Source organism: Pseudogulbenkiania sp. AW2-16 (genome assembly GCF_056824575.1).
In genome coordinates this window covers 2578699-2636216 of sequence record NZ_CP157668.1, presented here as the reverse complement: position 1 = coordinate 2636216, position 57518 = coordinate 2578699, and the positions used below count along the sequence as shown (strand labels likewise).

50 protein-coding genes and 2 pseudogenes (2 of these 52 only partly in view) are annotated in these 57518 nt (G+C 63.5%); 19 read left to right on the top strand and 33 right to left on the bottom strand.

Features of this window, described 5'->3' with window-relative positions; translation table 11 throughout:
• The 9 genes and pseudogenes from ABKF58_RS12835 to ABKF58_RS12795 form a co-directional block, all read right to left on the bottom strand.
• Window positions 1-1457: the 5' portion of an acyl-CoA dehydrogenase gene (locus ABKF58_RS12835; protein WP_482581082.1), read on the bottom strand. The gene continues 997 nt to the left of window position 1, outside the view; 1457 of the gene's 2454 nt are visible here — the first part of the coding sequence; it begins with the start codon at window positions 1455-1457; the stop codon falls past the left edge of the window.
• 117 nt (window positions 1458-1574) lie between these two features.
• Window positions 1575-2210 carry a TetR/AcrR family transcriptional regulator gene (locus tag ABKF58_RS12830; RefSeq protein ID WP_014087665.1) on the bottom strand — a complete coding sequence of 212 codons (636 nt, stop codon included), beginning with the start codon at window positions 2208-2210 and terminating at the stop codon, window positions 1575-1577.
• 198 nt (window positions 2211-2408) lie between these two features.
• Window positions 2409-3592, bottom strand: a pseudogene (locus tag ABKF58_RS12825) (O-succinylhomoserine sulfhydrylase).
• Window positions 3593-3719: 127 nt separating this feature from the next.
• Complete coding sequence (purF, locus tag ABKF58_RS12820) at window positions 3720-5255, bottom strand: amidophosphoribosyltransferase (protein ID WP_482581081.1); 1536 nt, start codon at window positions 5253-5255, stop codon at window positions 3720-3722.
• A 28-nt stretch (window positions 5256-5283) separates the two neighbouring features.
• A complete protein-coding gene (locus ABKF58_RS12815) occupies window positions 5284-5841 on the bottom strand; it encodes a CvpA family protein (RefSeq protein WP_482581080.1) in 558 nt (185 codons plus the stop codon).
• A 6-nt stretch (window positions 5842-5847) separates the two neighbouring features.
• Window positions 5848-6660, bottom strand: a complete 813-nt coding sequence (locus ABKF58_RS12810; RefSeq protein WP_482581078.1) for an SPOR domain-containing protein — start codon at window positions 6658-6660, stop codon at window positions 5848-5850.
• Window positions 6661-6667: 7 nt separating this feature from the next.
• The gene (folC, locus tag ABKF58_RS12805) at window positions 6668-7942 is read right to left on the bottom strand and encodes a bifunctional tetrahydrofolate synthase/dihydrofolate synthase (protein WP_008953585.1); all 1275 of its coding nucleotides are present in this window, start codon (window positions 7940-7942) and stop codon (window positions 6668-6670) included.
• A gap of 2 nt (window positions 7943-7944) precedes the next feature.
• Window positions 7945-8412 (bottom strand): protein YgfX, encoded by a 468-nt coding sequence (locus ABKF58_RS12800; RefSeq protein ID WP_482581076.1) that lies wholly within the window; start codon window positions 8410-8412, stop codon window positions 7945-7947.
• Window positions 8413-8419: 7 nt separating this feature from the next.
• Window positions 8420-8773 carry a hypothetical protein gene (locus tag ABKF58_RS12795; protein ID WP_008953583.1) on the bottom strand — a complete coding sequence of 118 codons (354 nt, stop codon included), beginning with the start codon at window positions 8771-8773 and terminating at the stop codon, window positions 8420-8422.
• 144 nt (window positions 8774-8917) lie between these two features.
• Here ABKF58_RS12795 and ABKF58_RS12790 point away from each other — a divergent pair.
• From ABKF58_RS12790 to ABKF58_RS12770, 5 genes and pseudogenes are all read left to right on the top strand, one after another.
• Window positions 8918-10830, top strand: a pseudogene (locus ABKF58_RS12790) (ATP-binding cassette domain-containing protein).
• Complete coding sequence (locus tag ABKF58_RS12785; RefSeq protein WP_482581075.1) at window positions 10827-11348, top strand: C40 family peptidase; 522 nt, start codon at window positions 10827-10829, stop codon at window positions 11346-11348. The pseudogene ABKF58_RS12790 and the gene ABKF58_RS12785 overlap by 4 nt, the downstream one beginning before the upstream one ends.
• Complete coding sequence (locus ABKF58_RS12780; protein WP_482581073.1) at window positions 11348-11926, top strand: hypothetical protein; 579 nt, start codon at window positions 11348-11350, stop codon at window positions 11924-11926. Before ABKF58_RS12785 ends, ABKF58_RS12780 begins: the two co-directional genes overlap by 1 nt.
• A 112-nt stretch (window positions 11927-12038) precedes the next feature.
• Window positions 12039-13040: a class 1 fructose-bisphosphatase gene (locus tag ABKF58_RS12775; RefSeq protein ID WP_014087674.1), complete on the top strand. Its 1002-nt coding sequence runs from the start codon at window positions 12039-12041 to the stop codon at window positions 13038-13040.
• A 97-nt stretch (window positions 13041-13137) separates the two neighbouring features.
• Window positions 13138-13938 (top strand): response regulator, encoded by an 801-nt coding sequence (locus ABKF58_RS12770; protein WP_482581071.1) that lies wholly within the window; start codon window positions 13138-13140, stop codon window positions 13936-13938.
• Between the two features lie 18 nt (window positions 13939-13956).
• On the opposite strand, the gene ABKF58_RS12765 is transcribed toward ABKF58_RS12770, so the two are convergent.
• Both ABKF58_RS12765 and ABKF58_RS12760 read right to left on the bottom strand, forming a co-directional pair.
• Entirely contained in the window at window positions 13957-14799 is an 843-nt protein-coding gene (locus ABKF58_RS12765) for a hypothetical protein (protein WP_482581069.1), read from the bottom strand.
• A gap of 76 nt (window positions 14800-14875) precedes the next feature.
• A complete protein-coding gene (locus tag ABKF58_RS12760) occupies window positions 14876-15907 on the bottom strand; it encodes an EAL domain-containing protein (RefSeq protein WP_482581067.1) in 1032 nt (343 codons plus the stop codon).
• A gap of 230 nt (window positions 15908-16137) precedes the next feature.
• Here ABKF58_RS12760 and ABKF58_RS12755 point away from each other — a divergent pair, with 230 nt between their 5' ends.
• From ABKF58_RS12755 to ABKF58_RS12745, 3 genes are all read left to right on the top strand, one after another.
• The gene (locus ABKF58_RS12755) at window positions 16138-17010 is read left to right on the top strand and encodes an NAD(P)-dependent oxidoreductase (protein WP_482581065.1); all 873 of its coding nucleotides are present in this window, start codon (window positions 16138-16140) and stop codon (window positions 17008-17010) included.
• Window positions 17011-17412: 402 nt separating this feature from the next.
• Entirely contained in the window at window positions 17413-18729 is a 1317-nt protein-coding gene (locus ABKF58_RS12750) for a DEAD/DEAH box helicase (protein ID WP_014087679.1), read from the top strand.
• Window positions 18730-18874: 145 nt separating this feature from the next.
• Window positions 18875-19228 carry a DUF2249 domain-containing protein gene (locus tag ABKF58_RS12745; RefSeq protein WP_482581063.1) on the top strand — a complete coding sequence of 118 codons (354 nt, stop codon included), beginning with the start codon at window positions 18875-18877 and terminating at the stop codon, window positions 19226-19228.
• Between the two features lie 172 nt (window positions 19229-19400).
• Here ABKF58_RS12745 and ABKF58_RS12740 read toward each other — a convergent pair whose 3' ends face one another.
• Window positions 19401-19739 (bottom strand): YkgJ family cysteine cluster protein, encoded by a 339-nt coding sequence (locus tag ABKF58_RS12740; protein ID WP_482581062.1) that lies wholly within the window; start codon window positions 19737-19739, stop codon window positions 19401-19403.
• 516 nt (window positions 19740-20255) lie between these two features.
• Between ABKF58_RS12740 and ABKF58_RS12735 the strand changes: the two genes are divergently transcribed.
• The gene (locus ABKF58_RS12735) at window positions 20256-20663 is read left to right on the top strand and encodes a YMGG-like glycine zipper-containing protein (protein ID WP_008953571.1); all 408 of its coding nucleotides are present in this window, start codon (window positions 20256-20258) and stop codon (window positions 20661-20663) included.
• A 77-nt stretch (window positions 20664-20740) separates the two neighbouring features.
• On the opposite strand, the gene ABKF58_RS12730 is transcribed toward ABKF58_RS12735, so the two are convergent.
• Window positions 20741-21046 carry a panthothenate synthetase gene (locus ABKF58_RS12730; RefSeq protein WP_482581061.1) on the bottom strand — a complete coding sequence of 102 codons (306 nt, stop codon included), beginning with the start codon at window positions 21044-21046 and terminating at the stop codon, window positions 20741-20743.
• 209 nt (window positions 21047-21255) lie between these two features.
• Here ABKF58_RS12730 and ABKF58_RS12725 point away from each other — a divergent pair, with 209 nt between their 5' ends.
• On the top strand, window positions 21256-22380 hold the full coding sequence (locus ABKF58_RS12725; protein ID WP_482581059.1) for a PQQ-dependent sugar dehydrogenase: 1125 nt from the start codon (window positions 21256-21258) through the stop codon (window positions 22378-22380).
• Between the two features lie 81 nt (window positions 22381-22461).
• Here the strand turns inward: ABKF58_RS12725 and ABKF58_RS12720 are convergent, their stop codons facing one another.
• The 3 genes from ABKF58_RS12720 to ABKF58_RS12710 form a co-directional block, all read right to left on the bottom strand.
• On the bottom strand, window positions 22462-23196 hold the full coding sequence (locus ABKF58_RS12720; RefSeq protein WP_482581057.1) for a pseudouridine synthase: 735 nt from the start codon (window positions 23194-23196) through the stop codon (window positions 22462-22464).
• A gap of 154 nt (window positions 23197-23350) precedes the next feature.
• A complete protein-coding gene (locus ABKF58_RS12715; RefSeq protein ID WP_482581055.1) occupies window positions 23351-24559 on the bottom strand; it encodes an amino acid aminotransferase in 1209 nt (402 codons plus the stop codon).
• Window positions 24560-24768: 209 nt separating this feature from the next.
• Complete coding sequence (locus ABKF58_RS12710) at window positions 24769-26424, bottom strand: hypothetical protein (protein ID WP_482581053.1); 1656 nt, start codon at window positions 26422-26424, stop codon at window positions 24769-24771.
• Between the two features lie 341 nt (window positions 26425-26765).
• Here ABKF58_RS12710 and ABKF58_RS12705 point away from each other — a divergent pair, with 341 nt between their 5' ends.
• A complete protein-coding gene (locus ABKF58_RS12705; protein ID WP_482581051.1) occupies window positions 26766-27353 on the top strand; it encodes a phage tail protein in 588 nt (195 codons plus the stop codon).
• 76 nt (window positions 27354-27429) lie between these two features.
• Complete coding sequence (locus tag ABKF58_RS12700) at window positions 27430-27762, top strand: hypothetical protein (RefSeq protein WP_482581050.1); 333 nt, start codon at window positions 27430-27432, stop codon at window positions 27760-27762.
• On the opposite strand, the gene ABKF58_RS12695 is transcribed toward ABKF58_RS12700, so the two are convergent.
• The 6 genes from ABKF58_RS12695 to ABKF58_RS12670 all read right to left on the bottom strand — a co-directional run bounded on the left by ABKF58_RS12695 (window position 27755) and on the right by ABKF58_RS12670 (window position 40326).
• On the bottom strand, window positions 27755-28294 hold the full coding sequence (locus tag ABKF58_RS12695; protein ID WP_482581048.1) for a GNAT family N-acetyltransferase: 540 nt from the start codon (window positions 28292-28294) through the stop codon (window positions 27755-27757). The genes ABKF58_RS12700 and ABKF58_RS12695 overlap by 8 nt on opposite strands.
• A 161-nt stretch (window positions 28295-28455) precedes the next feature.
• Window positions 28456-30564 (bottom strand): efflux RND transporter periplasmic adaptor subunit, encoded by a 2109-nt coding sequence (locus ABKF58_RS12690; protein ID WP_482581047.1) that lies wholly within the window; start codon window positions 30562-30564, stop codon window positions 28456-28458.
• Complete coding sequence (locus tag ABKF58_RS12685; RefSeq protein WP_482581045.1) at window positions 30565-31887, bottom strand: efflux RND transporter periplasmic adaptor subunit; 1323 nt, start codon at window positions 31885-31887, stop codon at window positions 30565-30567.
• A 7-nt stretch (window positions 31888-31894) separates the two neighbouring features.
• Window positions 31895-32656: an efflux RND transporter periplasmic adaptor subunit gene (locus tag ABKF58_RS12680; RefSeq protein ID WP_482581043.1), complete on the bottom strand. Its 762-nt coding sequence runs from the start codon at window positions 32654-32656 to the stop codon at window positions 31895-31897.
• Entirely contained in the window at window positions 32653-34173 is a 1521-nt protein-coding gene (locus tag ABKF58_RS12675; protein WP_482581041.1) for a TolC family protein, read from the bottom strand. Before ABKF58_RS12675 ends, ABKF58_RS12680 begins: the two co-directional genes overlap by 4 nt.
• Before the next feature lie 69 nt (window positions 34174-34242).
• The gene (locus tag ABKF58_RS12670) at window positions 34243-40326 is read right to left on the bottom strand and encodes a DUF4347 domain-containing protein (protein WP_482581039.1); all 6084 of its coding nucleotides are present in this window, start codon (window positions 40324-40326) and stop codon (window positions 34243-34245) included.
• A gap of 452 nt (window positions 40327-40778) precedes the next feature.
• On the opposite strand from ABKF58_RS12670, the gene ABKF58_RS12665 reads away from it, so the two are divergent.
• Entirely contained in the window at window positions 40779-41072 is a 294-nt protein-coding gene (locus tag ABKF58_RS12665) for a SemiSWEET transporter (RefSeq protein WP_008953557.1), read from the top strand.
• A gap of 129 nt (window positions 41073-41201) precedes the next feature.
• On the opposite strand, the gene rarD is transcribed toward ABKF58_RS12665, so the two are convergent.
• A complete protein-coding gene (rarD, locus tag ABKF58_RS12660) occupies window positions 41202-42110 on the bottom strand; it encodes an EamA family transporter RarD (protein ID WP_482581038.1) in 909 nt (302 codons plus the stop codon).
• Window positions 42111-42351: 241 nt separating this feature from the next.
• Window positions 42352-43017 carry a Pr6Pr family membrane protein gene (locus tag ABKF58_RS12655; RefSeq protein WP_482581037.1) on the bottom strand — a complete coding sequence of 222 codons (666 nt, stop codon included), beginning with the start codon at window positions 43015-43017 and terminating at the stop codon, window positions 42352-42354.
• A 120-nt stretch (window positions 43018-43137) separates the two neighbouring features.
• Here ABKF58_RS12655 and ABKF58_RS12650 point away from each other — a divergent pair, with 120 nt between their 5' ends.
• Window positions 43138-44064, top strand: a complete 927-nt coding sequence (locus ABKF58_RS12650; protein WP_482581036.1) for an isoaspartyl peptidase/L-asparaginase family protein — start codon at window positions 43138-43140, stop codon at window positions 44062-44064.
• Window positions 44065-44267: 203 nt separating this feature from the next.
• On the opposite strand, the gene arfB is transcribed toward ABKF58_RS12650, so the two are convergent.
• The 4 genes from arfB to ABKF58_RS12630 form a co-directional block, all read right to left on the bottom strand.
• On the bottom strand, window positions 44268-44675 hold the full coding sequence (gene arfB, locus ABKF58_RS12645) for an alternative ribosome rescue aminoacyl-tRNA hydrolase ArfB (protein WP_482581035.1): 408 nt from the start codon (window positions 44673-44675) through the stop codon (window positions 44268-44270).
• 81 nt (window positions 44676-44756) lie between these two features.
• Window positions 44757-45326 carry a DUF4337 domain-containing protein gene (locus tag ABKF58_RS12640; RefSeq protein ID WP_482581033.1) on the bottom strand — a complete coding sequence of 190 codons (570 nt, stop codon included), beginning with the start codon at window positions 45324-45326 and terminating at the stop codon, window positions 44757-44759.
• A 215-nt stretch (window positions 45327-45541) separates the two neighbouring features.
• On the bottom strand, window positions 45542-45859 hold the full coding sequence (locus tag ABKF58_RS12635) for a DMT family transporter (protein ID WP_085277061.1): 318 nt from the start codon (window positions 45857-45859) through the stop codon (window positions 45542-45544).
• 44 nt (window positions 45860-45903) lie between these two features.
• Entirely contained in the window at window positions 45904-46455 is a 552-nt protein-coding gene (locus tag ABKF58_RS12630; protein ID WP_482581032.1) for a TetR/AcrR family transcriptional regulator, read from the bottom strand.
• Window positions 46456-46712: 257 nt separating this feature from the next.
• Here ABKF58_RS12630 and corA point away from each other — a divergent pair, with 257 nt between their 5' ends.
• On the top strand, window positions 46713-47684 hold the full coding sequence (gene corA, locus ABKF58_RS12625; protein WP_014087700.1) for a magnesium/cobalt transporter CorA: 972 nt from the start codon (window positions 46713-46715) through the stop codon (window positions 47682-47684).
• 79 nt (window positions 47685-47763) lie between these two features.
• Here the strand turns inward: corA and ABKF58_RS12620 are convergent, their stop codons facing one another.
• Window positions 47764-48447: a hypothetical protein gene (locus ABKF58_RS12620; protein ID WP_482581031.1), complete on the bottom strand. Its 684-nt coding sequence runs from the start codon at window positions 48445-48447 to the stop codon at window positions 47764-47766.
• Between the two features lie 243 nt (window positions 48448-48690).
• On the opposite strand from ABKF58_RS12620, the gene ABKF58_RS12615 reads away from it, so the two are divergent.
• Together ABKF58_RS12615 and ABKF58_RS12610 are read left to right on the top strand one after the other, a co-directional pair.
• Window positions 48691-49032: an alkylphosphonate utilization protein gene (locus ABKF58_RS12615; protein ID WP_482581029.1), complete on the top strand. Its 342-nt coding sequence runs from the start codon at window positions 48691-48693 to the stop codon at window positions 49030-49032.
• An 88-nt stretch (window positions 49033-49120) separates the two neighbouring features.
• Window positions 49121-49855, top strand: a complete 735-nt coding sequence (locus ABKF58_RS12610) for a peptidylprolyl isomerase (RefSeq protein WP_482581027.1) — start codon at window positions 49121-49123, stop codon at window positions 49853-49855.
• A gap of 100 nt (window positions 49856-49955) precedes the next feature.
• Here the strand turns inward: ABKF58_RS12610 and ABKF58_RS12605 are convergent, their stop codons facing one another.
• The 3 genes from ABKF58_RS12605 to ABKF58_RS12595 all read right to left on the bottom strand — a co-directional run bounded on the left by ABKF58_RS12605 (window position 49956) and on the right by ABKF58_RS12595 (window position 54265).
• Window positions 49956-50234, bottom strand: a complete 279-nt coding sequence (locus ABKF58_RS12605) for a hypothetical protein (RefSeq protein ID WP_482581026.1) — start codon at window positions 50232-50234, stop codon at window positions 49956-49958.
• Between the two features lie 348 nt (window positions 50235-50582).
• Window positions 50583-51254 (bottom strand): EcsC family protein, encoded by a 672-nt coding sequence (locus ABKF58_RS12600; protein ID WP_482581025.1) that lies wholly within the window; start codon window positions 51252-51254, stop codon window positions 50583-50585.
• A gap of 194 nt (window positions 51255-51448) precedes the next feature.
• Window positions 51449-54265 (bottom strand): valine--tRNA ligase, encoded by a 2817-nt coding sequence (locus ABKF58_RS12595; protein ID WP_482581024.1) that lies wholly within the window; start codon window positions 54263-54265, stop codon window positions 51449-51451.
• Between the two features lie 194 nt (window positions 54266-54459).
• Here ABKF58_RS12595 and ABKF58_RS12590 point away from each other — a divergent pair, with 194 nt between their 5' ends.
• Entirely contained in the window at window positions 54460-55686 is a 1227-nt protein-coding gene (locus tag ABKF58_RS12590) for a diguanylate cyclase (protein WP_482581022.1), read from the top strand.
• 203 nt (window positions 55687-55889) lie between these two features.
• Here the strand turns inward: ABKF58_RS12590 and ABKF58_RS12585 are convergent, their stop codons facing one another.
• Window positions 55890-56720 (bottom strand): SDR family oxidoreductase, encoded by an 831-nt coding sequence (locus ABKF58_RS12585; protein WP_482581021.1) that lies wholly within the window; start codon window positions 56718-56720, stop codon window positions 55890-55892.
• A gap of 472 nt (window positions 56721-57192) precedes the next feature.
• On the opposite strand from ABKF58_RS12585, the gene ABKF58_RS12580 reads away from it, so the two are divergent.
• Window positions 57193-57518: the 5' portion of an adenosine-specific kinase gene (locus ABKF58_RS12580; protein ID WP_482581020.1), read on the top strand. It continues 160 nt past the right edge of the window; 326 of the gene's 486 nt are visible here — the first part of the coding sequence; its start codon is at window positions 57193-57195; its stop codon lies off the right edge, out of view.

Below are 57518 nucleotides of genomic sequence, written 5' to 3'. Positions count from 1 at the left end.
GGCCCCAGCACCACGGCCTTGCCGCCATGCACATCCATTGCGTCGTTCAGGGTTTTACGCATGCGCTCGGTATTGTGGTACTTCAGCACCGCCGACAGTACCGAGGGCTTCTCACCCATATCCAGGCCGGTCAGCGCCAGGTCCTGCGACGCTTCCATCTGGTAGGTGTAGCCGGCGATGCGTGCCATCGCCTCGTCCACCCCTTCGAACTTGCCGATCGGCAGGCCAAATTGATCCCGAATACGGGCGTAGGCACCGGTGACGTAGGTGGCGAACTTGCCCGAGGCGACCGACATGGCCGGCAGGGAGATGCACCGCCCTACCGACAAACACTCCACCAGCATGCGCCAGCCTTGGCCCGCGTAGTCTCGGCCACCAATGACCCACTCCAGTGGAATGAACACGTCCTTGCCCCAGGTCGGCCCGTTCATGAAGGCGGTGCCGCCCGGCCAATGGCGGCGTCCGATCATCACCCCGTGGTGCGTCGTCGGCACCAGGGCGCAGGTGATGCCGATCTCAACCTTGTCGCCCAACAGCCGGTCCGGATCATACAGCTTGAAGGCCAGGCCGAGGATGGTCGCCACCGGCGCCAGCGTGATCCAACGCTTCTCCCAGCTCACACGGATGCCCAGCACGTTGTCGTGAAGCTCGCCGCTACGCGGGTCGGTATAAGAACCTCGGCACACCACGCCGTAGTCCGGAATACTGCCGGCGTCGGAGCCGGCATGCGGGCTGGTCAGGGCAAAGCACGGAATCTCCAGCCCCTGGGCCAGACGCGGCAGGTAGTAGTCTTTTTGCTCTGCGGTGCCGTAATGCTGCAGCAACTCCCCTGGCCCCAGCGAGTTGGGCACCATCACCGTGACTGCCGCCGTACCGCCGCGAGTGGCGATCTTGGTCACCACCTTGGCGTGGGCGTAATTGGAGAATTCAAGCCCGCCGTACTGCTTCTTGATGATCATGCCCAGGAAGCCGTTGTCCTTGATGAACTGCCACACCGCCGGAGGCAGATCCTTGAGCTCGTGGGTGACCTGCCAGTCGTCGACCATGCGGCACAGCGCCTCGGTCGGGCCATCGAGAAATGCCTGCTCCTCGGGCGTCAGCCGGGGCTCCGGATAAGACAACAGCCGTTGCCAGTCCGGCTTGCCGGAGAACAGGTCGCGATCCCACCACACCGTGCCGGCATTGATCGCTTCCTGCTCGGTCTGCGACATTGCCGGGGTAATCTTCTTGAAAAGCCGGAATAGCGGCCCGGTGAGCAAGGCCCGCCGCAATGGCGTGACATTCAGCACCAGCGCCAGGATGGTAAACACGATCCAGAGCGCGGCGGGAACCGGGACGTTGAGGGCGAACTGGGAGACCAGCAGCCAGCCGGCCAGGCCGATGGTCCAGGCCAGAACCGGAGCGCGAAAATACGCCAGCCCCCCGACCAGCGCGACAACAAGGACGGCAGATATCATTATGGTGTTACCTCGTGTTGACCCTTCCCGACCCAGCCCCGCGCCCAAGCCCCTCACGGCCAGCCTTGGTGCGGCTTACCGTCACCCCGGCGGCTAAAAACGGAACTGGATCGCCCCTCAGGCAGGCGAAGTCAACCCGGCAACGACAAAGGGCACCAGATGCTTGACGATCATGTCCGGGTCCCGGGCAGAAACCACCTGGCTGCGCACGAAAATCTTCAGTACATCGTTACCGGCAAAGGCATTGAACATGACGCTGAAGGCAAAGTGCATCCTCCAGGCCAGTTCCTCCGTCCCCAGTTCCGGCAGCGCCTTCTGGAAAGCCACCGAGTAACGCTGGACAAACACACTGTATTGCTGGGAGATGACTTCACGCAGCTGACGGTGGTTTTCCACCAGGGTACGCGATAGCAGGCGGACAAACAGCGCCCCGCCGCGAGACGGATCCTTAGACAAGGCAAGACAGGGTCGAATGAATGTCTTGACCAGGTCTTCGACTTCCAGCTTCCCGCCCTGCTGCTCCAGCTCGTCCAGTTCAGCCAGGCAACCCGAAATCAGCGGGGCAAGCCGGCGCATGAACACGGACTCGAACAGAGCATCCTTGGAACCGAAATGGTAGTTCACCGCGGCCAGATTGACTTCGGCCTGCTGCGTGATCATGCGAAGCGAGGTGGCCTCGAAACCGTGCTCGACGAACAGGCGCTCGGCGACATCCTGAATGCGCGTTGCGGTATCGGGTTTGCTCGCTTCCATGATCTCTGGTGCTTTCTTTGTTTTTACGGATTGACTTGCATTGCCCATAATAGCTCTCGAACAATCGTTTCAAACTTAAGTTTCAGATCGATTAGTGTCAAGAAAATCATCGCCCGATCAGATTCCTGCCACCTCCCGCACAAAAAAATGGCAGGCTACCTTGATAGTAGCCTGCCGTTTCAAACAAACATATAAATACTAACAGAGACCGCGTGCGATGTCGTTTTTCAGATCGTCGACATGCTCGAGGCCCACGGCCACACGCAGCAGACCTTCGACGATGCCGGCTTTTTCCCGGGCCTCCTGGGTGATGCGGGCATGCGTCGTCGAGGCCGGATGGGTGATGGTGCTCTTCACGTCGCCCAGGTTGGCGGTGCGGGAAATGATCTCGACCGCGTCCACCAGCCTCCACGCGGCCTCGCGCCCGCCCTTCACCACGAAGGAGACGACCGCCCCCCCAGTTTCTGCTGACGCATCGCCAGTGCGTGCTGGGGATGGCTGGCGAGCCCCGGGTAGAATACCCGCTCGATGGCCGGATGCGCCTCCAGCCAGCGTGCCAGTTCAAGCGCGGAGGCACATTGCTTTTCCATGCGGATGAACAGTGTCTCCATGCCGGACAACAGCACCCAGGCATTGAACGGGGCCAGCGAAGGCCCGGCGGTGCGCACGTGCAGGTAGATCGGCTCGATCAGGGCGCTCGACCCCACCACGGCCCCGCCCAGCACCCGGCCGTGACCGTCGAGGTACTTGGTGGCCGAATGCACCACCAGGTCGGCGCCCAACTTCAGCGGCTGCTGCAGGGCGGGCGAACAGAAGCAGTTATCGACCACCAGCAGAGCATCGGCTTCATGGGCAATGTCGGCGATGGCGACAATGTCGGCCACTTCGGTGAGCGGGTTGGACGGCGTTTCCAGGAAAAACAGCCGGGTAGTCGGCTTGACCGCGGCACGCCAGGCCTGCAGATCGCCAGCATCGACGAAGGTGGTTTCGATGCCGAACTTGGACAGGGTGCCGGAGAACAGGTTAATCGTGGAGCCGAACAGGCTCTGCGAGGCGACGATGTGGTCGCCCGCCTTCAGCAGGGACATCATGCACGCCTGGATCGCTGCCATGCCGCTCGCGGTAGCGATGGCCCGCTCGGCGCCTTCCAGTGCCGCCAGGCGCTCCTGGAATGCATTTACCGTCGGGTTGGTGAAGCGGGAATAGGTGTAGCCGGGCTTTTGCCCGATGAACATCGCCGCGCCTTCCTCGGCAGTGTCGAAGGTAAAGCTGGAGGTCAGGTAGAGTCCCTGACTGTGCTCATGGAATTGGCTGGCTTCCAGTCCGGCCCGGATGGCCAGGGTCTCCGGATGCAGCGAAAGGAGGTTGTTCTTTTCAGTCATAACATTCCACCGCCGGTTAATGCACCCGGAGCCCGACACGCCCCTGACGAGGCCGCGGCAGCGGCCCGGGAGAGACGCGACAGGCTCCGGATGCGGGAAGAAAAATGCGCCCCCACGGGGCGCATGGTCAAATCAAGTTCTGCTCGGCGACGTTCAGGTTCAGATCGACCGGCTGCGCGCCTTCAACCTCTTCCTTCTGACCCTTGCCGTCACGCCGTGCGTTCTCGATGGCGTCGAGATAGGCCTCGGTGATGTCCCCGGTGATGTACTCACCGTTGAAGCACGAGGTCTCGAAGTCGCGCAGTTCGCGGTTGACACTGTGCACGGCGTCCTTCAAGGCATCCAGATCCTGATAGATCACCGCATCGGCACCGATCTCGGCAGCGATCTCTTCCTCGGTGCGCCCGGTGGCCAACAATTCGGCACGGGTCGGCATGTCGATGCCGTAGACGTTGGGGAAGCGCACCGCCGGAGCCGCCGAGGCGAAATAGACTTTCTTGGCGCCGGCGTCGCGTGCCATCTGCACGATTTCCTTGGAGGTGGTGCCGCGGACGATCGAGTCATCCACCAACAGCACGTTACGGTCCTTGAACTCGCACGCCACGGGGTTGAGCTTCTGACGCACCGACTTCTTGCGCACCGCCTGGCCCGGCATGATGAAGGTACGGCCGATGTAGCGGTTCTTGATGAAGCCCTCGCGGTACGGCAGGCCCAGGTGGTTGGCCAGCTGCAGGGCGCTGGGGCGGCTGGTATCGGGAATCGGCATCACTACGTCGATATCCAGCTGCGGCAGCACGCGGCGAATCTTTTCGGCCAACGTTTCGCCCATCACGGTACGCGCCTGGTACACCGAGGCGCCATCGATCACCGAGTCGGGGCGGGCAAAGTAGACGAATTCGAACAGGCATGGCGCATGGCGGGTCGGCCCCTTGCTCGGCTGGGCGTGGAAGTCGCCATCGAAATTGACGAACACGCACTCGCCCGGCTCGACGTCACGCAGCACCTTGAAGCCGGAGCAATCCAGTGCCACCGACTCCGAAGCGAACATGTACTCGGTCTTGCCGTTGCTGTCGTTGGTGCCGATCACCAGCGGACGGATGCCGTTGGGGTCACGGAACGCAACCAGGCCGTACCCGGCGATCATCGCGACCACAGCATAGGCGCCGCGCACGCGGCGGTGCACCGCCTCGACCGCCTCGAATACCGCGTCGACCGACAGCTCGTAGCCCTCGACGCGCTGCGCCAGTTCGTGGGCGAACACGTTGAGCAGCACTTCGGAATCGGAGTTGGTATTGATATGACGCAAGTCATAGCGGTACATGTCCGCCTTGAGTTCGTCGGTATTGGTCAGGTTGCCGTTGTGCGCGAGCACCACGCCGAACGGCGAATTGACGTAGAAAGGCTGCGCTTCGGCCAGGTTCGACGCCGAACCGGCAGTCGGGTAGCGTACGTGGCCGATACCGGCGTTACCCAGCAGCGAGCGCATGTTGCGGGTACGGAACACGTCTCTCACCATGCCACTGCCTTTGTGCATGTGAAAAGACTTCCCGTTGGCCGTCACGATGCCGGCAGCATCCTGACCCCGGTGTTGCAGCAGTTGCAGGCCGTCGTACAACAGCTGATTGACGGGAGTCTGCCCGACCACGCCTAGAATTCCACACATTTCAAGTTTTCCCAACTACCAACAGAACTTAAGAATATAAAGCACGATCCGGCGACTCCTGCGCCGGGCCATGCCGCAACGTTTCGCTTCGCCGCCCCGAGAAGTTCAGATGCTCCGACATCTTGGGCGGAAGCCAAGGCCGCAAGGACAACGCGGCGGCCTCGAATGGCGCGGCGAACAGGGCGTTGCGCCACATCGGCTGCTTGGGCATATCGGTCAGACCGCCCAGCAAAACCATGACCGTCACCAGAACGCCGCCGCGCGCGAGCCCGAACACGGCACCCAGCACGCGATTGACGGCACCCAAGCCGATCGAATCGATCAGGCCGGTCAGCACCACGCGGAGCAGCGCCGTGGCCAGCCAGACCAGGAAAAACAGGGCGATGAAGGAGGCGGCCAGACGCAATCCTTCGCTCGTCAGTTCCGCCGGCAGGAAACCGGCCAGCGTCGGGGCGAACTCCTTGGCGCACCACAGCGCCGCGATCCACGAGCCCAACGACAGCACCTCGGCCACCAGACCCCGCATCAGCGCGATGATGACCGAACCCGCCAGGATAGCAATGACGATATAGTCGAAAACGGTCATTGTGTCTTATCGGCTAACGATAATGCCCGTCACACCGGCACTAGACAGTTTTTTCAGGACGCTTTCGGCCTCGGCACGGGAACCGAAGGGGCCAACCCTGACGCGGGTAACATTGCCCTTGCTGGTTTCGACCTTGCTGAAATGCGCCGTCACACCCAGCGCCGACAACCGCGACTTCAAGGCTTCGGCCTTGGCCGGGTCGGACAGCGCCGCCAACTGGATCACCACATTGCCGTTGCCCGCCGTCGGCTGGCTCTGCTCCTTGGGAGCAGCCTTGGCCGGCTCGGCCTCGGCGCGCCCTTCCAGAATGGCCGCAGGGTCGGATTTCTTCGGTGCCGGCGCTTCGGTTTTCTTGGGCTCCTGCCGGGGTTCCGGCTTGGGCTCGAGCCTGACTTCGGCCTTGGGATGCGGCTTGGGCTCTTCCTTGACGGATGTTTTGGCCTCGGACTTGGTCTCGGGCACGACGGCAGGCGGTCGCGGCGCGGATGGGGCAACCGGTGTCGGTGCAGCGTCATCGAGCTTGGCTGGCAACTGCGTCGCCGCCGCGGCCGAATCGGCGGCATCCTCCGGTGGGGCGCCATCTGCACCGGCGGCAACCGCTGCGTCGGGATTCGGCGAGGCAGCGGCCGACGGCGCCTCGGACGCTTTCTGGCCGACGATCTCGACCGACTCCGGCTTCATCTGCTGCTCCGGCACGCTGCCAACCACCTTCCACAAGACGACGGTCGACACCAGCACCAGCACGATGGCGCCAACCAGGCGGCGGCGCGCGCGCTTGCGCAGCAGAATCAGTTCCTCATGGGTGGACAGTCCGGGCATGCCTTCCTCAGGATGTGTGATGTCGCGCCTCGAGCACCGCGGCAACGGTGTGGAACGAGCCGAATGCGACAATTCTATCATTTTCCCCGGCTGCCGATAAGGCAGCCGCCCACGCCTCGGCGACGGTGTCGTACACATTCACGTTACGCACGCCAAGACCCGCCAGGCGTTCCGCCAGTTGCGCCCCGCTCTGCCCGCGCGGCATGTCGAGGCCGCCGACGAACCAGCCATCAAACTCGCCGCGCGCCAGTTCGACGACGGCATCGAGGTCCTTGTCGGCCAGCATCGAGAACACGGCGTAGCGGTTTTCGGCGAAGGCCAGCTTCTTCAGGTTGGCCACCATGGCCTTGACGGCGTGCGGGTTGTGACCGACATCCAGGATCACCAGCGGGCGACCCGGCAGGACCTGGAAGCGCCCCGGCCAATCGACTTCAAGCAGGCCGCGCTTGACCGCGCCGATACTCACCGGCAGTTTTTCCTTCAGGCAGTCGAGCACCGCCAGCGCGGTGGAGGCGTTGACCAGCTGGTAGCTGCCGCGCAGCGCCGGGAACGGCAAGGCATGGCGAAACACCTCGCCCATGCGGAACGACCACTGGTTTTCCAGCTTGTTGAAGCCGAAGTCGCGGCCGTACAACTTGAGGTCGGCGCCGATTTCGGCGGCGTGGTCGAGCAGGCGCTGCGGCGGGTTAGCATCGGCGCAGATCGCCGGTTTGCCGGCGCGGAACACGCCGGCCTTCTCGAAGCCGATGTCTTCGCGGTTGTCACCGAGGATGGCTTGGTGGTCGAGATCGACGCTGACCACCACCGAGACGTCCGGCTCGAACACGTTAACCGCATCCAGGCGGCCGCCCAGGCCCACTTCCAGCACCATCACGTCGACTTCTTGATCGACGAAGGTCTTGACGGCGCCCAGGGTGCCGAATTCGAAATAGGTCAGCGAGGTCTCGCCACGCGCGGCCTCGACGGCGGCGAAGCCCTGCACGATCAGGTCGTCGCTGACCGGCTGCATGTCGATGGCGACACGCTCGTTGTAGCGCAGCAAGTGCGGCGAGGTATAGGTACCGACCTTGAAACCGGCCCGGTTGAGCATGGTGGACAGCATGGCGCAGACCGAGCCCTTGCCGTTGGTCCCGGCCACCAGAACGATCGGGCAACGGGGCGCCAGCCCCATGGCGTCGCGCACGCGGCGGACGCGCTCAAGCCCCATCTCGATGGTGACAGGGTGCAAGCTTTCCAGGTGTGACAGCCACTCTGGCAACGTAGTCGGTGTCGTGTTTGTCATGGTTATGTATTCAGATTCGGGGCGGAGGCGGGCTCCGATGCGTGGAACCAGCGCAGATAGACCCGCAAGGCGCGCAAGGATTCCCGAGTGGCGGAATCCGGCCACAACAGCAGCGAGCGGCGACGCCCTTCCAGCCTCAGATTCACGACCACCAGCCAAGGGGTGATCACCGTGTCGCACTCGATATCGGCCGGCACGGCGAAGGGGCCGAACCAGGCCACCAGTTGCCCCTGGGGCGAGACCTCGAGGCGGCCGATGCGCTGCCGCGACGGCCACCAGCCGTCATGGCGCAGCCCGTGCCACAACACGGCGGGCAGGGGCAGCAGCAGCCAGGCCGCCATGGCCAGCGGCAGGTAGTACAGGCTGGCCGCTACCCATGCCAGTACACAGCCGATCAGCAGCGCGAGCCAAATCCGCGAGGGGCTGAGCTCGACGGCAAACGGCGGCACGGCACGCTGGCGCGCGGTCATGGCTGGCTCAGAGCTCGGCAGCCGGGTAGTTGTGGATGTCTTCGTCGACGCTGTCGAGCACGGTGGAGTGGATTTCGACGTCGAACCACTCCCAGAAGGCTTTCAGCGAACGATCGGTTGGCCACAACGCTTCGTCTTCGTACCAGGAAGCCAGTTCGATCTTGAACAGCTGGTCGGCCATGTCGTCGATACGCGACACGCCTTCTTCCGGGTCGGTGAATTCGGGCAGCAGGATCACCGTGCAGTCGGCGCGCAGGCTGTCGAGGGTGAGATCGGTGTCGTTGCCCGGCACGTTGTTCAGCCAGTTCAGGAACGGCTCTTTCGGCTTGATGACGGCGACGGATCGATCGACGAAGTACATGAAATTCCTTTCGCTAAAGCGGCCGCGGGTGGGGCCGGCGGTAATGGCGCGCATTGTAACAGCCCGGCCGGCCGCGCGCGAAGCGGACTTCGCGCCCGTGCTACAATTCGGCGCATTACGGTATCTCTGGATCATTGCAGACTCATGGCTCTCATCACGGTCGACAAGGCCTGCCCGGCTTTCGGGCACAATGCGCTGCTGGACAAGGTGGATTTCGTGCTGGAACCCGGCGAGGTGGTCGGACTGATCGGCCGCAACGGCGCCGGCAAGTCGTCCCTGCTCAAGGGCATCGCCGGCACCGTGGCGCTGGACGACGGCCGCATCAACATCAAGGGCGACGTGCGCGTGGCCTACGTGCCGCAGGAGCCGGAATTCAATCCCGGCCACACGGTGTTCGAAGCCGTGGCCGAAGGACTGGGCGACCTCAAGGCGTTGCTCACCGACTATCACAAGGCGACCCAGGCGCTGACCGACCCGGCGGCCGATCATGAAGCCCTGCTGGCCGACATGGAGCACATCCAGCATGAGCTGGAGGCGCGCAACGGCTGGCAGTTTGACGCCCTGATCGCCACCACCCTCTCCTACCTCGACCTCAACGCCGACACCCGCATCAGCGAACTGTCGGGCGGCTGGAAAAACGCGTGGCGCTGGCGCGGGCGCTGGCCGCCAAGCCGGACGTGCTGCTGCTGGACGAACCGACCAACCATCTCGACGTTTCCGCCATCGAATGGCTGGAGGGGCTGATCAAGAATTTCGCCGGCAGTGTGCTGTTGATCACCCACGACCGCCGCTTCCTCGACAACGTCGCCACGCGCATCGTCGAGCTCGACCGCGGCATCCTGCGCAGCTACCCCGGCAGCTTTTCCGCCTACCAGACGAAGAAGACCGAGGAGATGGCGGTGGAGGAAGAACAGAACCGCCTGTTCGACAAGTACCACGCCCAGGAAGAAGTGTGGATCCGCAAGGGCATCGAGGCGCGCCGCACCCGCAACGAGGGTCGCGTGCGCCGGCTGGAGCAGATCCGCCGCGAGCGCGCAGCACGGCGTGAACGCGTGGGCCAGGTCAACTTCCAGCTCGACGCCGGCGAACGCTCGGGCAAGCTGGTGGCGGAGCTAGAACACGTCAGCAAGCGTTTCGGCGACAAGGTCATCGTGCGCGACTTCACCACGCGCATCCTACGTGGCGACAAGATCGGCCTGATCGGCCCCAACGGGGTTGGCAAGACCACGCTGCTGAAGATGATTCTGGGCGAACTGGCGCCGGACAGCGGCACCGTCAAGCAGGGCAGCAAGCTCGAGATCGCCTACTTCGACCAGTTCCGCGAGCAGTTGGACGAGAACATGAGTGTGGCCGACGTGATCAGCCAGGGCAACGATTTCGTCGAGATCGCCGGGCAGAAAAAGCACGTGATGAGCTACCTGGAGGACTTCCTGTTCTCGCCGCAGCGCGCCCGCAGCCCGGTGCGTTCGCTCTCGGGCGGCGAGCGGAATCGTTTGCTGCTGGCACGCCTGTTCACCCGCCCGGCCAACGTGCTGGTACTGGACGAGCCGACCAACGACCTCGACATCGACACCCTGGAATTGCTGGAAGACGTCATCGACAAGTACAGCGGCACGGTGTTTCTGGTAAGCCACGACCGCGCCTTCCTCGACAACGTGGTGACGCAGGTAATCGCCTTCGAGGGCGACGGCAAGCTGGAGGAATACCCAGGCGGCTATCAGGACTGGATCGACACCAAGGCGCGCATGGCGGCGCTGAAGCCGGCCGAAGCGGCCGTCAAGGCCCCGATGGCGCGCCAGGACAAGCCCCTGGACAAGCCGAAGAGCGGGCGCACCAAGCTGTCCTACAATGAAACGCGCGAACTGGCCGGCCTGCCCGAGCTGATCGCCGCACTGGAAGCCGAGCAGGCCGGGCTGAATCAGAAACTGCTCGACCCGAACTGTTACCGCGACACCCCACGCGAGGCCATCGCCTGGCAGCAACGCATCGAAGCGATCGACGAGCTGCTGCTGGAAAAGCTGGCGCGCTGGGAAGAACTGGAAAGCAAACAGGGATGACCTCTCGCCGGATCTCCGCCCTCATCGTTGCCGTCGTGGCCGCCACGCTGGCGGCCTGCAGCAGCGCCCCGCCCCGCAAGACGGCCGGCAGCCGGCCGCGTCCGCCGGCCAGCCCGACCCTGTCGGGACTCACGGCGGATGGCGCCGGGCGCGAGATCCTGATGTACACCCTGGGCCTGCTGGACCTCGACTACCGCTTCGGCGGCAGCAACCCCGAGGCCGGGCTCGATTGCAGCGGCCTGGTCAGCTACATCTATCAGAACGCCGTCGGCGTGAAGCTGCCGCACAACGCGGCGCAGATCGCCAGCGTGGCGCGGCCGATCGAGGCCGGCCGCATGCAAGTGGGCGACCTGGTGTTCTTCAACACCATGAATCGGCCGTTCTCGCACATGGGCATCTACATCGGCGACGGCAAGTTCGTGCACGCGCCGCGCAGCAACAGCACCATCCGCGTCGAGCGCCTCGACAACCGCTACTTCGCCGCGCGCTTCGAAGGCGCGCGCACGCTGTTCGACTGATGCGCCACTGGAGCTCAAGGTTGGCCGAAGCCCGGCAGAAAACCTCGGCCCGGCTGCCGCGCCTGCATCGCGACGGCTTCTCGCTGCCGCGCGAGCTGCTGCTGGCGCAGTTACGCAAGCACCTGGACGGCGACGACTTCACCGTGCTCGACCTCGAACTCGCCGACGACGCCGGCCTCTTGACGCTCGAGGTGTTGCGCCCGGCGCCGGCACGGCTCGCCATCCGCTTCCACTTTCTGCCGGTGGACTGGGCGCGGCGCGAGCTGGTGCTGGCCTATACCCTGAAAGGCGAGGCACGCTCGTCCTCGCTGGCGCGGCGCGCCCTGACCGGGCTGGTGCTGGCCACGCTGGAAGCGGGCTGGGGGGAACGGCTCATCCGCAAGCTGACGGAGCCGCTGGCGTGGCTGTCGAGCGGGTCGCAGCGGCTCACGCTGCACCTCGACCGCCTGCCGCGCGTGGCGGGCTGGCTGGAGCGGCCGGTGTTCGGCCAACCCCTGGCCGAGCGCATTGCCATTACCGGCATCCGCACCGTCCCCGACGCGCTGCGCGTCACCCTGAGCCGCAACAAGCCAGACTGACGCCGGCCCTGACGCGCTAACAGCAAGCCCTGTCGAAGCGTTATAATGCCGCCTGTTCTTTCCGCCGGCCGATACGCCCCGGCGGCAGCCCACCCCGATACAGAGGATATCCATGAGTCACACCACCCTCAGCCGCTTCCTGATCGAGCAGCAGCGCAAGCAAGGCAGCATTCCGCCGGAACTGCGTTTCCTGATCGAAACCATCGCCCGCACCTGCAAGGCCATCAGCCACTCCGTGCACAAGGGCGCGCTGTCGGGCGTGCTGGGCGAGGCCGGCACCGGTAACGTACAGGGCGAGGCGCAGAAGAAGCTGGACGTAATCGCCAACGACGTGCTGCTGGAAGCCAACGAATGGGGCGGCAGCCTGGCGGCGATGGCCTCGGAAGAGATGGAACTCCCGCACGCCATCCCGGGCGAATACCCGAAGGGCGAGTACCTGCTGCTGTTCGATCCGCTCGACGGCTCGTCCAACATCGACGTCAACATTTCGGTCGGCACCATCTTCTCGGTGCTGCGCTGCCCCGAGGGCGTAACGCAGCCGACCGAGGCCGACTTCCTGCAGCCGGGCACGAGCCAGGTCGCCGCCGGCTACACCGTGTACGGCCCGCAGACCATGCTGGTGCTGACCTTCGGCAACGGCGTGCACGGCTTCACGCTGGACCGCGAGAACGGCAGCTTCGTGCTGACCCACCCGGACATGCGCGTACCGGAAGCCACCAAGGAATTCGCCATCAACATGTCCAACATGCGCCACTGGGAGGCCCCGGTGAAACGCTACGTGGACGAGCTGCTGGCCGGCACCACCGGGCCGCGCGGCAAGGACTACAACATGCGCTGGGTGGCATCGATGGTGGCGGAAGTGCACCGCATCATCATTCGCGGCGGCATCTTCATGTACCCGAAAGACGCGCGCGACCCGTCCAAGGCGGGCAAGCTGCGCCTGATGTACGAAGGCAACCCGATGGCCTTCATCATCGAGCAGGCCGGCGGCGTCGCCACCAACGGCCATCAGCGCATCCTCGACATCCAGCCCGCCAAGCTGCACGAGCGCGTGGCGGTGTTCCTGGGTTCCAAGGAAGAAGTGGAACTCGTCACCCGCTACCACGCGGAGTAAGCCCCACAATCAGCCCGTGCCGCGCACGGGCTTTTTTCGGCCAACCGTCCGACCGGACGGTAACATCCCATCCCGCCAAGCCAACGAGGACGCCGACGTGCCGCTTCCACAGCTCCTGACCATCGCCCTGGCCGAGCCCTCGCCGCTGCAGGCCCAGATCATCCGCCATGCCCTGAACGAACTGGGCATCCGCAATGTGGACGTGTTCCACAGCGGGCAAGCCTTGCTGCAGCACCTGCAGCAGCACACCCCGGACGTGGTGATCAGCGCGCTCTACCTGCCCGACATGACCGGCACCGAACTGGTCTATACGCTGCGGGCACAGCCCGCCCACCGGGACCGCCCGTTCATCCTGATCTCCAGCGAGACCAAGCCGCACTACCTCAACCCGGTACGCCAGGCCGGCGCGCTGGCGATCCTGCCCAAGCCGTTCACCACCGCTCAGCTCGACAAGGCGCTCGGCAACGTGCTGGAGTACCTCAACAGCGATCCGATGCTGAACGAGTGCGACGAGGATTTCAGCATGCTGAAGGTGCTGATCGTCGACGACAGCGCCACTTCGCGCCGCCTGATCCGCACCGTGCTGGAAAAAATCGGCTTCGAGCAGATCGCCGAAGCCGAGGACGGCAGCGAGGCGGTGCCGCTGATCAACGCCACCCACTTCGACCTGGTGGTGACCGACTACAACATGCCGCACATGGACGGCAAGCAACTGGTGGAGTACATCCGCACCCAGAGCATGCAGTTCACCGTGCCGATCCTGATGGTCTCGAGCGAAACCGACCAGCGCCGGCTGGCGGCGGTGCAGGACGCCGGGGTGTCGGCAGTGTGCGACAAGCCGTTCGACACCGCGGTGATCCGCCAGTTGGTCAGGCAGTTCGTCGCCGAGCGCACCTGACCCGAGGGCGTGGCGCGGTCAGCGCGGCGCCACCCAGACCAGCCGGCTGCGGCTCTTGTCGTCACCCAGTGCCTGGCGGCGCCAGTAGCCGGCGCTGTTCGCCACGCCGTCCAGCCCCGGCAGCTCCGGCACCTGACAGCGCGTCACCTCGATGAATCCCGCCTTGAGCAGCGCGCCACGCCCTTTCTGGCGCGTCTTGGGACAAGTCGGGTGCGTGGCCGCCGCCACCCATTCCGCCGTGGAGCCCGCTTCCCATACCGCTTCCAGCGTCACCTTCGGCTGCGTCATCATGGCGAAACCGTTCAACACCGATTCCAGCAGCGGACGCCACGGCGCCGGCACGCCGTCGAGTTGCGGCGCCAGCTCGCCGGGGTAGCTGACCGTCAGCGCCCACAGCGGCTCGGGAACCTGCCACCAGTTCGTCCCCTGCCCTGAGAACGCCGCCTCTACCAGCACCAGATCGAGCTGCCGGTCCGCAGGCCGATGGCGGATGAAGGCCCCGCCGCTGGCCTCGCCGCTCACCTGCAGAAAGAAGGCCTCCGCCGGCAGGATCAGCGTATCCGGCAGATGGGACGGCAGTCGCGTGTGCGCCAACGCCCGTGCCAGTCCGGCGTCGAACTCCGCGATCAGGCGGCCGTGCCGGACGTGGCTGCCGTACGCCAATGCCAGCACGAGCTCGGCCTCGGACACACCGTCCGCCTCGCCGTAGACTTGGGCAACCCGGGCCAGCTCACGCCCGACCAGTGCGCCGACAGCATCTTCGGCCAACGTGGCGCTGCCGGGCTGGGAAAAGAGTTGCCCGACGCGCTTGGCCCAAGGCCGGGTCAGGGCGTAACGCTGCACACCGTATTGCATACTCATCGGGATGTCCGCCAAGAAAAAGGCCGGATTGTAGCCGACCTTGGTTTTGCCGTTCAAAGCCTGCCCTGAAGCGGGCTCAGGTGCCTTCCACCCGTGGCGCCGCCGGACGCGGCGACTCGGTCTCGGACGCCACTTCGGCGTAGAGCCAGCGGCGGAAATGATTCAACGTCATCGGCCGCCCGAAGAAGAAGCCCTGCAGGAACTGGAAGCCCTTGGCGTTGAGGTAGCTCTGCTGCCCCTGGGTTTCCACGCCCTTGATCATCACCTTGAGGCCGAGCTGGGTCGCATTGACCAGGATGTCGTCGAGGATGTTGCCCTGGAAGCCCTCCTTGCCGATGGCCGAGACGTAGCCCTTTTCCACCTTGAGGTAGTCGAAACCCCAGGTTTGCAGGTAGCGACGGTCGGCGTGGCCGGCACCGAAGTCGTCGAGCGCCAGCTGGACCCCCATGGCCTTGAGCTCGCGCACTACCTTGAGACTCTCTTCGTGCTCTTCCAGCGCGACCCGCTCGGACACTTCCAGCACCAGCTGGATGTGCTTGTCCTTCAACACCGACAGCAGCAACCGGCAGTCCTCGATGATGTCGCGCGTGGTCAGGTGGCTGGCGGATATATTGACGCCGACCACGAACCCCGCTGGCAGCATCATCTGCCCCAGTTCGTGGCCGACGCAGCGCAGCAGGTAGCGGGTCAGCGCCACGATCAGTCCGGCCTCCTCCGCCGCCGGAATGAACAGCTGCGAGGGGATGAAGCCCTGCACCGGATGGCGCCAGCGCGCCAGCACCTCGACACCGATGCAATGACCGGACTGGGCCGTGACGATGGGCTGGTAGTGGACGAAAAACTCGCGCTTGCGCAGCCCTTGGGCGATCTCCCAGTTATTGGAATTACGGCTGTCCTTGGTGCTGTTGATGGCCCAGCCCAGAGCGCCCCCCGCCAGCAACGCCATCAACAGCGGCGCCAGCAACCCGCCCATGGCCAGCGCCAGCCGCGACTCCAGCGTCACCAGCAGCACCCCGACGAGGACGCACAGCACCATGGCCGAGACATAGACGGCCCACGCGGGAGCCCCCAACAGCGCCCTGCCCCACACCATTTTCAACTTGCGCATTCCGCCTCTCGCCCCATGACTGATTTCATCCTGCTCGTCCAGCGTCGTGTGCGCTACCGCCACCCCGCTGTGGATGGCGAGCTCTCAGGATAATGTCACATTCATCGTAGATAAAGACCAAGCTGGTTTTATTCGTTCCGCCCGGCTGTTCCGCCGGCCACGGCATACGCCCGATGACAGCCGGCACCCGGCCCCGCTACCATGAACGCCCCCAGCAACAGGAATAGCGCATGGAACGGATCGGATTTATCGGCCTGGGCCTGATGGGTCAGCCCATGGTCAGGCGGCTGCTGGCCGCCGGGCATCACGTCACCGTCTGGAACCGCAGCACGGAGAAAAGCCAGGCCCTGGCCGGACACGGCGCCCACATCGCAACCAGCCTGGCCGAACTGGCTCGTGACTGCACCCTGCTGATGAGCTGCGTGTCGGATACGCTGGCCGTCGAAGCGGTGGTGCTCGGCGCGGACGGCCTCGCCGCGCACGGCCGCCCGGATCAGCTGCTGGTCGATTTTTCCAGCATCGAACCGGCCGCCACGCGCGAGATGGCGGCGCGACTGGAGGCGCAGTGCGGCATGCACTGGGTCGATGCACCGGTGTCGGGCGGGGTGCGCGGGGCGGAAAGCGGCCAACTGGTGATCATGGCGGGCGGGCAGGAAGACGACATCGCCCGCCTGCGCCCGCTGGCGGCGGCACTGTGTCAGCGTCTGACCCACATGGGCCCGGTCGGAGCCGGCCAAGTCACCAAGGCATGCAACCAGCTGATCGTCGCCGCCAACGCGCTGCTGATTGCCGAGGCGGTCTCGCTGGCAGAAAAATCCGGCGTCGACGCTGCACTGCTGGCGCCGGCGCTGGCGGGCGGCTTTGCCGATTCGCTGCCGCTGCAGATCCTGGCACCGCGCATGGCCAGCCAGCGCTTCGAGCCGGTGCAATGGAAGGTGGCGACGCTGCTCAAGGACCTCGACAACGCGGTCAAGCTGGCACGCGAGGCCGGCGCGAGCTCGCCCCTGGCGGCGCTGGCCGACCAGCTGATGCGCCTGCACGCCGGACAGGGCCACGCTCAGGCCGACCTGAGCACTGTGGTGCAACTGTATCGGGAGCCCTGATACGGCACTGTGGCTGCCTGCCACGTGGGCGGCGGAGTGAAATTTTCCGGACGCCCGCGACAAGACACACGCAAATCAATCACTTAGAAAGGCTGTTTGGCGGAATAACTTGCCAGGCGGCTTTTTTCCCGTACTATCCGGCCTCTTGAAGTTTCAGCCGGGCTTCTTCGTTGTTCTCCCCCTGCAGTTAGCAGTTCACGCCTTTGCCCCGCTCAAACAGAGTTTCATCGTCCCTGACCGCTATTTTAGGCTTCGACCACGGAATGCTCCTTTTCCGGACCGCTGTTCGCCGCTTGCTTGGTTAGTGCCGATGAGTCGGGTGACCCGATTTTGAAGATGGTCACCGCATCCCGCCTATACCAGGCCAAGTGACGCCGGACATGCCGGCACTGAAAGGACATCATGCATTTTGCTGATCTGGGCCTCGCCCCCGCTATTACCTCCGCTCTCGACGCTGCCGGCTACACCACCCCGACTCCGGTTCAGGCCGCCTCGATCCCGGCCGCGCTGGCTGGCCACGATTTGCTGGTTTCGGCGCAGACCGGTAGCGGCAAAACCGCCGCTTTCCTGCTGCCCTCGCTGCAGAAGCTGACCGAACGCTCCACCGGCTCGGGCCAGGGCCCGCGCATCCTGGTGCTGACCCCGACCCGCGAACTGGCGCAGCAGGTGGAAAAGAACGCCACCGAATACGGCAGCCAACTGCGCTGGCTGCGCACCGTGTGCCTGGTCGGCGGCGCCTCCTTCGGCTACCAGATCCGCGCCATGGCGCGCCCGGTTGACATCATGGTTGCCACCCCGGGTCGCCTGATGGACCACATGCGTTCCGGCCGTATCGATTTCTCGCGCCTGGAAATGCTGATCCTGGACGAAGCCGACCGCATGCTCGACATGGGCTTCATCGAAGACATCGAAACCATCGTCAAGGCCACCCCGGACAGCCGCCAGACCGTGCTGTTCTCGGCCACGCTGGACGGCACCGTCGGCAAGCTGGCACAGAAGCTCACCCGCGACCCGCAGCGTATCGAAATCGCCCGCGAAGAAACCGGCGGCAACATCGAAGAACACCTGCTGTACGCCGACGACAACCGTCACAAAGAGCGTCTGCTCGACCACATCCTGAAGGAAGCCGGCTTCGACCAGGCGGTGATCTTCACCGCCACTAAGATCGGTTCCGAAGAGCTGGCCGACAAGCTGTCGGACCAGGGCTACGCTGCCGCCTGCCTGCACGGCGACATGCCGCAGAACTGGCGTAACCGCACCCTGAACGACCTGCGTCGCGGCCGCGTGCGCATCCTGGTGGCCACCGATGTTGCTGCGCGCGGCATCGACGTGCCGACCATCACCCACGTGGTCAACTACGACCTGCCGAAGCAGGCCGAAGACTACGTGCACCGTATCGGTCGTACCGGTCGTGCCGGTCGTGACGGCGTAGCGATCACCCTGGCCGAGTCCAAGGAATTCCACAAGGTGCGCCGCATCGAGCAGTACCTGAAGCGCCAGATCACCGAAGGCGTGATCGAAGGCATGGAACCGACCCGTCGCCCGCCGAAGGGTGGCCCGCGCCGCGCCGGTAGCGGCAAGCCGGGTGAGCGTCGTGGCGGCGGCTACGGCGGCAACAACCGCAAGCCGGGTGGCAGCGGTGGCTACGGTAACCGTGGTCCGCGCCAGGGTGGCAGCGGCGGCGGCTACGGCAACCGCACCACTCGCGCCGCCGACTAAGCGGCAGCAATGAAAAATGGCGACCTCGGTCGCCATTTTTCTTGCCTGTCGTTCCGGCTCGCACTTTTCTTATCTTCGCTCAAGGATGCGTCGCCTTGCTACGGGCATCCTGCCAACTGTTCACCCACATGACAGGACCCCTACCATGAGCGAATTGCCGGTACTCGACAACAACGTCTTCCCCTTCGACGCGCGCGGCGTAGCCAAGCGTTTCCGTCATGCCGCCATTTTCGGCGCCATCGAATCGCTGTACGACGGCGACACCATGCGCTTCATCAACGATCACGATCCGCTGCCGCTGCTGGACCAATTGCGTCAGCGCTACGGCCACCAGCTGACCTTCAGCTACGTCGCCCGCGAGCCGGGCAACATCGTTATCGATTTCAAGGTGCAGCTGGGCGAGCAGGCGGCCGACGGCCAGCAGCAAGCCGTAAGTGAAGCGCCGGCCCAGGGCGGCGGTTGCGGCGGCGGCGGTGGCTGCGGCTGCTCCGGCCACTAAGCCCTGCACCGACACACCATGACGCCGGTCCCGCTTGTGCGGGGCCGGCGTTTTTTTGTACCCTGCGTCACGGACGCTGAGCTAAGCTCAGGCGGCCGCGACGAGTACCGGCAGCTCGGCCAGCCCGTACTTCCCCCGCGCCCTGTTGCGCGCCTCGGTATAGGCCTCGAACTCACGGCAGGTCGACGAGCGCTGCGGGTAGATAGCACAACCTCGCCCTGCAAGGCCACACAACGCGGCGAGTCGGACCAGGTGCCGCGCATGCAACGGCGAAATCGTTGATTTTTTCGGTGAGAGGCAGCGGGACCGGACCGCCGCCGTCATCGGCTTCGGCCCAGTAGAACGAGGCGCGGAAGGCGGCGCAACAGGCGCCGCAACGCAGACACGGATTGCTCTTTTCGCTCATGATGGAAAAAGAAACACAAAACGCACCAGGCGGCACCTTGCCGCCACTGAAACGGCCCGCCATGTGGGCGGACAGGATTTTTCCGCAACGCCAGAACACCGTCAAGCAGAGCCCCTGAAGGCGCCCATCGTCCCGACGCCCGCGGTCGGCACGGCATGGTGGCCGTTACAGTGGTGTCGGCCTGATCCACAGCTTCGATGCCGAGCCCCCGCCTCCGTCGCCAACCATGCGCGGTCGCTATCGTCCTTCAAACCGACACCGCAGGCCGGGACGCCCGCCGATCCGCATCGCCAGAGGCGAGCACACCACCGCTCGCCTCAGCCACGGCAATGTAGCCTCGCCGACACAGTGACCACCGGATATTTTATGAAGCGCCGTTAACACTTTGCCCCCTCTTCGCATCCGTCCGACAGCGCCCTTTCCCGTCGCCACGATGCGGCATAATCCTTTCCGGACAAGGGCTTGCCATGCCCCGACGCCATGCGCGACACGGCCCCGAAGCCGGCCCCTCACCCCTCCCGCGTCACCATCCTCCGGTACTAAACATTTGCTAACAGTTTGCCGCCCCACGACCTCCGGGGAGTGCCTACACTAGGCTCATCAACACACGGGAGAACGATCATGCTGCTGAAGAAATGGATTGCCGTACTGTCGCTGGGGCTCGCGGCCACCGCCGCCCAGGCACATTCCGACGCCGTCTTGGGTGGTGCGCTCGGTGGTGCAGCCGGCGCCGTCATCGGCTCGTCCATCGGCGGGCGTGACGGAGCCATCGTCGGCGGTGCCCTGGGTGCCGCGACCGGGGTCGCCATCAGTCAGCGCCCCTACTACTACGAGCCGGCACCCGTGGTTTATGCCCCGCCGCGTCCGGTGGTGGTCGAGGAGCCGGTCTACGTCCGCCCGCGCCCGGTCATCATCGAACGCGAGCGCTACGTGGATTACGGCCCGGGCCCGTACTGGGCAGGCCGCCCGGAATGGCGGCATCACGGCTGGAAGCATCGCGGCTGGGAGCGCCGCGGCTGGGACGACTGATCACTGACTGACCTGACGCCCCCCAAGAACAAGGCGGTGCCCTACGGCGCCGCCTTTTGCTGCCTGACGCCGGCCGCTCAGCTCCAGCGCTTGCCCAACAGCTCCAGGCCGGCGCGGTTGAGATCGGCCGGCGTCATCGCAATACGGAATTCGCAATCGGCCTCGAACTGCAGGAAGAACGGTTCGGCATAGCGCGGAATCTCGCTCGACTCGTTGACGTTGATCACCGCAACGACGGTACGCAGACCGTTCTGTTCGGTGAAGTAGATCGCCTCGGGTTTCAGTTCGTCCACGATCTGCGCAATGATCTCGGCGGCCCGCCCCTCCCGCACCAGCTGGTTGAACGGTTCGTGGGGAATATGCGCCATCATCAGCATCTTCATGATTTTTCTCCTGCCCCGGCGGCCCAGCCGGGGACTCGCGTTTGAAGGGAAAGCAACTGCCCCGCATCCCCGCTCAGGCAACGATGGGGGCATGGCCGGGCCCCCGACATTGGCCGACGCAGCACCTGGCAAGGCCGTCTTTCTCCATCATAATCAATGACAAGGAGCGGCGCCGCCCGTTCGGCCTGCCCTCGTCAGGAGAATCCGCCATGCCTCTGCGCTCCATCCTCGCCGCACTGCTGCTGGGCCTCGTCAGCCTCGCTTCGGCCAACCCCTATCCCAGCCAGCTTTATCCCTTGCAGTTGACCCAACTGGCACGCGGGCTGAACCACCCCTGGTCGCTAGCCTTTCTGCCCGGCGGACGAATGCTGCTCACCGAGCGCGCCGGTCGCCTGCGCCTGCTCGATGCCCAAGGCCGGGTCGACCCGCAACCGGTGAGCGGCGTACCCGCGGTAGTCGCCGTGGGCCAGGGCGGACTGTTCGACGTGCTGCCGCACCCGCGTTTCGCGGACAACCACCTGATCTACCTCAGCTACGCCGGCGGCACGCCCGAAGCCAGCAGCACCGAGATCGCCCGCGCCCAACTCGACGGCCACGCGCTACGCGACCTCCAAGTGATCTTCCGCCAACTGCCGCGTTCCGATTCCGACCACCATTACGGCGGCCGGCTGCTGTTCGATCGCGCCGGCAAGCTCTACCTGTCACTGGGCGACCGCGGCGAGGACGCCCGCGCCCAACGCCACAACGATCACGCCGGCTCGGTCATCCGCCTCAATGATGATGGCAGCGTGCCGCCCGACAATCCCTGGGTCGGTCATCCCGGCTGGAAGCCAGAAAAATTCACCCTCGGCCACCGCAATCAGCAAGGCATGGCGCTCAACCCGCGCAGCGGCGCCATCTGGACCCACGAGCACGGCCCGCAGGGCGGCGACGAGGTCAACGTGATCCGCGCCGGCGCCAACTACGGCTGGCCGGTAATCACCTACGGCAAGACCTACGGCCTGGGCCTGCCGATCGGCGAAGGAACACACAAGGCCGGCATGGAACAGCCGCGGAAGGTATGGGTGCCGTCGATCGCCCCGTCCGGCATGGCGTTCTACCAGGGGAAACCGTTCGCGCGCTGGCAGGGCGACCTGCTGATCGGCGCCTTGAAGGGGGAGATGCTGGTGCGGCTGAAACTGGACGGCGACAAGGTGGTAGCAGAAGAGCGCATGTTGAAGGGCGCGCTGGGGCGCATCCGCGACGTGCGCGTCGGCCCGGACGGCCTGGTCTACCTGCTCACCGACGAGGACGACGGCCAGCTGGTGCGGGTCAGCCCGGCGCCTACGCGCTGAGTCGCCGGCCATGCCATGATCGGACTGGACGGCAATGCCGGGCAGCGGCTCGCCACGACCCGCAGCCCCGAGCGGTGTGCGTCAGAAGCGTTCGTGCTCGGTCAGGTAGCGCCACTGCCCCTGCTCCAGATCGCCCAGCGCGATGCGGCCGATGCGGATGCGCTTCACCGCCGTCACGCGCAGGCCGACCAGCTCGGCCATGCGGCGGATCTGGCGCCGCACCGGATCGCGCAACACGAAGCGCAGCTGGCTATCGCTCTGGCGGCTGACCTTGACCGGCTTGAGCGCTTCGCCGTCCAGGCTCAGGCCATGGCGCAGCTGCTCGAGCATGGCATCGCTGACCTCACCCTCGACCCACACCAGGAACTCCTGTTCGAAGTCGGCTGCCTTGGCCATCAGCGCTCGCGCAATGCGGCCATCCTGGGTCAGCACCAAGAGGCCGGACGAATCGACGTCGAGCTTGCCCGCCGGCGCCAGGTAATTGAGATGTTTCTTCAGGAAGGTATAGCCAGAACGGTCCCTGGGCGAACGGGTCTCCGGCTTGATCAACTGCCACGCCGGGCGCTCGCCGGCCTCCGACGGACCGGAGCCGTAGCCCACCGGCTTGTTGAGCAGGAAGGTGACGCGCTCGGCCTGCAGCGCCATCGCCTGGCGCGTCAGCTCGATGGCCTGCTCCGGGCGCACCCGGCTGCCCAATACATTCACCACCACACCGTCGACCTTGACCAGCCCCATCTCGATGAATTCGTCGGCCTCGCGGCGCGAGCACAGGCCCAGTTCGGTCATGCGTTTGGACAGGCGGACGGTATCGCTCATGGCAGGGGCTTCGTGGTTGGATGGAAAGGAGCGCGATTATCGCGCTTTTTGGCGCGGCGCGCGCGGCGAATCTTCGGCCAACCTTGAGGCCGGCCACAAAAAAACCCGGCGGGATCGCTCCGGCCGGGCTTCTCTGAAACGGCGACTGACCAAATCAGCCCTTGACCACCGCCGCGATGGCATCGGCCACGTAGTCGATGTTCTTGCTGTTGAGCGCGGCCAGGCAGATACGACCGGTGGAAACGGCGTAGATGCCGAACTCGTTCTTCAGACGCTCAACCTGCTCCACGGTCAGGCCGGTATAGGAGAACATGCCGCGCTGCTTGATCACGAACGAGAAGTCCTGGGCCACGCCCTTGGCCTGCAGCTTCTCGACCAGGCTCGAGCGCATGGCGCGGATGCGGTCGCGCATGCCGGCCAGTTCGTCTTCCCACTGCTGACGCAGTTCCGGGCTGGACAGCACGGCCGCCACGATGGCGCCGCCGTGGATCGGCGGGTTGGAGTAGTTGGTGCGGATCACGCGCTTGAGCTGCGACATCACGCGGCCGGCTTCTTCCTTGGACGCGGTCACGATCGACAGCGCGCCGACGCGCTCGCCGTAGAGCGAGAAGCTCTTGGAGAACGAGCTCGACACGAAGAACTGCAGGCCGGAAGCCGAGAACAGGCGTACCGCCACGGCGTCGGCGTCGATACCGTCGGCAAAACCCTGGTAGGCCATGTCGAGGAACGGCACCAGGCCGCGGGCACGGCAGGCTTCCACCACCTCAGCCCACTGCACGTCGCTCATGTCGGCGCCGGTCGGGTTGTGGCAGCAGGCGTGCAGCACGATCACGGAGCCCGCGTCCAGACCCAGCAGGAACTCCTTCATCGCGGCGAAGTTCACGCCACGGGTGGCCGCGTCGTAGTACGGGTAGTTTTCCACCACGAAACCGGCGGACTCGAACAGCGCACGGTGGTTTTCCCAGCTCGGGTCGCTGATGTAGACCTTGGACGACGCGTTCAGGCGCTTCAGGAAGTCGGCACCGATCTTCAGGGCACCGGTACCGCCCAGCGCTTCGGCGGTCACCACGCGGCCGCTCTCGGCCAGCTCGCTGCCGGTGCCGAACAGCAGGTTCTGCACAGCCTGGGCGTAAGCGGCCGGACCTTCGATCGGCTGGTAGCCGCGCGGCGGCATGGCTTCCAGGCGGGCCTTCTCGGCGGCCTTGACGGCGGCCAGAAGCGGAATCTTGCCGTTGTCGTCGTAGTAAACGCCCACACCCAGGTTTACCTTGGTGGCACGGGTGTCAGCGTTGAAGGCTTCGTTCAGGCCGAGAATGGGGTCGCGCGGCGCCATTTCCACGGCGGCGAAGATCGAAGTGGTCATCAGGGGCTCCATGAGTATTGCCGATTGCGGCAACGTCACCGGGTCTGTGCAGGAGGCCGGTCGACGCTGCGGGGGATAAAAACGAAATCCCACAGAGTTTACCACGCCACCGCCGCGATAGAACGCCGCCGGGCAGGCAAATCGCGACGGCAAACGTCAGAAAATGGCGCCTGGCAAGGACACGGCATCAGGCTCGCCACGCTCACGGCTCACCCCGCCGCCTTTTTGTGACGCCAGACCGCGATCAGCGCCCCCAGCTTTGCCCGGCGCGGCAGGCGCTCGTCCGACAGCGCCTCGAGGAAATCCGACAGGCGTTTCGATTTCACCACGGTATAGAGTGTCAGCCAGGTGGTCGGAATCAGCGTCAGCAGGAAATACCACACCTTGAGTGGGAACGGACTGTCCGCTGCGGCCAGCAGGTTCATGCCGAGAAAACCGGTGGTGATCGAACCAATCAGGCCGAAGGTGGTGACGATGGTCAGCCGCACCACGGTATTGGCCTGACGGCGCAGACTGTCGCTGTCGAGGTATTCGCTCATCTCGCGGATTTCGTCGCGCACCTCGTCGAACAAGGCGGCGGTGCCGAGATGATCGGTGCACATGCGGAACAAGGCTCGCGACTGCGCCAGGTCTGACAGCTCGTGGAACCAGTAGCGGTGGGTAAAGCGCAGGAAAATCTCGAACAGCTGGCGGATCACCCGCTTGAATTCCTTGACCGATTCCGCGTGATGGATGTCGAGCCGGTTGAGCGCCTCGACCAGCCGGTCCGAAAACATCAGCAGGCTCGCCTTCTGAAAATGCGCGATCAGAAACAGCAGGAAATACTGGTGCCGGAACTGCGCCAACAGCCCGGTCTCCGCGCCGGTAAACACCGGCGAGGCCGCATCGCCGACCATCACCAGGGCATGACCACAGCACAAAAAACGCGTCGGAGGACCGTCGACCCGGTCCCCCCAATAACGGTCGTAGCAATAGTGCTGCTCGAAGTCGGCAACGTGCCGGTCGGCGTACGGCAAGCCCGACTGCTCACTGGCCGCGGTGAGCAACCCCAGGCGGATGAAGTCGCTGCGCGACAAAGCGCGAGGGTCGTCCAACGCCAGGTAGGCGATCACCGGCATGCGGTAGTACTCGAGCTGGCGGTAACGGATCAGGCCGGGTTCGTCGGCATGGTCTAGCACCAGCGGCCGCAGTAGGAAATCCCAATGCGCCGCGATGCACGGCGCCCGATGGCGGCCGACAAAGGACAGGTACTTGTCGCGCTTCTCGAAGTCGGACGCCGCCAGCGTGCCGCCATCCGCCCCCAGCCACTCTACGTGGTGCAGACAGTGCATACCCTGCCCTGATTCGTCCCAGCCGGCCGGATAGGCCCGGCCGAACCGGTACAGCGTGTCCTGCACCTGGAACAACGTCAGGTCGTCGCCGGCCACCTCGACCACCAGTTGCACCACATCGATGTCGAAGAAAAAATGCAGATCGACCCGCGCCACCTGCAACGTCAACGGTGCGCTACCCGGCTCCGGCACAAGCCGCACCGCAGCGATGTCACGGCGACGGAACACCCGCATCGGAGAGGCACCAGCGACGCGGCCCTGGCGCGCGGTGCGGCTCTCGCCGTACAGAAAGCGCTGAACATGCGGCAGAAAGGTAATGAACTCGTGGTACTGCTGGGCATGAAACCGGGCCGGATCGTCGGGGAAAACGTCGTCGATCTCGTGCCAGGGGTTGTCGGCGCCGCTTTGCTGCAACAGCTCCCAGTGCTTCTGGATCTGGCTGCCGGCGTGGATCGGCATCAATTGCAGCGGCCACACCAGAATCTGGCGGAAATGGCGTACCCGTTTTTCGGTGGGGGAATGGGCTTCTGGCATCGCGAGTTCCAGTGCGGGGTATCGTCGTCACAGACAGCGACATCGCCCTCCCTGACAAAGATCAGCGGGTGACATGTCGAATCGATAAAACCTAACACAAGCTGGCCTGGTTTTCATAGCGCCGCCAGGGAACAGCTTCCTGCCGCAAGACAAGCGCCATGCAATACCGCCGCGCGCAGATGCCATTAGCTCCGTTTAAAAGTCCAACAAATACAACAAATGCATAAATTTATATTGCATCAATTTATACTTACGATAACTATATGGCATAAACAATTCTATTGTACTGCAAGCTCACTTTGGTGGCAGCCGCCGCCAAGGCAATCTACAGGAGGAAAAGCATGGATGCATACATGGGCACAATCACGATCTTCGGTTTCAACTATGCACCTCAAGACTGGGCGCTATGCCAAGGCCAAACCTATCAGGTCTCGCAATACGAAGCACTGTACTCCTTGCTTGGCACCCTTTACGGCGGCACTGCTCCGCAAAATTTCAAACTGCCCAACCTGGCCGCCCGCATGCCCATCGGAACCGGCCCCGCCCAGCCGGCCTACAACCTGCCCGCCTATAATCCTGGCCAGTTCGGCGGCACCCAGAATGTCGCCCTGACCACCGCCAATCTGCCGGCGCACTCCCACACCGCCACCTCGATGGCCGTGACCTTCCACGCCGCCGGCACACCGACGCCGGCCACGCCGGCCAGTACGCCTAGTGCCTCCAACCCCTACTTGGGTGCCTCCGGCGGCGGTACGGGTCTGGCAAATATCTGGTCCTCCGCCCTGAACAATCCCGTCAGCGTGCAGGGGCTTTCCGCGACAGGTAACACCGACCTTACCGGCGGCAACTCACCGGTGAGCGTGCTCAACCCCTTCCTCGCGCTCAATTTCTGTATTGCTATCAACGGACTCTATCCGGTCCGTCCCTGAACCCACGACAACACGCCAACAGCGGGTAGAAGGCAGCACGCGCCATGCCCGCTGTTTTGAACTGAAAGATACCGTCATGCTGGCAACCTTATGCGCCGACGACTTCATTGGTCTGGCCGGCCAATACTGCTCCTTCCAGAGCGAACACCACCCGGAACTGACATTGCAGATCCAGGCCGTCAAACTGAGACCCCAAGCTCAAACGCCCAGTGCGACTTCGCGCCGTACACCTTTCGTCGTGGAACTGGCGGCCTCTCCAAACACCACCGTGGTCGATGCGGTCGGCCGCCTCACCCTGCCAGGGCATGGCACTGTTGAAACACGCCAGCTGGATTTGGTCTGGATCGGCCGGGTGATCCCGGCCGGACGCGATCCGTCTCTGGCCTACTTCCAGCTGCCATTCAACTGAACAGCCCCCCTGCGCGGCCTTGCGAGAAGCCTGCATCGGGGTACCACACGAGCTTGTCGGCGATATCCCCCGCCTCTTCCAGGACAAAACCGAGCTGTTGATAGAGCCGCCGAGCCTGAACATTGCTGTGCCATACCACCACGGCCAGAGGAGCGCGTACCTCTCTGGCCGCTTGCTGCAAACCCGTCAGCACCTGTTTCCCATACCCCAGACCACGTACGTCGGGCAACAGAGTCAGAAAGATGATGCGAATCTCGTTATGGCCAAAATCCACCATCACCACGCCGATCCGGGAAAGCGTCTTTTCAATGATGAAATGCATCGCATTGGGATAGTTGTTGCCCGCCCCTTGAAGTAATACCTGGTACTGCTGCTCCTGTACGGTCCGGATCAGGTCGTCTTCACCATCGATCAATTGCAGATCGGGTCGTGCGTTGCGATACAACTGCGCTATGAAGGCGGCATCGCTTTGTCTGGCCGGCCGCAGTGTCAGTCCCTGCGCCAGTGAAGATGAGTTCAAGATAGTCGTCACTGCCCGCTCCTTTTCTAGTTCAATCCCATTGCAGAAAGCCGGGCATTCCGGGCATCGTCAACCTGACAGTCGCACGCCAGCCCTCTTCCGATTGGCCCTGACAACCAGCCCACGCAACACCGCCACGCTTCGCCATAGCTCTGCGGCCTTCCTGCCTAGCGCTACAATCCAGCCTCACGCTGCACCGCAGCCAGCAGATAACGAATCATGCGGCCCAACATACTGTGACGTTCACCTTGCAAGCGTGCCACACCGGCCATTTCCCTCAACGGAGCTGCTTGGCCGTCGCAATGCTCCAAACGCACCCGGAAGGTTGTCGACAACAGCGCAAGGCCATGCTCTCGTAACTCGGTCGGAATCGGTCCGCCGTAACTGGAGGCAAGCAAGGGCTGATCCAGTACAGTCAGGTTGAGACGGTCGATCGGCCCCAAACGGCAGGACACGGCCCAATGCTCACCGCCATCGGCGACGAATTTGGCCACCTGCCCCTGTCGTAAACCCGCCAGCGCCGCTTCATCGACAAAGGCCTCGCCCTTGACGCCATGAGGACCGACGACGTCCAGCAAGCGTTCACCTTCGGCAATCATGGTCCCGACCTGTAACGCCTCGCTGCTATCCACCACTCTGCCGGCAAATGGGGCGACCAGAGCCAACCGGACCATCTGCTGACGCAAACTCTTGACCTGCTCTTGCGCCACCTGCCATTGCTTTTGCAAAGCCGGCCCTTGTTGCTGCAGCTCGGTGTCGAACGGCTGCTGCGACGCCTGCCAGGCCAAGGCACGTTCACGCGCTTCGGCCAAGTCCAACTGTGCCGCCAGGACAGGTGAGCGCAAGTGGGCCAGCAACTGCCCGGCCTTGACGGCTTGCCCCTCCCGCACCCACACCTTATCTACCTCCGCCGCGGCCGGCGCATACAAGCCCTGAGATTGCGATGCTCCCAAGACCGCCGGGCTGGATACATCGGACTGCCAGGGCAGCACCAACAGCAACAGCAGCATGCCGAACAGCGCCGCGCTACGCCGGGTCGCCTGCTGCCAGTGCAGTTCCGCACGCCGCCGCCACCAGATCAGCAACTCACCAACGATCGGCCGGATGATGAACCAGCCCAGTTCGACGGCCAGCAGCAGCAAGCCCAGAGCCTTGAAGAACAAGTGGTAGACCAGAAAGGCAATCGACAGGAACAGCACCAGGCGATACAACCAGGTGGCCCAGGCGAACAGAATCAAGCCACGCCGTCGATCCTGCGGAAAATACTCCGGCTCCGGGTCATCCAACCCCAGGACCCAGCGGCGCAACTGCCAGCGGGCCAATGCAAAGGCCCGGGAATGCAGATTGGGCAGCCCCAGGTAGTCGGATAGCAGGAAATAGCCGTCAAAACGCATGAACGGGCTGGCATTCACGGCAAGTGTCGCGAGCCAAGTCGTGGACGCCAGCAAGAATGCTCCGGCCCGCAAGGGACCATCCGACAAAAAACACCAGAGCAAAGTCGCGATGATCGCCAGCAGCAGTTCCGCCAGCATCCCGGCCCCACCGATCAACAGCCGTTGCCTGCGGGACGGTAATTTCCAGGCATCGTTGGTATCGGTGTACAGCACGGGCACCATCACCAGGAACGCCACTCCCATTGCCGGCACCCGGCAGCCAAAATGCCGTGCGGTCAGCGCATGCCCCATTTCATGCAGCACTTTGGCCAAACTCAACGACAGGCCGATGCCGATGGCGGCACTGACGCCGCCATAAGCGGAAAACGTGTGGGTGAATTCATCCCAACGCCGCGACACCATGGCCAGGGCAAAGATCAGCACTCCCGCCATGGCCCACCAGAACCGGGTCTGGAACAGCCAGCCACACCACGGCAGCAGGCGGTTGAGCAGAGTTTCTGGACGCACCAGCGGAACACGGAAGAACAGGTAGTTTTTCAGCAGCCACATGGCACGGCTTGGACGATTGGCCTCATGCATCTGCCACAGCCAGTGGCTCTGCTCGGCAGAGACCGCCATCAACAGCTGATGCCGCGATAGAAAGTTGATCACCGCCTCGACGTCATCCGGGACCAACTGCAGCGATGTCTCGGCATTGACCGCCGCCACGATCACGTCGACCGACCCGAGGGACCAGCGTGACAATACCTCAAAGCTGGCCCAGCCCAACTGATAGAAGCGATTGGCACAAGGATCGTGCAGGACCCAGCTAGGGGAACCGTCCGCTTGCAGCGAGCCGGCATGCAAGGTCAACTCCTGCCGCAATGGGGGCAAAGTACGGGCCGGCATCTACCACCCCAGCCACTGACGTGCCGCCGTTAGTGGGCGACGCAGCGCGTAGTAGATCAACGGGACCCAGTCGCCATACACCCGGGCAGTACCCATCTGACCAAGCCGTGGCTTGTCACCGCTCATGAAGCGCGCCTGCAAGCGGTAGGCCAACAGCCCTCCTTCTACCGCCTCGGCCTTGTAAGCGACACGAATAATTTCGGCATCGTAGGATTCGATCGGAGAGGCATTGGGATACAACGTCACCCTGGCGCCGGGGGCTACATCAATCGCCTCGGCGGCCGGCAACCAGGCGGCCAACTCGACCATGGTCGGATCGGCCAAGGTCATCACCTTCTCCCCTACTGCAACGGCCTTGCCCTGCCAGTCGTTGCGGTCGGAAAACACCACCACTCCGGCTGCCGGCGCGGTCACATGCAGACGCTGCAGTTCGCGCCCGGTGTAATCGGCGGCAATGCTCTTCTCCTCCAGCTTGGCGCGATCCTGCGCCATCGCCAACTTGCCCTTGTCGTCGGTCACCGCCAACTGCGCACTGGCACGGAAGCTCTCCTGTGCGGCATCGCGTTCGCGCGCGGCCATGGCGTACTGGCCCGACAGAGAGGTGGCGTCCAGGTCGAATAACGGCGCCCCCTGGGTTACACGCTGATTGGGTTCCACCGCGATATGGTCAATCACCCCTGCAATAGGCGCGCGCAATAGCAGCGGCTTTTGCGGCACCACTTCCGCCCGCGCCAGGACGGTCAAACGTATCGGCAGGCAAACGGTCAACAGCGCCACCAGCAGCAGCCGACGTTGTCGATGGCCCGGCCGCAGCCATTGCATGGCCTGTTCGCGCCAGTTACGGCGCGGTGAGAAGAGTGACAGTGCGTGACCATAGCCATGCGCCAGCTCTTCGGCCAGCTTCACCTCGTACTCGCTCCAGACCGACTCTCTGGCCAGCAACAGTGCCCCCTGCCCTCCCAGACGTAGCCACAGCACATGCGCGGGAAACCACAAGGACCATTCGGCGGCCAGCCTTTCCGGCAGATCGTCCGCGGACACAACCTGGCTGGACCGGGAGTCCACGACTGTCGCCACATGCCGGAAGACCCCTCCCAACCACTGCATGTAGGGGGCCGTAGGGTCCAGTTCTGCCAGTCCCGACAAGGCACCCACATGGCGGTGCACGCTTTCACGCCACAAGGCTGCTTGCCGATAGGACAGCAATTGCTGACTTTCGTTAACGACGATGAAACCCAGTTGCGCAACGTTGACCGCTTCCCGCGCACGGTGCAGCAGCTGCAACAGGCTGGCCAGTTCTCGACTTTTGTCTGCGTGCCCCATGCCCACCCTATTTGAAGCTGGCCCAGCCGCTCATGCCCGGCAACAGATTACCCGCATTGCTGTCGATCACGCCCACCGCCAGAATGGACTGGCTGACGGGATCGATCTGCGCGCCGAGACGTTCTATCTTGGCCGGAAAGCTCGTTCCCAGCTCATCGACAGCCACAGTGAAACGGTTGCCGGGTTTCAACGTACTCAACCATTTGGACGGCACCAGCATGCGCAACTCCAACGGTCCGGAGTCGACGATATCCAGCACGGGGTTGCCCGGACTGACATATTGATGGACAGCAGCGACACGCCTCGCCACCCGCCCATTGAACGGCGCACTGATCACGCATTTACCGACAACGGTCTGCATATAACGGGTATCGGCCGCCGCCTCTTTTGCTTTGCCCTCGGCCTGAGTCACCTCCATCACCCCGATCGAGTTGAGTTTTGCCAGTTGATTGTTGACCTTGGCCAACTGGTTGGCGGCCTCCAACGAAGCCTGGGCCTTATTCAACTGAGCCCGATAGCTGCTGCAGTCAAACTCGACCAAGGTTTGCCCGCGCTTGAAACTTCCCCCTTCCGATACCGGCAAGGCCGCAATCCTGGCTGCGACTTCACCCGACAGGGTCACGGCATTGCGGGCCATCAACTGCACTCGGATACGACCATCGCTGGCATTGGTGACCGCAGCGGCGGGCAGCGGCTTGGCTGGCAATGCGGCTGCCATGGCCCCTGCGCCCGCCAACAGAGAAATCCCTATGATCAGGCAACGGCTCATGACGGGTCTCCCGATACCGTGCTCTTCCAGTGGATTTCCGCCCCTTTGAACGCAGCGGCCAGGGTTGGCAAATCATATCCGGCAGTGCTGTTGGGAAGAGGATCCAGACCCAGGCTCGCCCCCATCAGACCATAAGCATTCTGCAAGTCGCCATAACTCTGATACAACCGCAACGACGAGAACACGGCATTGGCATCGGCCAGAATCGCCGGCAGCCGGCCTTGTGCACCACTGGCTGTCGCGTTGCGGTTTTGCTCATAGATACGCAATTCGACATCGTTCAGCTCTTTTTCCAGCGCGAATTGGCGAGTACGGCCCTGAAGGTCGAGGTAGCCAACATGTACCTGGGTCAACACCGCCATGTTCAACGCCATGTGCTGCGCCTTCGCCACTTCCAGCTGCGCTTCGGCCGATCGCGTGATGGGACCGGCACTGAACAAGTTGAGCAGATTCCAGCTGATGCGCAGACCGGCATCGCTCCACGAGTTGTTGACCAGGAATTTATTGCTGTCGTAATGATGGCCGACGCTGAACTCCAGCCCCGGCAAAAGTTTGGCGATGGCCTTACGAGTTTCTAGTACGCCAATACGCTCGTTGTAACGTGCCTCGTTGACCTCGGGCCGATTGAGCAGGGCCATCTCCTCCATCTTATCCAGCGTCAACGCCAGAGTCGGTATTGGCATGTCCGAAGGCACCGCTACTTCGAAATCGGCACCTGGTTGCACATTCATGATGGCTGCCAGCCTGGGTTTCGCCTGGGACAAGGTATTGCGGATCATCCCCATTTGACGAATCACATCCAGCAGCTGACGGCGGTAAGTCAGCGCCTCCAGCGGTGAACGCAATTTTTGCTGCTCTACCTGACGCGCATCCTCCAGCGCCTTATTGGCCTCTTTCAGCAGGGAGTCGATACGGCCTTCCAGCTGCTGTGCTCCAACCGCTTGCCACCACGCTTCGCGCACCTGTTGCATCAGTTGCTGCGCCACCTTGCGCTTGCGCTGCTGCAAGATCAGCACGCGATCCGATTGCTGTTGGGCTGTGTAATAACTGACCCCGAAGTCCAGCACATTCCAGCTCAAGTTCAGGTCTGCGGTACGCGTCTGCTTTTCGGTGGAAATGGACGGCACCAGAGATTGCTCACCCGTCGCCACGTTCTGCGAGGACGACGCATTGTCCTTGTCCCGTGCGGTATACCCCGCTGCCAATGCTAGCTTGGGCAGCATATCGAGACTGGACAAGTCCAGCTGCCGTTGCGCCATTGCCTCTTCCATCAGCTTCACGCGGTAATCCAGGTTGTACTTCAGCGCGCGCGCCATGGCCTCCTGCAGGGTGACGGGCCCATTCAACGCCTCCTGAGTCCCGAACATCGCCTGGCGATCAGCCGCCAGCGTCGCCTGCCTCTCTCCCAAGCTCAGTGGTTTGGGAGTGACTGCACATCCCGTCAAGGCCAGCACCGTCAATGCGGCAAGCAAGCGATAACGACCAGCCGATTTCCTCTGTTTATGTTGTTTTCTCATCCCTGTCCCCTTGTGCTACTGAAATATTGTCTCTGGCGAGACCCGCAATGAGTCGCCCGGCAACCCGATTCAAACCACGTTGTCCGGCTGCAACCATTGCGCCAGTTGTTGCTCGAAAGCGCTTTTGCCATGCTGCAGGAACTGTTCATTGAGAGAGGACTTGCCGGGCGCTGGCGATGCCTCTTCCCCTTCTGCCGGTACAGCGGCTTGCCCGTCGGCTTTGATCTGTATATGTGTCACACCACGATGACCGTCTTGGTCCTGCACTGTCACCTCTAGCGACACGGACTTATTCCAACCTGCCGGCACCGTGCCGCTGAAGCGCCCTGTCTTGGGGTCAAACCGAATCCAAGAAGGCAACGGCTGGCCATTGCTCTGCCTTGCACTAATACTGAGAACGACATCGGGGTTACGAGTTAGTACCGTTCCCGGAGGCAAACCAAAGCTGAAGGTCTGTCCTACGATCAACGACCTAACCCCCAGATCGGGCAAGACCTGCAGAGGAGCGCCCTGTGCAAGGGTCAAACGGCTGACGAACGGCAAGGCAAAGCCGTTATCACTCGTCCCCGGCGGGGGCATTTGCCCAGTCGGCAAGCGATTGGGAGCAACGCTGCTGAAATGATCTTGCCCAAAGGCTAGCTGCAGCGGAGGCACAATACTGCGCACCTCATTGGCAACGGAGAAGATGTCGCTTGCAAACATCGCAATGGTATTACTACTGCTCGACGCAACTGCCTCCAACACGATATTGGGCGTAATCGGCGCAATCTCTATGATGGGACTTTCGCTGCTCGGAGCCGCCACAATTTCCGGAGTGACGGTAACAGGAGGCTGTATGACGGGTGTCAAGACTTGATATGCCGTAGCCACTACCTGCTGCTGAATCGCATTACCCGCCATATCGGTCACCCCACCGGCACGCACGGCGATTGCCAACGAACCATCACCTCCCACGCCAGACAATTGCACCAGATAGTGGCTTTCGCTCAATTTGGTAATGGCAGCAACTGAGCCATGGGCACTGCCACTGGTCACGATGCTGATCGCACCAGCGTCGAGCCCCGTAATTGGCTCGGAGAACACCACGTCGTAGCTGACGCTGCTGGCGCTGGTGGAAAGCGTATCCAAGGGGGTAATCGACGCAACCTGTGGCGCCACGGTATCCACGGTTATGGCGTAAGCCGACGATTGCGTGCTGGCATTGCCAGCCAGGTCGGTCGACGTAGCGCGAATACTGTGGCTCCCGTCGCTCAGCGCACTGGTCAGGCTGTAACTCCATGCCCCGCTACCGTCGGCCATGGCGGTACCGACGGCCACGCCATCCACGTACACCGTCACCGCGCTGTTGGCCTCGGCCGTGCCGGTGAGTGTCGGCTGGTTGTTGCCGGTGACACCGTCTGAGCTGCTGCTGCCGGTGTCGGTGGCCGAACTCAGGCCGAGGCCGCTGGGTACGCTGGGCGCACCGGTGTCAATGGAGACACCATAGGCCGTGGACACTCCGCTGTTGACCGCACCACTGCTGGCCATTGCGGTAATCGCATGTGGGCCGTCACTCAGTGTAGTGAGCAGGCCAAAACCCCAAGCCCCAGTGCCATCCGCCGTGGTCACACCAACGCTGACACCATCCACATAGATGGTGATATCGCTATTGGCGATGGCGGTGCCAACGATGGTGGGCGTGCTGTCGCTGGTCACTCCGTCATGGTTGTTACTGCCGGTATCGGTGCCGGCACTCAAGCCACTCACCGTTGGAGCCGGCAACTGCATGGTCACATTGCGGGACACTACCGCACTGTCCTTGATGCCGTCGTTGACGGAGATGCTGATCACGCGGGTGCTGGTGTTCGGTGATGCCGAGGTGTCCGAATAGGTTACTGCGCGCAAGGCCGCCTGCCATTGCGCCAGCGTCGCAATGGCGCCGCTGGAGGTTAGCGTCAACACCCCGGTACCAGCGCTGTAGCTGGCGGCGATGTTGCCGTAGGTGCTGCTGTTGGTGTTGCTGAACGCCAGCACGTCTTCGCCGTTCTGGAAGTTGCCGGTGATGGCCACATGGGCACTAGACAAGGTCGCGTTATCCAGATCCGACACCGTCAGACCGCCGTCCACCGCCACCGGGGCCGGCGTGCTGCCGATCACATAAGTACCGGAGCCACCGGAGGCCGTCGCGATCGGGGTCTGGTCAGTCGGGGTGACCGTGACGGTGCGCGTGGCGGCGGTGCTGCTCTTGCTGCCGTCGTCGATCTGGAAACTGACGGTGCGCGTGGCGCTGTTGGGCGTGATCGCCGTATCGGTGTAGGTGATCGCACGCAGTGCTGCCTGCCATTGAACCAGCGTCGCGGTGGCGCCACTCGAGGTCAGCGTCAGCACCCCGGTGCCGGCGTTGTAGCTGCCCGCTATGTTGCCGTAGGTGCTGCTGTTGGTGTTGCTGAACGCCAGCATGTCTTCGCTGCTGTGGAAGTTGCCGGTGATCGCCACCGTGGCGCTGGCCAGCGTAGTGTTGTCGAGGTCGGCGAGGGTGAGGCCGCTGTCCACTGCCACCGGGGTGGAGGGGGCGTTGTCGCCGGCGGTGAACGCCGCGCTGCCGCCGCTGGTGGTGGCGATCGGGGTCTGGTCGGTCGGGGTGACGGTCACGGTGCGCGTGACGGCGGCGCTGCTCTTGCTGCCGTCGTCGACCTGGAAGCTGACGGTGCGCGTGGCGCTGTTGGGCGTGATCGCCGTATCGGTGTAGGTGATCGCACGCAGTGCTGCCTGCCATTGGACCAGCGTCGCGGTGGCGCCACTCGAGGTCAGCGTCAGCACCCCGGTGCCGGCGTTGTAGCTGCCCGCTATGTTGCCGTAGGTGCTGCTGTTGGAGTTGCTGAACGCCAGCACGTCCTCGCCGCTCTGGAAGTTGCCGGTGATCGCCACCGTGGCGCTGGCCAGCGTAGTGTTGTCGAGGTCGGCGAGGGTGAGGCCGCTGTCCACCGCCACCGGGGTGGAGGGGGCGTTGTCGCCGGCGGTGAACGCCGCGCTGCCGCCGCTGGTGGTGGCGATCGGGGTCTGGTCGGTCGGGGTGACGGTCACGGTGCGCGTGACGGCGGCGCTGCTCTTGCTGCCGTCGTCGACCTGGAAGCTGACGGTGCGCGTGGCGCTGTTGGGCGTGATTGCGGTATCGGTGTAGGTGACCGCGCGCAGTGCCGCCTGCCATTGCGCCAGCGTGGCGGTGGCGCCGCTGGAGGTCAGCGTCAGCACCCCGGTGCCGCTGTTGTAGCTGGCGACAATATTGCCCATGGTGCTGCCATCGTTGGTGAAGGCCAGCACGTCCTCGCCGCTGTGGAAGTTGCCGGTGATGGACACTGTCCCGCTGGCCAGCGTGGAGCTGGCGCTGTCGGTGACCATCAGGCCACTGTCCACCACCACCGGGGTGGAGGTAATGTTGTCGCCGGCGGCGAACGCCGCGCTGCCGCCGCTGGTGGTCACCACCGGCACCACCGCCACGCTGACGGTGGAAGCTACGGCTAGCGTGGTGGTATCGACACCGCCGTTGCTGGTACCCCCGTTGTCCTTGACGCTGGTCAGCGTCACCACCCGGTTGCCGATGGAGGGGCTGCCGCTGCTGTCGCGATAAGTGATGCCGTTGACCACGCTGCCCGCGGTGCTGGCGGATATGCCGCTGCTGCTGATGGACACGGTGGCGGTGCCGCTGGATACAGAGACGGTAACGCTCAGGCCGTTGCCGCTGGTAGTAAGCGCGTTGCCGTTGGTCAGCGCCACATTGCTGCCGTCGATGGAGAGAATTTCACTGCTACCGTCTTGCAGACCGGACACGGTCAGCGTCAGCAGGATCACACTCTGGCTGGATTCGACGGTGCTGATGCTGGCGCCGCTGAACACCTCCACCGCGGAGCCGCCCATCGTGAAGGTGGGGTTGGAGGCGGTGGCGCTGCCGGTAGGTGCGTCGTTTACCGCCGCCATCGCCACCGTCACATTGCTGGAGCCGGTGCCGCCACGGCCATCGTTGATACTGACATTCACCGTGCGGGTGGCGGTGCTGGGGTCGCTACTAGTGTTGTTGTAGGTCAGCGCCGCCGCCAACGTGGCGACCCGCGACGGGGTGCCGTTGCTGTTGAGCGTCACGATCAGGTCATGACCGCTGACACCATCACCGTTGGTGGCGATCACGCCGATGGACACGCCGCCCACGGACACCACGCTGCCCACGCTGGTGCCGTTACTAAGCGACACCGTGCCGCTGGTATCGATACCCAACACGTCCTCGCCGCTCTGTCCATTGGCGGTGATGTGCACGGTCAAGTTGCCGCTATTGAAGTCGGGGGTGTCGCTATCCGTCACCGTGACTGCAGTACCGGCATCCAGCTTCACCGCCCCGCCCTTCTCTGTGAAGGTGGGGTTGTCGCCGTTCAAATTGCCCACCACCGGTGCGGAATCCGCCGCCACGGTGACCGTCTTGGTCACCGCGCTGCTGTTGATCGCGCCGTCGTTGATGGCGAAGCTGATGGTGCGGGAACTGGTGTTGGGCGACAGCGAACTGTCGGAATAGGTCACCGCGCGCAAGGCGGCCTGCCATTGAGCCAGCGTGGCCGTGGCGCCACTGGAGGTCAGCGTCAGCACCCCGGTGCCGCCGTTGTAGCTGGCCGTGATGTTGCCCATGGCGCTGCCGTTGTTGGTAAATGCCAGCACGTCCTCGCCGCTGTGGAAGTTGCCGGTGATCGACACCGTGGCGCTGGCCTGGGTGGGGCTGTCGGAGTCGGACAGCGTGATACCGCTGTCCACCGTCACCGCAGTGCCGGTGCCGCTGCTGTAGGCGCTGGAGCCGCCGCTGGCGGTCAGCACGGGAGAGGCGTTGGGCACCACCGGCGCGGAGAAGCTGATGGAATCGAACGCCAAGCCCGCCGAGCCGTCGGTCGCGGTAAAACGGACGGTATCCACATTGCCCCAGTCACTGCCAAATGTCAGAGTGCCCGCATTGTAGGAGCCCGTAGCCTTGACATAGGTGATGGCCATGTTGCCGGAACCGTAGGATCCGCTTGCACTGAAGTCAAAACCAGTGACAGAGACTGTGGCGACAGTGCCGGAGCCACCATCATAACCAGTGATGGTGAAAGTTTTGGCAAACCCACTTAGTACGTCGTAAGCATTCGCAGTCAGGGAGTTGAGCTTAAAGTTATCGGTCAGGTTGCTGGAGCCGAACTCAAAATAAGTAATGCTGGGGCTTGCCGAGCCACTGGTATCGCTCAGGATCGCATTGCCCGAGAAACCGGAAAAGCTGTAGCCGTAGCCGTATTGGGTGTTCACGTCCACGACATCGACGATGCCTCCGCCGTTGGTAGAGTACGTGACCCCACCCAGAGTCAGGCTGGAAGAGCTGTTGCCCGGTGAAGCGCTATCAAAATTCTGGCTGGCCGGCACCGCCAGCAGGTCCTGATAATCGAAAGCCAGCGCCGCGGCGTCGATATGGCCACTGCTGTACTCCAGCGCCCAGTCTCCACCTAGAGAACTGGAGCCGGTGCGGTCATTGGACGCCGCCACGTCGGCATGGGTGTAGCTGGACAATGTCGAGACAAAAGTCGCACCGCTGCTGCCCGCGGCGATATCGCAGCCATATAGCAGGATATCGCCGCCGGGCTGCAAGGCTTGGCCGATGGAGGCCAACTCGGCCTGATGGCTGGCGATGTTGCCTTGGGTCAACTCGAGGCTACCCAGCATCAGGTCACCCGATTCGCCGTGGGACAGGATATGGATTGCGGCATAGCCCTGATGCTCGCTGGCCCATTGGGCAATCTGGGCCAAACCGTCCTTGCTACTATCGAGTATCACAACCTCTGCGCCGGAGGGCATTTGAGAAAGCAGAGTCTGGTAATTGGCGACGTTGGATTCGACGAACACCACCTGCTTCGCGGTGTTGGCGGGCGCCGGCGCGGCGAGCGATTCCGTCGTGGTGGCGCGGGTATCGGTGGGCGCGGGTGCATCCACCGTTTTGTCCACAACGGTATGCGACGCATCAGGATGTGGCTCGGCAGCCGCCAGCGAGACAGCAACCGCGCCGTCGAACATCAATCTGGGCTCCAGCGCTTGCAGTAGCAAGCGAGAGCGCTGATTTGAGGGCAACTGTTTTTTTTCGCTGCCCTGCCCTGCCGATTTCCACCACCCCATGACCGCTCTCCCATTTTCCTTGATCAGAATGCCATTTAAATCAGGCAGTCACCAAGTAATGACTAAAGCATATCACAGTTAATTAGTATGTCATTCCTTGTCTGAAGTCTGTCTCTCGACGTCTGCAGGGCAATGTCGATATGACTGGATAGCGCTTGAAATAGTCAAGATATCGATATGCACAAATACATAAAGCTATCTGGCCGCTTGGCAATATCACGGCCTCTACCGGATTGCCAGGCCCCTGAAGTGCAGCCACACGCCATGCTCTGAACGCAAAGCGCTACGTCTATCACCTTTTTTGGCCGGGTTGCACCATGCAATGCCGTCCAGCTATCCACGTTTTGGCAAAAGAGACAAAGAGGTCATCATTCAGAAAAGAACAGCACCCGATCTGATCGCTGACAGGATAAGACCCTGTTAAGCTGGCCTTTTGGTCTCAGCCATATATCATGAAACTCGAATATTACGGCTACCTGGCCGCCTTTCTCACCACATCGAGCTTTCTGCCCCAGGTTTTGCACGCCCTGCGCACGCGCGACCTGAGCAGCATCTCGCTGTCGATGTACCTGATGTTCGTCAGCGGCGTGGCGTTGTGGCTGGCTTACGGCATCCTGCTCGGGGCCGGGCCGTTGATTGCTTCCAATGCCATGACGCTGCTGCTGTCGTCGATCATTCTTGGCTTGAAGCTGCGCGAGGAGATAAGGCGGCGGGCTGGATCGGCGCCTTCAAAGAGGCGGTCATGAGGGGGCATCGGTGAGGTAAGCACGGCAATGCTGGGGCTCGCCAGCCGGCCCCGGCCGACAAGCGGGCAGGAGGCCAGACTCTGCATCCCTCTAGACCGGCATCGAGACGCCCCGCCCCCCTGCCATCGGCTACGCGGCACGCAGCGATCGGCGCCGATGCGGCGCGGTATGGATGCCGGTGAGCAGCACCGCGAGCCAGATCGGCGCATAGGTCAGCAGGCTGTCCAGCGACAGCGGCTCGCCCAGCAGCAGCACCGCCAGCAGGAACAGCAGCACGGGCTCGACATAGCCGAGAATGCCCAGGAGACCCAGCGGCAAGTGGCGGCTGGCGACCATGTAGCTGGCCAATGCCACGGTGCTGATCAGGCCCAGCCCGGGCAGCAGCAGCCAGAATTTCGGCTCGGCCAGCACGCCCCAGCCGGCCTCTCCCAAGTGCCACAACAGCAGCAGCGCCACCGGGCTCATCAGGACCAATTCCAGGGCGAAGCCGCTGATCGGCTCGAGCCTGGACCAGCGCCGCAAGACGAAATACGGCGGGTAGCCTATCGCCACCAGCAGCGTCGGCCAGGCAAAGGCGCGGGTCAGCCACAGTTCGTGCGCCACCCCCACCATGGCGCAGGCGACCGCCAGCCATTGCAAGCGATACAGCCGCTCGCCGTACAGCACGCAACCGGTCAGCACCATGGTCAATGGCAGCAGAAAGTAGCCCATCGATACCGCCATTGCCTGCCCGTGCAGCGGCGCCCACATGAACAGCCACAGCTGGGTCGCCAGCAACGCCGCCATCGCCGGGAGCAGCAGCCACAGCAAGGGTTCGCGGCGCAGCCGCGCCAGTTGTCTCCCTAGCGACGACCACTGGCCGCGCACCGCCAGCAGCAACAGCACGCCGGGCAGCGTCCACAGCACGCGCCAGGCGTAGATGGCGAGGCCGTCCAGCGGCTTCAGCAGCGTGGTGTAACCCGACAACAGGGCGAACAGCACCGACGCCAGCAGCGACAGCATGGCCCCCTTGCCGGAAATGGGCTGGGAATGTGGCATGAACCCTCCAGAGCACGACGGCCGCGGCCGCCAGAACCCGACGTTGTAGCATTGCCGCCGGGCTCGGGGCAAATGCACTCGGAGGGCATCAAGGTTGGCCGAAGAGCATGCGGCATGCCGTCGGCGCGGCGGAACATGGAAAAACCTTGAGCGCGGGATGACGGCTCGGCGGCGAGGAAGCGGGCCTGGGGTGTGGCAGCAATGATGCCGGCGCGGCGTGGGAAGCCATCGCTGACCCACCCTAGCGCCGGGTGTTCACCCGTACCGCCAGCAGGCCCTTGACGTGGCGGTCCAGCACCACCACCAGCCAGCCCATGGCCACGAAGGCGAGCGCCAGGAAGGCCGAGTTGACCAGCACTCCCTGGTAGCCCAGGCGCAGCACGTTGAGGAAGGGATAGGGATACAGCCCGATGAACACGCCGCGCAGCAAGGTGTAGGCGAGATAACCGCCGGGATAGGCCAGCCATAACAGCGCGTCGTGCCAGCGCAGCCGGGCCGGCGGCACGAACAGCACCCAGTGGACGAAGTAGCCGATCGGGATGACGTCGTGCAACAGCACGTCGCCCAGCCAGCGCCAGCCGGTGGGGTTCCACAGGTGCCGCAACAGGATGGCGTACACCAAGCCGACGATGGTGATGTACACCAGCGAGGCCGAGCGCACCGTCGGCCGCAGCAGGAAATGGCCGAAACGCGATTGCGGTCGCAAGCGCGGCACGGTCAACCCGGTTGCCAGGAACAGATTGGTGAGAATGGTGAAGTAGCTGAAGTAGTTGAACACCGTCCACTGCCACGCCACGCCCCGTGCGAGCTCGGCCACCACACCGAGATAGAGCTGCAGCACCAGCGCAAACCAGCCCAGCGACAACAGCAGCAACTCGAATACTTGTCTTGTTTTTTCGTTCTGCATGACACGCCCCTCGGCGTTGAAAGCCCACCATCGCAATCGCAATCACAATTGCGGGCTACGCTATATAAAGCATAGCCAAGCCGCATCCGGCTTGCGGCCAAATCCGGGGGAGCCATCACGATGAGCATCGCTTTTGCCGTGCACGGTGGCGCGGGGCCGGTCCAGCGCGCCGAACTCGATCCAGAACGGGACACGGCGCTGCGCGCCGGGCTGGCGGCGGCGCTCGACGCCGGTTATCGCGTACTACACGGAGGGGGCAGCGCGCTCGAGGCCGTGACCGTGGCCGTCGCACTGCTCGAGGACGACCCGCTATTCAACGCCGGGCGCGGGGCCGACTTTACCCTGGACGGCCGGGTGGAACTGGAGGCGGCCATCATGGATGGCCACAGCCGGAGCGCCGGCGCCGTCACCGGCGTCAGCATCGCCCGGAACCCCGTCCGGCTCGCCCGCCGCGTGATGGAGGCGACCCCCTGCGTCATGCTGGGCTTTGCCGCCGCCGACGCCTTCGCCCGCGCCCAGGGCCTGGAATGCGAGCCACCGCAGTATTTCTTCACCGAGGCCCGCTGGCAGGCGCTGCAGCGCGAGAAGGCCCGTCTGGCCGAGGGACAGGCGAACCAGGGTCACGGCACCGTCGGCGCGGTCGCACTCGATTCGCAAGGTCGGCTCGCCGCCGCCACCTCCACCGGCGGGCGCGCCGGCAAGTGGCCGGGGCGCATCGGCGACAGCCCGCTGATCGGTGCCGGCACCTGGGCCGACGGGCGCTGCGCGGTATCCGCCACCGGGCATGGCGAGTACTTCATCCGTGCCGCCATCGCCCACGACATCGCCGCCCGCCTCGCCTACGCCGGGCAGACGCTGGCCGACGCCGCCGACAGTGTGATCCACGGCACCTTGCTGGAACTGGGCGGCAGTGGCGGCGTGATCGCCGTCGACGCGGCAGGCCACGTGGCGATGCCGTTCAACAGTGCGGGTATGTATCGGGCGATGATCGATGGCACGGGTCGACGCGAGCTGGCGTTGTATCGTGACGACGCGCCGCCACCCTGACTCGTGACCGCCTCAGGCGGGGAAAAAGCGGGATGAATGGCGGCAGGCGGGCGTGCCGCCTTAGAGCCTGTTTACGATCTCGCGAGCTAGAGCGAGACAAGGCAAAAACGGCTGAGGAAGCGGCGTTTCCACGTGGTCAATGAGCATTCCGAAGACGTTTTTAACGCCGTATCGCCGACGCGCAGCAGATCGTAAACAGACTCTCAGAGATCGACCTTGCCGCGCAGCGACTTGATGCCGCCGCGCCGGGCCTTGCCCTCCAGGCGGCGCTGCTTGGAACCGAAGGTCGGCTTGGTGGCGCGACGCGCCTTGGGGGTGTGGCTGACGCTGTCGATCAGCGCCTGCAAGCGTAGCAGGGCATCGGCCCGGTTCTGTTCCTGGGTGCGGTATTGCTGGGCCTTGATCACCACCACGCCGTCCTTGCTGACCCGCTGGTCACCCAGTTGCAGCAACCGCTCCTTGATGTAGGCCGGCAGCGACGAGGCGGTGACGTCGAAGCGCAGATGGATGGCCGACGACACCTTGTTGACGTTTTGCCCGCCCGCGCCCTGCGCGCGGATGGCGGAGAAGTCGACCTCCTCCTCTTGGACGGAAAAAACAGGGCGGGACATGGCGTGACGCTGGCGAGGGGATGAAGACCCGATTGTACCTGCGAATGGCGCCAGCGTGCGCCGCCCCTCCCCATCGTCCGGCTAGGACAGCAAGGCCACCAGCCAGCCGGGGTGGATCGACCAGCCGGCAAAACCGGCCAGCCCGAACAGCACGCCAAACGCGCCGAAACCCCAGGCCGACAGCAACAGCAGCCAGTTTTCCACCAGCGCCGCCACCGCGGCCGTGGCCAGCGCGACCGACAAGGCGGCATCGCTCATGTCGAACTGATCGTCGTGGAAATTCAGCCGGTCGTACTCCGCCTCGCTGGCCTTGGCCTGCTTCTGGATGGCGACCGAGCGCGCGGTGTACTTCTCCACATCCCGCGCCAGACGAGCCTCTTCGGCGGCCATCACCTTGGCGTTGCCCGGCAGGCTCTGCGCCAGCAGCCGGGTCTGGTTCAGATTGCTTTCCGCCAGGTGCAGCTTGACCTTGTTGGACTGGTATTCGGCCCAGAAATCCACGGCGTCGGCCTTGGCCAGCTGCATGGCCTGGACGATGTTGTCGTCCTTGATCTTCGACACCCCCATAAACACCGACAGCAGCACCACCGTGATCGCGACGGCATTATTCAGCTGCTTCTTCTTGGCCTCGACACTGATTTCCACTTCCATATTGCCCCCCTGTTGGATGACCCTATCGCACGATGAGCGAAATCTACCACAGAGCCGCCGCCACTTGCCGTGCTTGCCCCGGCCCGGCGCACGAACGGCACAGCGGACTCCACAGCCGAATGACCGCAACGCAGCAAAAAGGTTGGCCGAAGACCGCACGCTGACGGTCTTCGGCCAACCTTATGATCCCGGCGGGGTGTGCTGTTGCGCGCCGCTCAGCCGCCGAACTTCAGCAGCACCACGCCGGACATGATCAGCATCACCCCCATATAGCGCAGCAGCGACGAGGCATCGCCGAAAAACACCACCCCGACCAGAAAGGTGCCGGCGGCGCCGATGCCGGTCCACACCGCATAGGCCGTGCCCATGGGGATCGTGCGCTGGGCCTGATACAGCAGGTAGCCGCTGAGCGCCATGCAGGTCACGGCAAAGGCGATGCCCTTGACCGTGTTGCCGCCGCCTTGCGCCATCTTCATCCCCAGCGGCCAACCCACCTCAAACAAACCTGCCATCGTCAGAAAGAGCCAGGGCATGTCCTTCTCCTCAAAAAATGCGTGTTGATGATTGCCGTCATCCGTCAGCCGGCCGCGGCGCCGTCGATCAGGGCGTGCAGGCTCTGCACCACGTGCTCGCGTTCGGCTTGGCTGAAACCGACCAGCCCGAACAGCTCCAGAAACACCATGCCCTCGATCGCCAGGAAGGCCGTCAGCGCTCGGTCGTCGGGCAGCGCGGCGCGGATGCGCGGCAGGTGCCGGGCGTAGAAATCCTGCATCGGCGCCAGCAGGGTCGGATTGTTCATGGCGGCGGCCAGCATCGCCGCGGCGGTGCGGTGGTCCTGCCCGGTCAGCCCCAGCACGGCGTCGATATACGCCTTGAGATGGGCGATACCGGGCTCGGCGCCGGCCGGCCAGCAGCGCTCGATCTCCTCGTCGTAGCGCCGCACCATGCGCTCCATCAGCGCCTGGATCAGCGCTTCCTTGGTGCGGTAGGTGTAGAGCACCCCGCCCTTGCTGATGCCCGCCTCCGCCGCCACGGCGTCGATGGTCAGCCTGACCACGCTGTCGCGCATGATGACGCGCTCGGTGGCATCGAGGATGCGATCCGGCTCGATGGTGGAGGTCCGTCCCATGCTGCGCCCCTTAATTTATCCGTCTGGACGGTATTCTATTAATGTTTGAAAAGAAAGGCAATACCCTCAAATCCGCAGCCGACGGCGGCGCCACGTCTGCGCCGACAGCCACACCGCGACGCGGCCCCCGCCCGTGCGGAGCGCCCCCGGATGCCGTTGCGCCCCGGCCAGCTCGCCCGCCCTCACCGCCACACCTTGCGGTGCGGCCGTTTACCGGCTTGGATGAAGAGAGACAGGCACCACTCCCGGGAGAGCTCATGCTCATCAACTGCGTCGCCTACCAGAACGGCAAGAAGCTGGCCGACCTGCCCATCGAGCAGATCCACGATTACCTCGCCCGGCCCGACTGCTTCGTCTGGGTGGCGATCCGCGACCCCGACGACAACGAACTGCAGCGCATGACCGAGCAGTTCCGACTGCACGAACTGGCGGTGGAAGACGCTCGCCACGGCCACCAGCGCCCTAAGCTGGAGGAATACGACGGCATGCTGTTCTGCGCGCTGCAGCTGCTGGACTGCGACGAAGGTGGTGAGCTGCTGGTCGGCGAGATGGACCTGTTCGTCGGCCACAACTACGTGCTGTCGTTGCGCAACCGTTCGCAACAGGGCTTCCAGAACGTGCGCGCACGCTGCGAGCACGAGCCGCAATTGCTGCGCTTCGGCGCCGGCTTCGTGTTCTACGCCCTGATCGACTCCGTGGTCGACCGCTACTTCAGCGTGGTGCACCGCCTGGAAGACGAACTGGAAGAAATGGAGGAAAGACTGTTTGCGCGCGGCGACGCCGGCCAGCGCACCATCCACGACCTGTACCTGCTCAAGCGCAAGCTGGTCACCGTCAGCCACGCCGTGGTGCCGCTGAACGAGGCCGTGGCGCGGCTGCACGGCGGGCGCGTGCCGGAGGTGTGCCGTGAAGTACAGGAGTACTACCGCGACGTCGACGACCACCTGGCCCGCATCGCGCGCACCCTCGACTCGCTGCGCGACATGCTGGCCACCGCGATCCAGGTCAACCTGGCGATGATCTCGCTCGACGAATCGGCCGTCAGCAAGAAGCTGGCCAGCTACGCCGCCCTGTTCGCGGTGCCGACCACCATCGCCGGCATCTACGGCATGAACTTCCAGAACATGCCCGAGCTGAAAACCAGCGTCGGCTACCCGCTGGCACTGCTGGCGATGCTGGTGCTCGACCTGTTGCTGTGGTGGCGCTTCAAACGCGTGGGCTGGCTTTAGGGCGTGTCATCCATGGCGTCCCCCTCGCGTTGCTGCCGCGAAAGCGGCCGGGCAAGGCACCGGGTCCCGCGCGCCGAGATCAGGCCGGCGCGGACGGCGCGTCCATCACCAGCAGGTCACGCTCGCCGTCGCCCAGCGCCTTGTCCTGGTAAAACACCAGGCCCGGCAGGTCATCCGGCAGCGCCTCGGTCGCCGGCCTCCCCTCCAGCAAGGCCAGCGCCGGGGCAATCACACAGCGCTGCAGGGCCTCGTCGCCCTCCATCTGCGCCAGGCGCAGGGAATAGGTCCACTCGTCGCCATACGGCGAGTCGGAATCGCCCCAGCACAACAGGCGCTGCGCCTCGTTCCGCCACGGCTGCCAGCCCTGCGCCGGAAAGCCGACGTAGGAATCGTATTCAAAGCTGAATTCGCAGGTCCAATGCGCCACGTGCAGCACCGGCTGGTAAGGCTGCTCGACGCCATCGACCAGGCGGTGCGGCACGCCGTCGCCAAACAGGCTGATCTGGTAGTTGAGCCAGGCCACGATCACTTCCTTGCGCTTCTTGCGCTTGATCAGCGGAAAACTCCCGGCCAGGGCGCTACGCCCCTCCCCTTCCCGTTGCTGCACGGCATTGATCACCGGCCCCACTTCGTGACACAGACCGCTGGCCGGTAACGCCTCGGCGATCAGGCGGTTCAGGGCATGCTGGATCGCCTTCGCCTGTCGCCATTGTTCATTCGCTGCTTTTTCGCTGTGGTCAGCGCCTTCCTGCTCGGTGTTCATCGTGCCAACTCTTCTCATGTTCATCGCCAAGGCGGAAAAATGCCGGCCATGCGCTCCCACACTAACGGGACGGGCCGGCGGCACAGACCCTATACCATCAAACACCCACCCTTGCCCAGCGCAAGGGCCTGCGCCGTGCCTTTGCCAACCCGCCACATAATCAGAAGCAATTTATTGGCTTAATAACCAAACAAAAAGATATAATGAACGCTTTCCAGTCAGCAACGCCAAGGAAACGACAGCATGGAAGTCAGAGACAGCAACGGCACCCTTCTGAACGACGGTGATTCGGTACAAGTCATCAAGGACCTCAAGGTGAAGGGCTCCTCCACCGTGATCAAGCGCGGCACTCTGTTCAAGAACGTCCGCCTGCAGGAAGACGACGACGAGCACGTCGAATGCCGCAACGACAAGATCAAGGGCCTGATGCTGAAGACCTGCTTCCTGAAAAAGTCTGATTTCCCCCGGCAGGCAGAACCAACGCCGCCTGCCGCGAGACGGACCCACGTTGGCCGAAAGCCCGGCAAACCGGGCTTCGGTCAACCTTCCACGCCCGCCAAACAAGCCGTGCCGCCCGGCACTTGAAACCCGCTGCCGATGCCCCCATTAATAATGGGATTATTCAGCGCGACGCATCACGCGGCGCATCCATCGACACGATCAGGACCTCCTCATGGCCATTACCGTAAACGGCGTTGAAATCACCGAAGCCATGGTGCAAGCCGAACTGGCAAACCACGCCGACGCCCCCAGCCCGCGCGATGCCGCTATTCAACAGCTGATCCTGCACGAGCTGCTGCTGCAAAAAGCCAAGGCCAGCGGTCTCGACACCAGCAACGAAGGCCAGGCCATTGGCGCCCTGCTCGACAAGGAACTGGCGTTTACGCCGGCCGACGAAGCCACCTGCCTGGCGTTCTACAACGACCACCCGGAACAATTCCGCCAGGGCGAAAGCGCCACGGCCAGCCACATCCTGTTCCCGCTGGGCCAGGGTGACGACGTTGCCAACATGCTCGCCAAGGCCAAGGCCGAAGGCGTGCTGGCCGAAGTACAGGCCAACCCGTCGCGCTTCGCCGACCTCGCCCGCGAACACTCCACCTGCCCGTCCGGCCAGCAAGGCGGCAACCTGGGCCAGTTCGGCCGCGGCCAGATGGTGCCGGAATTCGAACAGGCCGTGTTCAGCACCGAAGCCGGCCAGATCACCCCGAGCCTGGTCGAAACCCAGTTCGGCTACCACATCATCCAGGTCAATGACCGCCAGAGCGGCGGCCAGCTTGCCTTCGAGGACATCAAGGAACGCCTGGGCCAGTACCTGAACGAAATGGCCGGCCGCCAGATGATGCACGAGTACCTGAGCAAGCTGGTGGAAGAAGCCAAGATCGAAGGCTACTCGATGTCGGCGCAGTAATACCGACCGACAGGCAGCAATGAAAAACCGGGCTCTTGCCCGGTTTTTTTATCTGAGCCGCCAACGACGCCAGTGCCCGCTCCGCGTCAGAGCGCCGCCCTCAGATCAGCCAGTCCAGCAGCGCCAGTCCGACCCAATTGGCCGCGATCAGCCCCACCGCCAGCAGCATCGGCCCCTCCCCCGCACGGTGACGCACCGCCGCCACCGCAAGCCAGGCGTACACGATCGACGCCAGCAAACACACTCCGGCCTCGCCCCAGGCACCGGCGGCGAAGAAACCGGGCCAATGTCCCACTACCTCCACCGCCACCACGGCCACCACGTTGACCAAGGCCCACCACGCCAGCTGGCGGTACAACCGTCCCGAAGACAAACTCATCACCTACCCCGTCCGACAAACCCGGCGTGATTATAAACACGCAAAGCCAACCGTCGGCATCTCAACAAGGGAATCACATTTGCCTCCACGAAAAGCCTTGCGCAAACGATCGACGTGCCGCACCAAGGCATCCGAACGACGACCCGGCAAGGCTACCGCGAAGAAATAATAGGAACCATCCGGAACATAGCGGCAGTGGCAGGGGTCGTCTGATTCCCCCGCACGGTTGCCTGGCTGGCCGATTGCAGGATGGGTGGAGCGCAGCGCAACCCATCACGACACGGGCATCATTTCAGTGAGGGGTTACGGCGCCAGCGCCTTCACCCATCTTACCAGCCAATTCATCAATTAATGGGCACGCACCTGCCAACGATCAAAATAATCTGATTTGTATTCAGAAATCATTTTTTCTGCCGCATTCTTGGCAAAAATATAATTCAAGCCGCCGCCAAGGACACCTCCTAAGACGGGAACAAATTTAGCAGCTTGATTCTTGGTTAGCTTAATGCCAAGCAATTTGGCAACCTCCATAATCAGACGAATAGCGACATTCGCGGAAGGCCCTCTCTTGGCAAGATTTTCAGCTGCAGCCTTCGTCATTTGGGTACGAATGGCGGCCTGAGCTGCCGCATCGAAACCCAGCGCCTTGAGATATATTAGTTGGGCCTTCTCCTTGTGGATCGCATTTTCAATATCGAACCCATTCAAGATGGCAATCTTCTGATTGAGCCTATATAGCTGAGCCGCCATGTTGGCGATATCAACTCCACCCAAGGCTATCGTCGTCGCAACACCACCAAACCCACTGGTTGCTCCACTTGCCGCACAATAACTTGCCGCCAGGCTGGCGTATTTAGTTGCAAGCTTTTCTATAAAAATATAATTGTGAGGCTGTTCAACAAGGTCCTTGGCCGAGAAAACCTCCAGGCCACAGTCCCGCGCATCATTCAAAACATCTTGCGGATTGACATCCAGAACTATTTCCTTAATTTTCGAAAAAACAGATATCTCATCGCTCACTTCATTTTCCTTTTTCGAAAACAGCTATCAAGATATGGATCTTCACATATTCACGACTATTGGCAGCGCGTTGTTACTGCGACACTTTACGATAAGCACAACGCAAACATCATATATCAGACACGCCCCTCCTAGCACTTCAGACGCAAAAAAGCCGCCATCGCTGGCGGCTTTCGATTTGTCTATTGCTTGGATCAGGCAAGCTTAGCCAACTGCCCCTTCAGCTTCTCCAGCTTGTCGCCGAACTCGGCCAACTGCGCCTTGTCGCGTTCCACCAGATGCGCCGGCGCCTTGTCGACGTAGCCCGGCTTCTCCAGCTTCGCCGTGAGCTTGGCCAGTTCGGCCTCGACCTTGCCGATTTCCTTGGTCAGGCGCGCGGTTTCGGCGGCCTTGTCGACTTCCACCTTCAGCATCAGGCGGGCGTCGCCGCTGATCGCCACCGGGGAATCGTCTTCCGGCAGCTTGGCCAGCAGCGTGCCGTCGGTCAGGCGGCACAGCAGCTTCAGGTAGGGCACGAAGTCGGCCAGGGTCTGGTCGGCGGTTTCGATGAACAGCGGCGCCTTCACGGCCGGGCCGATGTTCATTTCGCCGCGCAGGTTGCGCACCGCGTTGACCATGTCCTTGAACGCCTCCATGCGGGCGTTGGCGTCGGCGTTGATCTTCTCCGGCACCGCCACCGGCCAGGCGGCCATCATGATCGAGTCGGTCTTGTTGGCGTTGGCCAGCGGAGCCACGGTCTGCCACAGCTCTTCGGTGATGAACGGCATGATCGGGTGAGTCAGGCGCAGCGCCACTTCCAGCACGCGCACGATGGTGCGGCGGGTGGCACGCTGCTGCGCTTCGTTACCGTTCTGCAGCTGCACCTTGGCGAGCTCGACGTACCAGTCGCAGTACTCGTTCCAGATGAACTCGTAGATGGTCTGGGCGGCGAGGTCGAAGCGGTAGGTTTCCAGCGCGTTGGTGACATCGGCCTCGGCCTGCTGCAGGCGGCCGATGATCCACTGGTCGACGAAGCTGTATTCCAGCGGCAGGCTTTCGTCCTGGCCGCAGTCCTTGCCCTCGACGTTCATCATCACGAAGCGGGTGGCGTTCCACAGCTTGTTGCAGAAGTTGCGGTAGCCTTCGGCGCGCTTGAAGTCGAAGTTGACCGAGCGGCCGAGCGTGGCGTAGCTCGCCATGGTGAAGCGCAGCGCATCGCTGCCGAAGGGCGGAATGCCTTCCGGGAACAGCTTTTCGGTAGCCTTGGCGATGGCCGGGGCCTTCTCCGGGCGGCGCAGGCCGGTGGTGCGCTTCTCGATCAAGGGCTGCAGCGCGATGCCGTCGATCAGGTCCACCGGGTCGATCACGTTGCCCTCGGACTTGGACATCTTCTTGCCTTCGTGGTCGCGCACCATGCCGTGGATGTACACGTCCTTGAACGGCACCTTGCCGCAGAAGTGGGTGGTCATCATGATCATCCGGGCGACCCAGAAGAAGATGATCTCGTAGCCGGTCACCAGCACTTGCGACGGCACGAAGGCGCGCAGTTCCGGCGTGTCCTCCGGCCAGCCCAGCGTGGAGAACGGCACCAGCGCGGACGAGAACCAGGTGTCGAGCACGTCGTCATCGCGGCGCAGCGTCTTGCCCGGCGCCTTGGCCTGGGCTTCTTCCAGGCTTCGGCCAACGTAGACCTGGCCGTCTTCGTCGTACCAGGCCGGAATCTGGTGGCCCCACCACAGCTGGCGGCTGATGCACCAGTCCTGGATATTGTTCATCCACTGGTTGTAGGTGTTGACCCAGTTTTCCGGGATGAAGCGCACCTGGCCGGATTCGACGGCGTCGATGGCCTTCTCGGTGATGCTCTTGCCGGTGGCGTCGCCCTCGCCCACCTTGGTCATGGCGACGAACCACTGGTCGGTCAGCATCGGCTCGATCACCGAGCCGGTACGGTCGCCGCGCGGCACCATCAGCTTGTGCGGCTTCACTTCCACCAACAGGCCCTGCGCCTCGAGGTCGGCGACCATCTTCTTGCGCGCCTCGGAGGTGTGCAGACCCGCGTAGGCGGCCGGCAGCTCGATGGTGCCCTGGGCCGAGCCGTCGAAGCCGAACACCTGCGCCTTGTCGAGGATGGTGGCCTGCAGGCTCATCACGTTGATGAGCTGGGTGTTGTGGCGCTTGCCGACCTGGTAGTCGTTGAAATCGTGCGCCGGGGTGATCTTGACGAAGCCGGTGCCGAAGGCGGCGTCGACGTAATCGTCGGCGATCACCGGGATCTGGCGGCCGGTCAACGGCAGCTCGAGCATCTTGCCCAACAGGTGCTGGTAGCGCTCGTCGGTCGGGTTGATGGCCACGGCCACGTCGCCCAGCAGCGTTTCCGGACGGGTGGTGGCGACCACGACGGCCTCATCGCTGCCCACCACCGGGTAGCGGATGTGCCACATCGAACCGTCTTCTTCTTCCGACAGCACTTCGAGGTCGGACACGGCGGTGCCGAGTTTCGGGTCCCAGTTCACCAGGCGCTTGCCGCGGTAGATCAGGCCCTGTTCGAAGAGGCGCACGAACACTTCGGTGACCACGCCGGCGCGGGTCTCGTCCATGGTGAAGTATTCGCGGCTCCAGTCCACCGAGCAGCCGACGCGGCGCATCTGCTGGGTGATGGTGCCGCCGGAGACGTTCTTCCACTCCCACACCTTGTCGATGAACGCCTCGCGGCCCAGATCATGCCGGCTCACGCCCTGCTCGGCCAGCTGGCGCTCCACCACGATCTGCGTGGCGATGCCGGCGTGGTCGGTGCCCGGAATCCAGGCGGTGTTGTCGCCCTTCATGCGGTAGTAGCGGGTCAGCCCGTCCATGATGGTCTGGTTGAAGGCATGGCCCATGTGCAGGGTGCCGGTAACGTTGGGCGGCGGCAGCTGGATGCAAAACGACGGCTTGTCGGAATCCATGTGCGGCTGAAAATAGCCGGCGTTTTCCCAGATGGTGTACCAGCGGCGTTCGATGTCGCCCGGTTCAAAGCTCTTGGCGAGTTCCATGGTCTGAATTCGTGTCCGTGAGGAAAGCAGAAAAATGGGATCGATTATAAACCGAATCGGTCCAACCTTCCGAGTCCGCCGTGTTATTTGGACAGCATGATGCAAAAGGCGTAGCCTATTCGGCCTGAAAGCCAAAACAACAACATATTCAATAAATTGCTTTTAAAAAAAAGCAATTACCGCCTGATTTGCTTATGAAAACCCCAAAACGCGTGCTGGTCATCGAGGACAGCACCATGCTGATCCGTCCGGTCTGCCGCATGGTGGAGGAGCTGGGCTTCGAGGCGGTGCCGGTGATGAGCCTGGCCGAGCTCGAGCAACAGCTCGCCAGCGAGGTGCACTTCAGCGCCGCCGTGGCGGACTACTGCCTGCCGGACGCTCCCAGCGGCGAGGCGCTGCCGCCGCTGTTCCGGGCCGGTATCCCCACCATCGTCCTGACCGCCCACAACGACCAGCAGACGCGTGACGACATCCTGAGCATGCCGGTGGTGGACTACATCCCCAAGGACAGCCCCTCGGCGCTCGACTACCTGATGCGCATGCTCAAGCGCATCGACCGCAACCCCCAGATCAAGGTGCTGGTGGTGGATGACTCGCACACCACCCGCTCGCTGTTGCGCGACTACCTGCGGCGGCACCTGTACCAGGTGCTGGAGGCGGTCGATGCCGAAGCGGCGCTGCAGACCCTGCGCGAGCACAGCGACGTCAGCCTGGTGCTGGCCGATTACGGCATGCCGGGCATGGACGGCGCACAGATGACCAGCGCCATCCGCCGGCTCTACACCCACACCCGGCTCGCCATCGTCGGCATCTCGGTGCAGCAGGACAAGACCATGACGCCGCGTTTTCTCAAGGCCGGCGCCGACGATTATCTGCAAAAGCCGTTCACCTTCGAAGAGTTCACCTGCCGCATCACGCGCAATATCGAATTCGTCGAAAACCTGATGACACTGGAGCACCCGGCGCATGCCGACCCGCTCACCGGGCTGTCCAACCGCCGCCACCTGTTCGAACAAGTGCAGAAGATCCGCGGCGCCTACGGCATCGCCATCATCGACATCGACCATTTCAAGCAGATCAACGACGGCTTCGGCCACGACGTCGGCGACGTCGTCATCCAGCACCTGGCCGACCGGCTGCGCGAGCACTTCCCGCGCGCCATCGTGGCCCGCTTCGGCGGAGAAGAGTTCGTGGTGCTGATGAAACGTGACGCCGCCCACCCGCTGGCGCAACGGCTGGAAGAACTGCGACAAGAAGTGGAAAGAGAGGAAGTGGACAGCCACAAGGGCACGGTGCGCTACACCATCAGCATCGGCATGGCCGCGGCCACCGCACCGGATATCCGCGAGCTGCTGCGCCTGGCCGACGAGCGCCTCTACAAGGCCAAGCAAAACGGCCGTAACCGCGTCTGCGCGAGTTGAACCATCCTCGGAACAAATCCGTCGCAGTCGGCGAGCGAGCCAAAGCGGGTTGAATGCCGCCGAAGCACGGGAACCGGAATGACCAAGTCGCCCTTATTTAGGGTGAGAGGAGCCCGGCGCCCCGTCATCGATGGGCGTCACTCGCGCCGAGAGCCTCCAGGCTCAGCATGGCCCCAGCGCAGGGAGCCCGGACGAGATCGGCCTCAGGCGGCGCGCTGCAGCACCCAGTCCAACGCGCGCGTGGGCAGCACCCGCTTCAGGTACCAGAACAATTTGGTCGGAAACGTCACCCGGTAGCGTGCCGCCGGATGTTTGCTCGCCAACGACTTGAGCACCGCGTCCAGCACCGCCTCCGGCGGCAGCGTGAAGGGCGCGGCGTGCCCCTCCTTCTTCAATCGCACCAGTTGACGTTCATACGAGGCGCGGTGCACGCTGTGCTCGATATCGACGTTCTTCAGGAAACGCGCCAGCGCATTGGGCCGGAAACGGCTTTCGATCGGCCCCGGTTCGACCAGCGACACAAACACGCCGCTGCCCTCCAGCTCCAACCGCAGCGTGTCGCACAGCCCTTCCATGGCGAACTTGCTGGCGTTATAGGCTCCGCGATATTTCATCGCGGCAAAGCCCAGCACCGAACTGTTGAACAGGATGCGCCCGTGCCCCTGGCGCCGCATCGCCGGCAGCACGGTGTTGGTCAGCTCCCAGGCGCCGAACAGGTTGGTCTCGAACTGTTCGCGCAGCGCGGCGCGCGTGATGTCCTCTGCCGCGCCAGGTTGGCCGAAACCCGCGTTGTTGAACAGCGCGTCGAGCGTACCGCCCGTGCGTGCCAACACCTCGTCGACCGCGGCGCGGATCGAGGCCGAATCCGCCACGTCCAGCAACAGGCACTCCAGCCCCTCTTCGGCCAACCTTTGCACGTCCTGCGCCTGGCGGCAGCTGGCAAACACGCGCCAGCCACGCGCCTTGAGCCCCTTTGCCACGGTATAGCCAATGCCACTGGAGCAGCCGGTGATCAGAATAGTTGGGAGAGCCATGCAAGCGAAATCCTGTGAAACAGGCCAGAACGGCCACGCTGCGAACGGGCAGCAGATAGGTTGTTGATAGCGAGAACGGCATCATGCCTTTGCCGGACAGCAGGCCCGATCAGGCCGCATCCCCGTCGACGCTACCGCACGGCGTCGAGGCCATCCGGGGCTGCGTCCTGCGACACCCTGTTGGCAAGCCTACGGCCTGCGGAGTGTACTACAGCCTGCCGCCGGCACGCGCGGAGGTGCGTCATACCGGCCCGGGGAATGCCGCCCCAAGCCCTGGCCATGATCCCGAACCGCACGAACCAACCAAACCGACCATTCACTTTAGAGAGGCTCTGCATAGAATAAAAAATGCCCGGCCAAGAAGTCGATGGAAATACCCCTGCCCCCACCCACTTTGGCCCGAGCCGCGACCGCAAGCCCCCGTCCGCCACCGGATTCCCCATCGGGCACAGCGGGAAAGGAGAAACTCAAGATGCAGCTCATCGTGCAGAAAATCGACAAACCGGAAGCGGTCAACTTCATTCTGGGTCAAACACACTTCATCAAGTCCGTCGAGGACATCCACGAAACCCTGGTCGCAACCGTCCCTGGCATCCAGTTTGGCGTCGCCTTCTGCGAAGCCTCCGGCAAATGTCTGGTGCGATGGTCCGGCACCGACCCCGCCATGATCGAACTGGCCCAAAAGAACGCCCAAGCCATCGGTGCCGGCCATAGTTTCATTATTTTCCTGGGGGACGGCTACTTTCCGTTAAACGTGCTGAACGCAGTGAAAATGGTGCCCGAGGTCTGTCGCATTTT

Bases quoted from the DNA above. Each gene is read 5' to 3' on its own strand.
- ABKF58_RS12830 (WP_014087665.1), bottom strand. From the start codon at position 2,210: ATGGAAGCGAGCAAACCCGATACCGCAACGCGCATTCAGGATGTCGCC.
- purF (WP_482581081.1), bottom strand. From the start codon at position 5,255: ATGTGTGGAATTCTAGGCGTGGTCGGGCAGACTCCCGTCAATCAGCTG.
- ABKF58_RS12815 (WP_482581080.1), bottom strand. From the start codon at position 5,841: ATGACCGTTTTCGACTATATCGTCATTGCTATCCTGGCGGGTTCGGTC.
- ABKF58_RS12810 (WP_482581078.1), bottom strand. From the start codon at position 6,660: ATGCCCGGACTGTCCACCCATGAGGAACTGATTCTGCTGCGCAAGCGC.
- folC (WP_008953585.1), bottom strand. From the start codon at position 7,942: ATGACAAACACGACACCGACTACGTTGCCAGAGTGGCTGTCACACCTG.
- ABKF58_RS12800 (WP_482581076.1), bottom strand. From the start codon at position 8,412: ATGACCGCGCGCCAGCGTGCCGTGCCGCCGTTTGCCGTCGAGCTCAGC.
- ABKF58_RS12795 (WP_008953583.1), bottom strand. From the start codon at position 8,773: ATGTACTTCGTCGATCGATCCGTCGCCGTCATCAAGCCGAAAGAGCCG.
- ABKF58_RS12785 (WP_482581075.1), top strand. From the start codon at position 10,827: ATGACCTCTCGCCGGATCTCCGCCCTCATCGTTGCCGTCGTGGCCGCC.
- ABKF58_RS12780 (WP_482581073.1), top strand. From the start codon at position 11,348: ATGCGCCACTGGAGCTCAAGGTTGGCCGAAGCCCGGCAGAAAACCTCG.
- ABKF58_RS12775 (WP_014087674.1), top strand. From the start codon at position 12,039: ATGAGTCACACCACCCTCAGCCGCTTCCTGATCGAGCAGCAGCGCAAG.
- ABKF58_RS12765 (WP_482581069.1), bottom strand. From the start codon at position 14,799: ATGAGTATGCAATACGGTGTGCAGCGTTACGCCCTGACCCGGCCTTGG.
- ABKF58_RS12760 (WP_482581067.1), bottom strand. From the start codon at position 15,907: ATGCGCAAGTTGAAAATGGTGTGGGGCAGGGCGCTGTTGGGGGCTCCC.
- ABKF58_RS12755 (WP_482581065.1), top strand. From the start codon at position 16,138: ATGGAACGGATCGGATTTATCGGCCTGGGCCTGATGGGTCAGCCCATG.
- ABKF58_RS12750 (WP_014087679.1), top strand. From the start codon at position 17,413: ATGCATTTTGCTGATCTGGGCCTCGCCCCCGCTATTACCTCCGCTCTC.
- ABKF58_RS12745 (WP_482581063.1), top strand. From the start codon at position 18,875: ATGAGCGAATTGCCGGTACTCGACAACAACGTCTTCCCCTTCGACGCG.
- ABKF58_RS12735 (WP_008953571.1), top strand. From the start codon at position 20,256: ATGCTGCTGAAGAAATGGATTGCCGTACTGTCGCTGGGGCTCGCGGCC.
- ABKF58_RS12730 (WP_482581061.1), bottom strand. From the start codon at position 21,046: ATGAAGATGCTGATGATGGCGCATATTCCCCACGAACCGTTCAACCAG.
- ABKF58_RS12725 (WP_482581059.1), top strand. From the start codon at position 21,256: ATGCCTCTGCGCTCCATCCTCGCCGCACTGCTGCTGGGCCTCGTCAGC.
- ABKF58_RS12720 (WP_482581057.1), bottom strand. From the start codon at position 23,196: ATGAGCGATACCGTCCGCCTGTCCAAACGCATGACCGAACTGGGCCTG.
- ABKF58_RS12715 (WP_482581055.1), bottom strand. From the start codon at position 24,559: ATGACCACTTCGATCTTCGCCGCCGTGGAAATGGCGCCGCGCGACCCC.
- ABKF58_RS12710 (WP_482581053.1), bottom strand. From the start codon at position 26,424: ATGCCAGAAGCCCATTCCCCCACCGAAAAACGGGTACGCCATTTCCGC.
- ABKF58_RS12705 (WP_482581051.1), top strand. From the start codon at position 26,766: ATGGATGCATACATGGGCACAATCACGATCTTCGGTTTCAACTATGCA.
- ABKF58_RS12700 (WP_482581050.1), top strand. From the start codon at position 27,430: ATGCTGGCAACCTTATGCGCCGACGACTTCATTGGTCTGGCCGGCCAA.
- ABKF58_RS12690 (WP_482581047.1), bottom strand. From the start codon at position 30,564: ATGCCGGCCCGTACTTTGCCCCCATTGCGGCAGGAGTTGACCTTGCAT.
- ABKF58_RS12685 (WP_482581045.1), bottom strand. From the start codon at position 31,887: ATGGGGCACGCAGACAAAAGTCGAGAACTGGCCAGCCTGTTGCAGCTG.
- ABKF58_RS12680 (WP_482581043.1), bottom strand. From the start codon at position 32,656: ATGAGCCGTTGCCTGATCATAGGGATTTCTCTGTTGGCGGGCGCAGGG.
- ABKF58_RS12675 (WP_482581041.1), bottom strand. From the start codon at position 34,173: ATGAGAAAACAACATAAACAGAGGAAATCGGCTGGTCGTTATCGCTTG.
- ABKF58_RS12670 (WP_482581039.1), bottom strand. From the start codon at position 40,326: ATGGGGTGGTGGAAATCGGCAGGGCAGGGCAGCGAAAAAAAACAGTTG.
- ABKF58_RS12665 (WP_008953557.1), top strand. From the start codon at position 40,779: ATGAAACTCGAATATTACGGCTACCTGGCCGCCTTTCTCACCACATCG.
- rarD (WP_482581038.1), bottom strand. From the start codon at position 42,110: ATGCCACATTCCCAGCCCATTTCCGGCAAGGGGGCCATGCTGTCGCTG.
- ABKF58_RS12655 (WP_482581037.1), bottom strand. From the start codon at position 43,017: ATGCAGAACGAAAAAACAAGACAAGTATTCGAGTTGCTGCTGTTGTCG.
- ABKF58_RS12650 (WP_482581036.1), top strand. From the start codon at position 43,138: ATGAGCATCGCTTTTGCCGTGCACGGTGGCGCGGGGCCGGTCCAGCGC.
- arfB (WP_482581035.1), bottom strand. From the start codon at position 44,675: ATGTCCCGCCCTGTTTTTTCCGTCCAAGAGGAGGAGGTCGACTTCTCC.
- ABKF58_RS12640 (WP_482581033.1), bottom strand. From the start codon at position 45,326: ATGGAAGTGGAAATCAGTGTCGAGGCCAAGAAGAAGCAGCTGAATAAT.
- ABKF58_RS12635 (WP_085277061.1), bottom strand. From the start codon at position 45,859: ATGCCCTGGCTCTTTCTGACGATGGCAGGTTTGTTTGAGGTGGGTTGG.
- ABKF58_RS12630 (WP_482581032.1), bottom strand. From the start codon at position 46,455: ATGGGACGGACCTCCACCATCGAGCCGGATCGCATCCTCGATGCCACC.
- corA (WP_014087700.1), top strand. From the start codon at position 46,713: ATGCTCATCAACTGCGTCGCCTACCAGAACGGCAAGAAGCTGGCCGAC.
- ABKF58_RS12620 (WP_482581031.1), bottom strand. From the start codon at position 48,447: ATGAACACCGAGCAGGAAGGCGCTGACCACAGCGAAAAAGCAGCGAAT.
- ABKF58_RS12615 (WP_482581029.1), top strand. From the start codon at position 48,691: ATGGAAGTCAGAGACAGCAACGGCACCCTTCTGAACGACGGTGATTCG.
- ABKF58_RS12610 (WP_482581027.1), top strand. From the start codon at position 49,121: ATGGCCATTACCGTAAACGGCGTTGAAATCACCGAAGCCATGGTGCAA.
- ABKF58_RS12605 (WP_482581026.1), bottom strand. From the start codon at position 50,234: ATGAGTTTGTCTTCGGGACGGTTGTACCGCCAGCTGGCGTGGTGGGCC.
- ABKF58_RS12595 (WP_482581024.1), bottom strand. From the start codon at position 54,265: ATGGAACTCGCCAAGAGCTTTGAACCGGGCGACATCGAACGCCGCTGG.
- ABKF58_RS12590 (WP_482581022.1), top strand. From the start codon at position 54,460: ATGAAAACCCCAAAACGCGTGCTGGTCATCGAGGACAGCACCATGCTG.
- ABKF58_RS12585 (WP_482581021.1), bottom strand. From the start codon at position 56,720: ATGGCTCTCCCAACTATTCTGATCACCGGCTGCTCCAGTGGCATTGGC.